Raw genomic sequence first — 57,671 nt, forward strand, 5'->3', positions numbered from 1 at the left:
TCGCTCCTCACCCGTTCTCGTCTTCACTCAAGAAGATGGCACCGACAAAAAATGCCGGACCCGCTCATCACGGACCCGGCTGATTGATAGACCGCAAACCGGTCTTTGACCAGTCCTTTCGCAGCTGCGAGATGACGCTTAGAGCGCCTTCTCGAGCTCCGGCAGGGCCTCGAAAATGTCGGCGACGAGGCCGTAATCGGCGACCTGGAAGATCGGGGCTTCCTCGTCCTTGTTGATCGCGACGATGACCTTCGAATCCTTCATGCCGGCGAGGTGCTGGATCGCACCCGAGATGCCGCAGGCGATGTAGAGCTGCGGGGCAACCACCTTGCCGGTCTGGCCGACCTGCCAGTCGTTCGGGGCGTAGCCGGCGTCAACAGCTGCACGGGAGGCGCCAACGGCAGCACCCAGCTTGTCGGCGACGGGCAGGATGACTTCCTGGAACTTCTCCGAGGAGCCGAGCGCACGGCCGCCGGAGATGATGATCTTGGCAGAGGCCAGTTCCGGACGGTCGGACGAGGACAGCGCATCGGAGACGTGGCTTGAAACGCCGGGGTTGGCAGCCGCCGAAACGCTCTCGACGGCGGCCGAACCACCTTCACCAGCCGCGGCAAAGGATGCCGTCCGGACCGTGATGACCTTCTTGGCGTCGGTCGACTGGACGGTCTGGATGGCGTTGCCGGCATAGATCGGACGCTTGAAGGTATCCGCCGAGACGACTTCGATGATTTCCGAGACCTGCATGACGTCAAGCAGAGCGGCCACGCGCGGCATGACGTTCTTGCCGACCGAGGTCGCGGGCGCGATGATCGTGTCGTAGGAGCCGGCGAGCGATACGATGAGGGCCGCCAGCGGCTCGGCCAGGTTGTTGCCGAGCGAGGCGTCGTCGGCGAGCAGCACCTTGGAGACGCCCGAGAGCTTGGCAGCGGCATCGGCTGCGGCCTTGGCGCCGGAGCCGGCGACCAGCACATGCACGTCACCACCGATCTGGGTTGCTGCCGTCAGGGTCTTCGCGGTCTGTTCGGAAACGGTCGCGTTGTCGTGTTCTGCGAGAAGAAGAATAGCCATTTTATGTTTCTCCTGTCCGTTCCGCTTACAATACGCCGGCTTCATTCTTGAGCTTGTCAACCAGCTCGGCCACCGTCTTCACCTTTATGCCCGCCTTGCGGCCACCCGGCTCCTCGGTCTTCAGCACCTTCAGGCGCGGGGAAACGTCGACGCCGAAGTCGGAAGGCGACTTCTTGTCGAGCGGCTTCTTCTTGGCCTTCATGATGTTCGGCAGCGAGGCATAACGCGGCTCGTTCAGGCGCAGGTCCGTGGTCATGACGGCCGGAAGCTTCACCTCGATGGTCTGCAGACCACCGTCGACTTCGCGGGTCACGGTCGCCTTGTCGGCGGAAAGTTCGAGCTTGGAGGCGAAGGTCGCCTGGCCCCAGCCCATCAGGGCAGCCAGCATCTGGCCGGTCTGGTTCGAATCGTCGTCGATCGCCTGCTTGCCGACGATGACGAGGCCCGGAGCCTCCGCTTCGACCACGCCCTTCAGGAGCTTGGCGACGGCGAGCGGCTCGACGGTTTCGTCTGTTTCGATCAGGATGCCGCGGTCGGCGCCCATGGCGAGTGCGGTGCGAATGGTTTCCTCGGCCTTGGCCGGACCGATCGAGACGACAACCACTTCCTCAGCCTTGCCGGCTTCCTTCAGCCGCAGGGCCTCCTCGACGGAGATCTCGTCGAAGGGGTTCATGGACATCTTGACGTTGGCGAGCTCGACGCCGGAGCCATCCGGCTTGACGCGGATCTTGACGTTGTAATCCACAACCCGCTTCACTGGGACGAGTATCTTCATGGGGTCCTTCCTTCAAATCTTCCGCCGGAAAATGCGCGCAAATGCGCTCCGTCGTTTGTCGATTGGCGACATCGATACGCATTTTTCGTCCAAACACAACGCTTGAACCGGAATGCTTCTCCCTGGCAACAGGAATAATTGACGTTGACGTGCACGTCAACCGACGGCCTGTCGTCATCGGCCCCAGTGGGTGACCTTGCGTGGCGGGGTTGCCGGGCCAGCACCAGATCCCGTTCCCACAGTGGTCTCAGCGCCCGTCCCGGCGCGATCGCCGTCATCGGCCCGACCACTCCGGCCTACTTCCGAACCGGACGTTGCCCGAGATCCGCTCCCTGCCGGAAAGGCCGGCCTCGCGCCCCAGGGGCCCGCCGCCAGTCCGTCGACCGGCCGCGCCACATGTTCGACAGCCCTCGGCGTCACAATGCTGCGGTCGAAGAGCGGCACGCCCGGACGTCGCAAAACGATCACCAGCAAAGCGCCCGCCAGGATGCCGCCGACATGCGCGCCCCACGAAACCCCGCCGTCTGCATCGATCACCAGCATCACGAATTGCTGACCGATCCAGAAGAGGAGCGGGATGAAGGCCGGCAGCGGCAGTGGAAAGCGCATGAAAACCAGAACCCACACCCGGACCTTCGGATGCAGCATGACATAGGCCGCAACGACACCGGACACGGCGCCGGAGGCGCCGATCAGCGGCGCCTGGCTCACCGGCATCACCAGTCCGTGCACCAGCGCACCGGCGGCCGCGCAGGCGAGATAGAACAAAAGAAACCTGAGATGCCCCATCGCATCCTCGACATTGTCGCCGAAGACCCAGAGGAAGAGCATGTTGGAGCCGAGATGCAGCCAGCTGCCATGCAGGAAGGCATAGGTCACATAGGTCGCCCAATCCGGCACCAGCACGAGCGACGGATCGAGTGTGGCGCCCCCGAGCAGGATGGCCGGGATAAAGCCGAGACCATAGACGCCGAGTTCATAGGCCGCATCCGGCACCACACTTGCCAGCGCATAGGAAATCACATTCGCCGCAATCAGCCCGAGCGTCACATATTGCCGCCGGATGTGCTTCAGCGCGTTGCGGTCATGCAGGGGAATGAACATCGCGCCTCGTCGGGTTCGCCGGAATTGGGTCGGCGGATGCTAGCGCAGGTTGGAGGATGGGGACAGGGGGGAAAGGCGGCGCAGGTGCCGCAGGTTTCAATAGATGTACGGTTGGCACTCACGGCGGAGTTGTTTCAAGTATGGGGTCTCTTACCCGCAGCCTCTCACATCAACTCATAATACAAATCCCGCCAATCGTGATTGAAGCCCTTAATCAGCGCGATCTTCCACTGCCGATACCAGCGCTTCAGCGACTTCTCCCGCTGTATTGCCGTGCCGATGCTGTCATGCTCCTCGTACCAAACCAATGCCGGCAACCATACTTCGACGCGAATCCCAGTGTCAGCGTCTCGCGATGCTCATAGATCCGTCGCTCCAGATCGGACGTCACGCCGATATAGAGGGTGCCACGCTTGTGGTTGGTGACGATGTATACATATCCCGCCATGCGTGCAGTTTGCTTGTGTCTGAATCCTCGGGTCAAGCCCGAGGATGACTGAGTTTAGGGAGGGGCGGTATCCTCCGCAGACGACACACATGCTGAAGCAAAGGAGGAGAATACCAAGCCCTTACCATAGTCGTCATCCTCGGGCTTGACCCGAGGATCCAAACACAAGCCTGCCAACAGGTGACGTCGCGTTTGCCGGCTTCGCCCCTCATTCTCATCACTTCAGCCCTTATCCGCCTGCCGGCACCTTCTCCCCGCCAGCGGGGAGAGGGCAGGGTGAGAGGCAAAGGCCAAAAACGCGGCGACAGCGGCAAAAAAGGGGGATGAATTCGAGACATTTCCCAACAAAATCAAACCCCGACATGTTTTTTCATCCCCGCCCATTTTTCCTCTCGTAGACTCAACCCCGTCCCGCCCTCGGATACACCTGACGATGCGATGTCAGGCGAGGCGGGGCCGGCGCCGGGGAGGAGCACTGTCGCAGGTGCAAGATCCCGGGCCGCTGCAACGGTCTCCCTCCGGACGTGGGGCTGGATACGAAGGTGAAGGGGTCGGATGCCCCGGAGCCGGATACCCCGATCGGAAGGACGTGCCTCAGAGGCACACAGACAAGGCGCCCGTGCCGTCGCGAAGATCCCAGGCGGCGGGGCGAAACAAACGGCGGGGATGAGGACCGAGGTCGCGAATGACCAAGGCCAACATCCCCCGGGCGAGGGTCCGGTCGGAATGGTGCACCATCCGGCGGGAACCTCCCGGGCCACCGGCCAGGCTTTGGCAGACATTCCGCAAGGAGGACTTTGCCGCAGCCGGACCCTACGCCCGGTCGAACGTCGGACGGATCGAAGGATCGTCACGACGCCCGTCGCCGCCTTGCCAGAGGGACGAATGCAGCGGGAATAGACGCCGAACGAGGCGCCGGAAGGAGCCACATACATACTTAGACAGGTTGCTTCTGGCGCCTCGTCCGAGACAAGCATGACCCGACCCGGAGGGAGCGATCCCGACCGGCGGCGACGCTTGGGGTTTTTGACAGTCTCAATATGTCGGGTTGCCAGGCCCCGCGAGTTTGCCGACACGTCGGCAGATCCTCGGGACGAAGCCCGAGGATGACGATTGCGGAGAGGAAGGGTATCCTCCGTAAGCGTCGCAACACTCTGAAACGCCGGCGGGGGACACTGTGCCCACCCCACATGCCGTCATCCTCGGGCTTTGTCCCGAGGATCTGCCGAGGGTTCGTTCCGCACTTGGGTGATGGTGGACACCTCAGCATGAGCCCGAGCAGAAGCCGCCGCACCCGCCTCTCCCCTTGTGGGAGAGGTTACAAAATCGAGGGCTTAGCCCGATCAGGGCTAAACCTCAGATTTTGTTGGTGAGGGGATCGGTGATGGGGGCACGACGAACGGACCCCCTCACTTGCGATTTCAGATGTTTAGGCGGCTTGCGCTCGCCTAATTCATCGAAATCGCTTTCTCCCCCACCGAGGGGGAGATGGGCTCCGCGCAAGACGCTGAGCCCTACCGATTCTTCCCCGGCACCCAGAGAATATCCGCCTTGCCGCCATCATTCGCATGCCGTGCCGCCACAAACAAAAAGTCCGACAGCCGGTTTACGTATTTCAGCGCCGGTTCGCCGACTTCCTCGCCGTCGAAGCGGGAAAGTTCGACCATGATGCGCTCGGCGCGCCGCGCCGTGGTGCGGGCGAGGTGGAGGTAGGCGGCCGCTGGCGTGCCGCCGGGCAGGATGAAGGACTTGAGCGGGTCGAGATCGGCATTGAGCTGGTCGATCTCCTTCTCGATCCGGTCGACCTGTGCTTCGATGACGCGCAGCGGCTCATAGGAGAGCACTTCACCGGTTTCCGGCGCTGCGAGATCGGCGCCGAGGTCGAAGAGGTCGTTCTGGATGCGCATCAGCATGGCATCGAGCTCGGGCATGTCCGCCGTGTGCAGCCGGGCGATGCCGATTGCCGAATTGGTCTCGTCGATCGTGCCATAGGCGTCGACGCGCAGATCATGCTTCAGCCGGCGCGGGCCGGTGACCAGCGCCGTGGTGCCGTCGTCGCCTGTGCGGGTGTAGATCTTGTTGAGCTTGACCATGGATCAGCGTCCCCCGCCGGTCAGCCAAAGTGTGAGCATGATCAGCGCAATCGCGATCGCCTGCAGCACGATACGCGCCTGCATCAGCTTGTTGGAGGTGTTGCCGTCGCCGCCCTTCATCATGTTGAAGAGGCCCCGGATGAGGACGAGGGCGACGAGCCCCATGACGATGATGGCGAGGACATAGGTGAATGTGGACATGAGTTCGGAATTGCCTTTGTTCGTCGCCGGTCAGTCCAGCGAGCGCATCAATCGATAGAAGAGGTCGGCCGGCAGCCAGCGCTTGATGAGGGCCCCCTGCTTGGCCGGCTTGGTCACGAGATAATGTGGGCGGGCGCGCTTGGCGGTCAAGGCGTGGACAAGGACTTTGTAGACCGCCTCCGGCCCCAGTTTGTGGCGGTTTACCGGCCCTGTGCCATCAAGTCGCGCCAGTTGCCGGCGGTAGTCCTCGGCATGGACGGAATTTTCGAGGTCGATCGCCTCGCGGATATGGGTGAGCGCATTGGCGGTGAAGCGGCTTTCGATCGGGCCGGGCTCGATCAGGCTCACCTGCACGCCGGAGCCTTCAAGCTCCATGCGAAGGGTCAGAGACAGGCCCTCCAGCGCAAATTTCGAGGCCGTATAGGCGCCGCGCCATCGATAGGGCACGATGCCGAGGATCGACGAGCATTGCACGATGCGCCCCTCGCCTTGCGCCCGCATCGTGGGGATCACGCGGCGGGTCAGGTCATGCCAGCCGAAGAGATTGGTTTCGAACTGGGCGCGAAGTGCCTCCGTCGGCAGGTCCTCGACAGCACCCGGTTGGCCATAGGCGCCGTTGTTGAACAGAGCGTCGAGGCGTCCGCCGGTGCGATCGAAAACTGTTGCGACAAGGGCCTCGATGCTCTCAGGGTCGGTGTAATCCATGTGGATCGCCTCAATGCCCTTGGCCTCGAGCGCCGACAGATCCTGCGGCTTGCGAACCGTTGCGAAGACCCGCCAGCCATCGCGCTTCAAGGCCTCGGCGCAATAGGCGCCGATACCGGAGGAACAGCCGGTGACGATGATACTCTTCACGGGAAAACCTCGTTCTTCCTTTGCAAACCGGGATCGGTTTCCCATATTCCCCGACAACTGACAATCAGGTCGCAGTGCAGAGGAGACCGGATGCCGTCGTTCTTTCGCAGGCTCTACAAGGTCACCTTCGATGCCCTGTGGCATTTCACGTTGGATGACGGCTGGGCCATGGCGAGCCATGTGGCGCTCTCGGCGATCCTGGCGCTTTTCCCGTTCCTCATCTTCGGCACGGCGCTCGCCAGCTTTCTCGGCGCCGACCAGTTTGCCGAAACCGCCGTGCATCTGATCTTCGACACCTGGCCGGAAACCATCGCCAAGCCTTTGTCGGATCAGGTGGTGCAGGTGCTGACCATTCCGCGCGGCGGGCTTCTGACGGTCTCGGTGCTCGCGGCGGCCTATTTTGCCTCGAACGGCGTCGAGGCGCTCAGGATCTCGCTCAACCGGGCCTATCGCGTGGTCGAGACCCGGCCGTGGTACATCACCCGGCTGGTCAGCTTCGGCTTCGTGCTGGGCGCCGTCATCGTGCTCGCCATCATCAGCGCGCTTTTGGTCGCTGTGCCCGTCGCGCTCGCCTTTGCTGAGCGTTACTTCCCGCTGCTCAAGGATTTCCTGGCGACGGTCGCCAACTGGCGGGTCTACGGCACCGTCGTTTTCCTGGTCATCGGCCTAATGGTGTTTCACCTCGGCCTGCCGGATGGACGGCGGCGGATCATCGATGTGCTTCCGGGTGTGCTTCTGACCCTCGTGCTCTGGCTGATCGGCGCTCTGGTCTTCGCCTATTACATCGGCACCTTCGCCAATTACGCCGCGACCTATGCCGGCCTCGCCTCGATCATGATCGTGCTGGTGTTTCTCTACATGGTCGGCGCGATCTTCATCATCGGGGCCGAATTCAACGCGGCGCTGATGAAGTTCCAGGTGGTGCCGGTGAAGGGGCAGCCGAATGTCGGGATCTCAAATCCCGACCAGGGCGCGGATATCTGAGGGCGTCTTGCCATCGGCGCGGAGCACGGCGAGCGCCGTGTCGCCCGCACTCTTCGACAGCTTGCGACCATCGGGTCCAAGGATCAGGCGGTGGTGATGGTAGACGGGCTGCGGCAGGCCGAGCAGGGTCTGCAGCAGGCGGTGGACCGAGGTGGCGTGGAAGAGGTCGAGCCCGCGCACGACATGCGTGACGCCCTGCGCCGCATCATCGACAGTGACGGCGAGGTGGTAGCTTGCCGGAGCGTCGGAGCGCCAGAGCACGACATCGCCCCAGGCCTTGGGGTCGGCCGTGATCTCGCCTCGCGGGCCATCGCCGGTTTCCGCCCAGCTTAGGGGATGGCCAATCGCGGCGACAGCCTTCGCCATGTCGAGGCGCAGCGCGTGGCGTTCGGTGGTCGCGAGTTTTTCGGCACGCTCCTCTGTTGACAGATCGCGCTCTTCGGTCGGGTAGAGCGGCGCGCCATCCGGGTCGCGGGGCCAGACGCCGCCGTTCTCCTCGAAGGCTGCGACCCTCGCCTTCACCTCGCCACGCGTAAGGAAAGCGGGGTAGACGAGGCCACGGGCGATCAGGGTGTCGAGCGCTTGGCGGTAGAGGGGAAAATGCTCCGACTGGCGACGGACCGGACACTCGTAAGGGATGCCCAGCCAGTCGAGATCGTCGAGCACCGCCTGTTCGAGTTCGGGGGTGCAACGGGTGAGATCGATGTCCTCGATCCGCAGCAGCAGCCGGCCACCCGTTTCGGCTGCCATCTTCGCATTGGTCAGGGCCGACAGCGCATGGCCGAGATGCAGCCGGCCGTTGGGGCTCGGGGCGAAGCGCAAGACGGGGGTTTGACGGGATGCTGCGGCCATGATTTTCCTTCGCATGACGTGCAGCCTGGGAAAAGGGGAGGGGCGATGATCATTCGCAACGAGGCCGATCTGGCGGATGGGTTGACCGTCCTTTTGGAGCGGGACCCGCGGCTCGCCCCGATCGCGGAGGCCTGTGGGCCGCTGCCGCTCCGGCTGTCGCCGCCGGGTTTCGCCGGGCTTGCCTCGATCATCGTGTCGCAGATGGTGTCGCGGGCCAGTGCAGACGCCATCTGGCGTCGGATGACGGGGGTCCTCGGGCTCCGGCCGACGGCGGAGGACTTTCTCGGCCTGCCGGCGGAAGTGGTCGCTACCTTCGGCCTGTCGCGCGGCAAGCTCGTTGCGCTGGAGGCCGCAGCGAAGGCCGATCTCTGCGGGCCGCTCAGGCTCGACGAGCTGACAATGCTGCCGGCCGAGCAGGCGATGGCAACGCTCACGGCGCTGAAAGGGGTCGGGCCGTGGACGGCGGAGGTTTACCTGATGTTCTGCGGCGGCCATCCGGACATCTTTCCGGTGGGAGACGTGGCACTGAGGATCTCCGTCGGAGCGGTCTTTTTCGAGGGCAACCGGCCGACACCGGAGGTCGTGGCGGGCGTGGCGGAGGCCTGGGCGCCGGTGCGCTCGGTCGCGGCCCGGCTGTTCTGGGCGCATTATTCGGGCCTGACGGGCCGGGTTGCCCTGCCGCGTTGAGGGGCGGTCTGGCACGGGCTGCAATGCCTACAAAGCCTGGCAGACAAGGGCGAGTGGCTGGGGAAGCGACCGCGATAAAGCGACGCGGTCGCTTCCAAAAATTCAGGCTTCACAATGCTGTAACAACGGACCTAATATAGAAGGGCAGATGCCGAATCGATCAGGAGTACGCCTTGACGATTGCAGTTTCTCCCCAGGCCCTGCCGGCGCTCGTCCTGAATGCCGACTACCGGCCACTGAGTTATTATCCCTTGTCGCTCTGGTCCTGGCAGGACGCGATCAAGGCGGTCTTCCTCGACCGTGTGAACATCATCGCCGAGTATGATCACTCCGTCTGCTCGCCGAGCTTCTCGATGCGGCTGCCGAGCGTGGTCAGCCTCAAGACCTATGTGCAGCCGACCCGTAACCCGGCGTTCACTCGCTTCAACGTGTTCCTGCGCGACAAGTTCGAGTGCCAGTATTGCGGCTCTCCTGATGACCTGACCTTCGACCACGTCATCCCGCGTGCCCATGGGGGCGAGACGACCTGGGAGAATGTCGTGGCGGCCTGCTCACCGTGCAATCTGCGCAAGGGCTCAAAGTTGCCGAAGCAGGCGCAGATGTTCCCACATCAGAAGCCCTATCGGCCGACGGTGCAGGACCTGCACAACAACGGCCGGCTGTTTCCGCCGAACTATCTGCACGAAAGCTGGGTCGACTATCTCTACTGGGATACCGAATTGCAGCCTTAAGATCTCGGTGGCAGGCTCTTAACCCGGCATCCTTGGACGCGACCGGCGGCTGAACCGCCGGTCTTTTTGGGGATCAGGCTACCCGCTTACGGAAAACGCCCCAGATGGCGATAGCGGCGAGAGCCGCACTCGTCAGCACGTTCCAGCCGGCGAAGGAAAGGCCGAGCACGCGCAGCGTCGCTTCGGTGCAGGACGGTGCCTTCGTGGCGTTCAGCGCGTCGAGCACGTTGACCGGCGTATCGCCGCCCGTGGCGCCGATGGTGCAGCTTGCGGGGCCTTCCCAGAACTTCCACTCGACGCCCGAATGGTAGATGCCCAGGCCCATGCCAACCAGCATCAGCACGGCAATGGTCACGAACAGCAGTTTCGTGACGATCGGCGGCAGGCGCAGGATCGAGGAGAGGACCGCGACAACGCCGACGCCGATGCCGATGTAATAGGGATTGCGCTGCATGAGGCAGAGCGCGCAGGGGATATAACCCCCGATATGTTCGAAGCCGAGGGCCGAACCGACAACCAATGCCATGCCTGCCGTCAGCAGAATGGCAAGAGATGTGTCGGAGTTCAGGAAGGAGCTGTTGGTGTTCATCGCGATGACTTTCAGAGGATGACCTTGACCAGGTAGAAGCCGCCCAGGAGCAGCGCCATGAAGAGGGTAAAAAGAAGGCCGAGATATTTCTCGATGAAGATCCGGATCGGCTCTCCGTAAAGCTTCAGCAGGAAGGCCACCAGGAAAAAGCGGGCGGCGCGGCCGATGATGCTGACGACGGTGAAGGTAGCGAAATTCAGGCCCGTCGCACCGGAGAAGATCGTCAGCACCTTGTAAGGGAAGGGCGTGACGGCGGCAAAGAGCACGCCCCAGCCACCCCAGGTGTTGTACCACTGTGCCACCTGATCGAAGGCGTCTTCCTTGCCGTAGAAGGCGAGGATCGGACGGCCGATCGTCTCGAACAGGAACATACCAATGGCATAACCGAGGAAGGCGCCTAGAACGGATGCGAGGGTGCACACCACTGCCAGCCGCAGCCAGCGGTCACGCCTGGCGATCACCATCGGGATCAGCAGCACATCCGGCGGGATGGGAAAGAACGAGCTTTCGATGAAGGAGACGCCGGCAAGGGCCCTTTCGGCATGGCGGGTGCCGGCCAGTGACATGGTCCAGTCGTAAATGCGGCGCAGCATGAAGAAATCCGTCGGCGAAATGTTCCCGCTTCTTATGGGACTGCACTGCACCTGTAAATGCCGCGTTGGTTTCAGGGCAATTGGGACGGGAACTTTCGCGTGATGCCGGTTTGGCCAAAAAGGCGGTTGACCGCAGCCCAAGCCTTCGTATAGTCCGGCGCTGTCACCCGACGCTCATGTGCCCCGTTGGCGGAATTGGTAGACGCGCCTGACTCAAAATCAGGTTCCGAGAGGAGTGCTGGTTCGATTCCGGCACGGGGCACCATCATTTTTCCCGCACACATTTTCTGCACGAGATTCAAGGCAATCCTTGCTCAGTCGACCTGTCCCGGTTTCCGCATATCGTTGCTCGGTCGGCATGCCTCTCGCCGCTGGTGCTCAACCCATGACGGAACCACCGGCCGGCCGCTTAACGACCGTCCGGTGGCTCTTTGCTGATCGATACCGGTTCGCTCCGGCCCGGCGCTTACACCAGCGTTGTGTCCTCGACGACGAAGTCGAGATAGGTCATGGACAGGCTCTTCGAGATCGTGGCGAACTGGATGGCGGCTGCGCCGCCCGCGCCATCAGCATCGTAGAGCAAGGTGCCGGCGGTCTTGTTGTAGATGATGTGGTCGTTCGCATCGAGCGCCTGGGTGCCGGTGACGAACTCCGCGGCCGAGAGCTGGCCTGTGGCGAGAGCGGAGAAGATCGCCTTGTCGAGCACGATCGTATCGTCCACCACCTTGAAATCCTTGATGGAATCGACATTCGAGGAGGAGAGCGCCGTTGAGAACACGAAACTGTCCTTGCCGTTGCCGCCGGTCAGCGAATCCTTACCGAGGCCGCCGTCGAGACGGTCGTCGCCATTGTTGCCGGTGATTGTGTTGGATGCCGCGTTGCCGACCAGAACATTGTTGAACTCGTTGCCCTTGAGCGAGACCGAGGATGAACCGGTCGCCTTGAGATATTCCACCTCAGAGCCCGTCTGCAGCGAGAAGGACGAGGCGGTGAAGACGCGGTCGTATCCCTCGCCGACGACCTCGATCACCTTGTCGCCGGATGTGTCGACGTAATAGGTGTCGTTGCCGCCGTGGCCATACATGGTGTCGGAGCTCTTCAGGCCGTCAATCGTGTCGTTGCCGGAGCCGCCATGCAGGATGTTGCTGCTGTTGTTGCCGATGATGGTTTGGCCGCCCGTCGGCGCGGTGACGGAAATGGTGAAGGTCTGCGGGGCACTGGCCGCGCCCGAGGGATCAACCGCCTTGTACTGGAAGGCGAAATCGCCCGTGGCTCCCGAGGCCGGCGTATAGGAGAAGCTGCCGTTGGGATTGAGCGTCAGGCCGCTCAGCCCGCTCACCAGGGCGTAGCTGATGGCATCACCGTCGATATCCGCGCCTGTCGGAAGGCTGCCTGTAATTACGGTGTTGGTCTGGCCGCTGGTTGTATTGCCGGTGCCGGAGGCCGTCGGCGCATCGTTGACCGGCACCACCGTGATGGTGAAGGCCTTCGTGGCGCTCTGGGCACCCGAGGGGTCTTTGACCGCGTAGTTGAACGTGACCGTGCCATTGGCATTGGCGGCTGGCGTATAGGAGAAGCTGCCATTGGCGTTCAGCGTCAATCCGGCGAGGGTGCCGACCTGAACGTAAGTCAGCGCATCACCATCGACATCGCTGCCGGCGGGAATGTTCCCGATGATGGTCGTGTCTTCATTGCCGGAGGTGGCGTTGCCCGTTGCAGCGGCGGTCGGGGCGTCGTTGACGGCGTTGACCGTGATGGTGAAGGCCTGGGTTGCGCTCTGGGCACCCGAGGGGTCCTTGACGGCATAGTTGAAGGTGACCGGAACGTTGGCATTGGCCGCAGGCACATAAGAGAAGCTGCCATTGGCGTTCAGCGTGAGGCCGGGAACACTGCCGACCTGGACATAGGTGAGCGCGTCGCCATCGACATCGCTGCCGGCGGGAATGGTCCCCGTGATGGTCGTATCTTCATCGCCCGATGCCGTGTTGCCGGCTGCGGCGGCGGTCGGCGCATCGTTGATCGGATTGACGGTGATGGTGAAGGTCTGGGCCGCACTTTGGGCACCCTTGGCATCCACCACCACGTAAGAGAAGTTGACGGGGCCGTTGGCGTTGGCAGCCGGCTGGTAGGAGAAGCTGCCATTGGCGTTCAGCGTCAGACCGGAGACCGTGCCGACCTGCAGATAGGTGAGGGCATCGTTTTCGGCGTCGCTGCCGGCCGGCACGGAGCCGGTGATCAGGCTATCCTCGTTGCCGCTCATGCTGTTGCCGGTGGCCGATGCCACGGGTGCCGTGTTCTGCGGGATCACGACGTCCGTGCCGAAGCCGTAGTCCTCAGCGGAGAAGGCGACTTCGCCGATCGGGGTCTTGATGCGGAAGGTCTCGGTGTAGCTGCCGTCCTGGACCATCCAGTTGCCGCCGCCGAGATCGACCAGAACGGCTGCGGAGGAGAAGCCGGTGAAGACGATCGAATCGCCAAGGGCGGCGCCGTTACCCGTGAAGTCTTCGATGACATCGCCGGCGAATTCGCCCTTGCGCAGAATGAAGGTGTCGTTGCCAGCGTCGCCATACAGCTGGTCGGCGCCGAGGCCGCCTTCGATGAAGTCGTCGCCATCCATGCCGTGGAGCTTGTTGACGCCGTCATTGCCCTTGATGACGTTGGCCAGTTCGTTGCCCGTGCCATCTCGGCTGAGCGTGCCGGTCAGTGTCAGATTTTCCAGATTGGCACCGAGCACATAGGTGAGAGAGCTGACGACGGTGTCGATACCCTCGCCGGCAAGTTCGTTGACCACGTCGCCGGTGTGATCGACGTAGTAGGTGTCGTTGCCCTTGCCACCGGTCATATTGTCGGCGCCGGACTTGCCGTCGAGCACGTTGTTGCCGTCATTGCCGATCAGCACGTTGGCCAGAGCGTTGCCGGTGCCATCGAGATTGCCGGTGCCGAGCAGGACGAGTTTTTCGACCTCCGTGGCGAGCGTGTAGCTGACCGTGCTGTAGACCGTGTCATAGCCGCCCGCGCCGAGATTGTCCTTTTCGACGATGGTGTCGCCGACATTGTCGACGAAATAGGTGTCGTTGCCATCGCCGCCCTGCATCTTGTCGGCGCCGAGACCACCATCCAGGATGTCCTCGCCACCCAGGCCTTCCAGTTCATTGTCGAGTGCATTGCCGACGATGTCGTTTGCCAGCGCATTGCCGGTGCCACGGATTGCGGTGCCCGTGAGGAAAAGGTCTTCGACATTGGCCGAGAGGGTGTGGTTCAGCGAGGCGATGACGGTGTCATGGCCGGCATTGAGCTGTTCCGTCACCACGTCGAGCGAATGATTGACGATATAGATGTCGTCGCCGCCCAGGCCGGCGAAATTGTCACCACTCGCCGTCCCATAGAAGATGTCCGCACCTTCGGTGGCGGAATGGGGCGGGATGAAGATGTCGCCGCTGACCTGCCCGGTGACGGTGTTGCCATAGACGATGGTGCCGGAGGGATTGTCGGCGGTCGAATTGGTCGATTCCTCGCGGATACCGTAGCGTGCCCGAACGGCGCCATCTGAATAGATGAAGTTGTCGTAGATCTGGGTGCCTTCGGAATAGTAGATGCGCGAAGGTGTCACTGCGGTATCCACGCGCAGGCGGATGTTGATCTCGTCATAGACGCCGTTGGCTTCCTGCGAGTTGTTGTAGACCGTGTTGTCGTGGATAACCGTGTTGGTGGCGCCTTCGATGCGAATGCCCTGGCGCATGTTGCCGTAAACCTCGGCACCCGTGACCGTGACGTGATCCGAGAGTTTGATCAGGATACCTTCGCGGGCATTGGCGTAATAGTCGCCGCCGATGATCATGATGTTCTCTGGCCAGGGGATGGTGTCCTCCCCTTCCGGGAAGATGTCGCTTCGCTGGGTGACGAGCCCGGCGCCGCCGTTGTCATGGGCGGTGTTGTTTTCCAGCACGAGATTGTTGCTGCTCGTGGTGATGTTGAAGCCGTGGCGGTCGTTGTCGTAGGAGACGTTGTTCCGGTATATGCCGCCCTCGACATAGTCGGCGACGAAGCCGTCCTTGCCGTTGCCGTGCGAGACGCAGTTTTCGACCAGGAGGTCGTAGGTGATCTCATGCGGATTGATGCCATAGGCGGTGCAGTTCGTCACTTCCACGCCACGGATGGTGATATCCTCATGGACCAGCCCGTTGCCTTCCTTCACCCCGGTGATGATGCCGGCCTGATGGTCGATGTTGTTGGCGCGATTGCCGTCGATCGTCAGGTTCTCGATCACCACGTTGCTGGCGTTTTCGTTCACCGGCGTACGGACCATGCCGTTGATGCGGGTGTCGAAGTGGTCGACTAGCTTCAGCACGGTCTCACCCATGCCCGCGCCACTGAGGGTCACGTTGGAACGGACTTCGATACAGCCATCGGAGGAATTGGCCGGGTTGCCGGTCATCAGGAAGGTGCCGGCGGGGATGTAGACGGTGCCGCCCCCTGCCGCATAGGCCGCGTCGATGGCAGCCTGGATGGCTGCGCTGTCGACGGTGTCGTCGTTCGGGGTTGCGCCGTAATCCAAGACATTGAAAATTGCCATGTTTTCCCCATCGCCCCCAGGGCCGTTCACCTCAGTCCCCCGGAGTTTATGAGGGGTGGAAGCGAAAGGATATAAACACAGATCAACGATGGCAGGTTTTATTTGAGTGCAGCGAAATAATATTTGAATTAGTCTGAAATCAGAAGTTTTTTACGTCGCCGGTGGTTCCCATGTCCTCGCGGCGGGGCAGGACGAGGGCCGCCGCTTCAAGTTGGCGGCGGGACGGCATGCGCTGATCCACCCCCGTGCGACGGGCAAAGTCGTGGGCGCTGGCCTCGCCGCGCGAGACGAGACGGTGGAGCCGGGCGAGCCGGTCTTCGCAGGGAAGGGCGCTCGATCCTGCGGCCGACAGGCGGATGGCGAGGCGGGCCAGAGCGCCATAGGCATAGAGGTGATACTCATAGGCGCGCTCGGCACGGGCGAGTTCGAGGGGCAGGTAGCCTTGTGGATCGACCTGGCAGGCGCCGATGGCGAATGCATCCTTCGACCACGAGCGCATGGTCTTCTCGCCGAGGATCTCCGCCAATTCCGCGACGGCGAGGCCGGCGAAATAACGGTGGTTGTTGCGGCGTGCGGTGGGGCCGGCCTGACCGTCATAATAGGCCATGGTCTGGCGGGCGAGCGTGGCGAGCCACGTGCGGATCTCGCTCTGGTCGCGCAGATCCCGGCCACGGGCCTGGAGCGTCATGACAATGCCGGCAATTTCGGATGTGAAGCGGTCACGGCTCAGATTGGCGTCCGAGGTCGCCATGTCGGTCAGCGCGCCGGTCGCGGCCCAGTGGCGCAGGGTGGCGATGGTGCAGGTGGCGGTCTGGGCAATCTGTTCCGGGGTGCCATTGCGGCGGGCGGCGATCGCCACGCTGCGGATGGCATTTGCAACCGGCGCCAGCTCGTTTTCCCGGCGTTGACGGGCCACCGGATCGATCACCGATTTCGAGGCGACCGTCTGGTCGTATTTCGAGATGGTTTCCAGTCGGCGGGGGAGGTGTGGTTGTGCCGCGCAGCCTTGACCGGACGGGGTTGCCGCTACCGTCAACGCGTTGGCGGAAGGGGACCCGGATAGGGCGAGACCCTCCACCGATTGGCTGGCGGCCGGGGCCGCCATTGACAGCACGGCGACGACAGACAGAAAAACACGGCGCGCGGTCTGCAGGGCCAACACGAAACTCCCGAACGGATTTCGTGTCGGTATAAAGACGAAGGTTTACCCTGCACTTAATTCACAGCTGAAAATACAGTCCAAATGGGCTTTTTCTGTCCCGAAACAGTTTAATTCCTGGCGGTTTCGACAATTTCTCGAGCATCCGCGACGGTTAGAGGGCCGAATTGCTTTGCGGCCTGGGCGGCGCGTTTGTTGCCGCCGGCCGCAGACAGGACGAGATAGGCCCGGGCGAGGTCGTGCCGTGTGGTGTCGCTGGCATCGCCCAACAGGACAAGGGCCAGCCGATACTGGGTTTCCGGATCCCCGGCGCGGGCGGCTACTTCCATATAAGCCAGGCCCTTTTCGCGCATCTCGCCTGATGTGGTTGCGCCAAAGAGATAGTGGGTGCCAAGGGCAAGGTTGGCGGATGGCACGCCGGCTTGCGCCTTTTCCTCAAGGAAGGCCAGGATGCGGTCCGACAGCGGCGGCTGGGTGACGGCGAGCATCCGGCCGAGGCCCTCATAGGCATCCGTATCCTTGGTTTCTGCGGCCTGAAGGTAGAGGTCGACGGCCTTTGCCCGGGCGAGGTCCGTCCCGTTTTCCTCGTAGTGGCGGGCGAGGAAGATCGTGGCGCGCGCATTGCCCTTGTCGGCAAGCGGTTGCAGCCATTCGAGCAGTTTTTCGTCACCGTTCTCCATCGATCCGGCCAGGCTTCGATAGGCCCCTGCGGCGTTCAACTGGCCGCTCTTGTCGAGCGATACGGCGCGTTCCAGCCAGTAAAGGGCCAGTTCAGGTTCTTCGCGACCGGGATGCATCAGGGCCTTGCTGATCTCGAGCATCTTGCGGCTGCGCTGATCGGACGGCACCTTGGCCAGCAACTGATTGGCGCGCTTGGTGTTGCGCTGGACGCCCCAACCCAGGGCATAAGCCAGTGCGGCATTCTTCGAGGCGCTGAGATTGCCGTTGGCGCCGCCCTTCGCATACCAACTCGCCGCTTCCTTGGGATTTTTGGCCCCGCCGATGCCGTATTGCAGCAGGATTCCATAGGCGTTGGCGGCAGCGCTCGATCCGCGCATGGCCTCGCTGCGCAAGAGCGGGCGCATTTGGGCGGCAGCCTTGAACGAGCGTGGTCCGATCCGGACGATGGCACGGGCGACCTCGCGGACGGCGGTGCGATCGCCGCGCAGGGCGGCCGGCAGGTTTTGGCGCAGCATGGTTTCAGGGCCCGCTGCGATCGCGGGGCTCGCCACCGGGGCAGAGAGGACGAGGGTGAAACCGAGGCCGAGGGCGAACACCGTGCTGAGCAACCGGGAAGCCACGCGGCGCAGCTGCCCTGCCGGCATCGCGGATGCAGCCTGAAACTTACTGAACGAAACCATTTTCAAGTGCCTTCTGATGCCAGGTTTTTGCGGATTTCGGATCGGACTCGACACCGAAGCCGAGGTCGAGGGCGATGGCATATTGGAACATGGCTTCCGGATCGCCCTGTTCGGCAGCCATGCGGGTCCAACTGGTGCTCTTGGCGGCCGACACCTTTCCATCGATGCCGGAGGCATGGAAGCGGGCGAGGATCTTCATCGCCGCGACGTCCTTGCGCAGGGCGGCCTCTTCGAGCAGGTGGATGCCTTCATCGCGGTCGGCGCCGCTCTGGGTGGCGAGCAACATGCCGAGACTGCGCAAGGCCGTGACATTGCCGGCCTCGGCCACTGATCGGAGGGCCGTCACGGCCTCCGCATCGGTTCCGCCGTTTGTCAGACGCGCGAGTTCCGGTACGGCCGTCTGCTCATCCGCGAGCGCCGCGCGGCGATACCAGTCGATCGCTTCGGCGCGCCGGCTTCCGAGCTTGCCACCGTCATAGAGCCGGGCGAGGGCCAGTGTCGCCTTGCCGTAACCGGCTTCAGCGCTTTTCAACAGCAGGCGCGCGGCGCGTTCGGCATCGTCGGCGGCCGGCGGGGCGATGCCGAGCACGGTCTGGGCAAGGACGAAGATGTGGCGGGGCGAACGGGCGGTCGCCACCCGTTCTGCCGTGATCAGAGCGGCAGATGCTGCCTTGTCATCGCCGAGCAGGCGATGAAGTCTCGCCTTTTGCGCCAGCGCGTCGATATCGCAGAGAACGACGGTTTCGAGGCCGGTCGCGACGCGTCTCAGCACAGCCTGATCCGTGGGCAGCGCCGCGAGAGCCTCCGGATTGCCGCGCTCCGCGGCCCGGATGAGCCACTCGCTGCCCTTTGCGGCGGTGGCCTCGTCCGTTGGGGCAAGATGTGCGAGCATCAGCATGGCGTCTGCATTGCCGGCATTCGCGGCGCGCTCCAGGCGCAGGCGGATGTCCGGATCGGCAGCGCTTGCCCCATTGACCTTTAGGCGGTCGCGGACAATCTCGACATCGGCGGAGGGGTCGAGGCTTTGCGCAAGCGTCTGCAGCAGGTCGTTGCTGCGGCCGGCATCGTCTCCGAGGCGGCCATTGCGCAGCGCCTGAACGAGCGCGAGACGTCCAGCGATCATGCCGTCACCGGGGGCGCCGGCTGCCTCGATCAAATCTGCGGCCGCTTTGGCCCCCTTCTTGCCAGCATCCTTGCCTTCGCCCAGGATCGCGGCGGCACGTTCGACCATGGCGATCCGATCGCCGAGGCCGGCGGCCTGTTCGAACAGGGCCGATGCCTGCGCCTTGTCGCCGGCGTCACTTGCCAGACGGGCAAGCTTGCGCAAGGCCAAGGGATTGCCGGCGGCGGCGGCCTTGCGCAGCAGCGCCGGCTGGTCGAGGCCGGTGTCCGGCCGGCAGGCGGCGATGTCGGCAAGCGCCGTGGTTCCCAAGGTCGATCCCGCAGCCTCGGCGTCGCGCAGGTGGGCGATGGCCGGCTCAATGCCCCCGCCAGACTTCAACAGGTAACGGCCATAAATGGCGTCTGCGTCGGGTGTTCCGGCGGCCAGGATGCGCTCGTAGACGTCCTTCGCCTTTTGCGGGTCCGGTGCGGTGCCCTGGCCCGAGAGCACGGCATTGCCGAGGATGTCGAGCGTGAAGATCGAGACGTCGGGGCGGGCGGCTGCCTTCTGCAGGACGCCCTGAAGGGCGGCAAAATCGGCCGTGCCATTGTAATCGCCGCGATGCAGGCGGGCCGCGATGAGGAAGGCATTCGGATCACCGTTTGCCATGCCGATCTCAAGCCGGCGGCGGAGATCCTCGGTATCAAGGCCTGCCGTCAGATCCTGTTCGGCCAGGGCTGCGAGACCGGTTACCGAGCCGGCCTCGACCGCCTGCGCCCAGTATCGGCGCGCGGCTGCGGGATCGGCTTCCACTCCACGTCCGGCCGCATAGGCGCGGGCCAGTTTTTCCAAGGCATTGCGATGTCCGGCCTTGGCCGCGACCTCGAACCAGGCGATGGCCCGTTGCGGTCCATCGGTCAGGTTCTGGTCGAGAAGGAACTGCCCGACTTCAGCGGCCACGGCACAATCGCCCGAAGCCAGCGCGGTCTGCAGATTGATCGTGGCGAGATTGGCGAAATGGGCCGCCGCCCCCTCGAACGGGGCAGGCAGGGCGCCACCGGCATACAGCGCAGAGAGTTCGAAGGCGGCCATCGGCTCGCCAAAACCGGCGGCGATCCCGAGATAACGCGGCGCATCGCTCAAGGGAAGATCGGGAAGTTCTCCACGTGCAATCAGGCGCCCGAGCGAAAGGGCGGCATCCGTTTCCTGGGAGGCCGTGGCTTCGACGAGAAGGGTCGCGGCGCGTTTGCGATCTTGCGATCCGGCCCGGTCGTCGAGCAGCAACAGTGCCAGGCGGCGCCTGGCCTCCAGCGAACCGCCCGTGCCTTCAGAGACGAGCATCTCCAGCATGCGCCGCGCCAGTGGGAGATCACGTGCAACTTCGCTGCCGCCGTCGACGAAGCGGATCGCATCGGCGAAGATCTGCTGTTGGGAGACGGGAACCGGGCCACCGGTCCAGCCCTGCCAATCGAAGGCGAGTGGGGCGGGGACCTCCGGCTTGCGGCAAATGCGGCTGTAATCCAGTGCCGGCGGTGTGGCAGGATAGGGCAGGGCCTCTATCGCTGGCGCGGCAGCGTGGACACGCTCACCCAGGCCGGCGGTAGCCATGACCACGGTCGCGAGCATCATTCCGAAGCGGCGGATACGAAACCCTTGCATGTGCTATCCTCCAGTCGCGTTGCGTGTGTGTTTTCGTCTTGATCGTGCGGTCGTCTGCTCAGATTTCAGTCTGCCGTGTCGGATACGATCGCGGCCTCCTTGGGCGCGGCGCCTTCGCGGACGGCCTTCAGCGTTCGGGCGGCCAGCAGATTTCCGGATTGTGCCGAACGATCGAACCAGAAGGATGCCTGAGCCACATCCTTGTCGACCCATTCGCCTGTCAGGTAAGCGAGGCCGAGCTGGTAGGCAGCGTTGGGATGATTGCGTTCCGCCGCTTTCTGCAGCCAGGCGATGGCCTGGCGGGTGTCGCTCTGTGCCTCCGGATGCAGCGCAAAGACGCGGGACAATTCGTACATCGCCGCGGTGTTGCCGGCATTGGCTGCGCGCTCCAACCAACCGAGGCCGGCCTCGCGCGACTGATTGAGGCCGTAGCCGTTCAGCAGCATATGGCCAAGCGCGGCCATGGCTTCCTTGTCTCCGGAATGGGCCGCGGAATACATGCGGGTGGCGGCGGCATCGGGACGGATGGCAGGGCCGAAGCCGTTGAGATAATACTCGCCGAGGGCGCGTTCGGCGGCCGAGGAGCCGCGGGCCGCCTGGGCATCGAGAAGCGCCACCGCTTTGCCGGGATCACGACCAGCCGAGGAGAAGGCGAGCCAATCGGCTTCCAGAAGGGTGGCCTTCGGCATGCGCATGCCGCTTTCACTGCGGACATCGGCCACCAGGGATGCGGCCTTGCGGGCGTCACGCTCGACGCCGATGCCGAGCATATAGGCACGGGCGAGCAAGAGGCGGGCCTCGGGGTCCTTGGGGTTGTCGTCAAGCACCTTCTGCAGCATGGCGATGACGGCAGGAACCTTGTCCCGCTGCTTGACCGACGACAGGTAGCTCGCGGCAAGCGCGGTGCGGGCGACCTGGGAACCGGTTGCAGCGGCCTTTTCGAGGATGGAAGACGCCGCAGCCGTCTGCTCCGGCGTGACGGCCATGGATGACTTCAGACGGCCAAGAGCCACGAGGTCGCCAGGCTCCAATTCATCCTGCCGGAGGCTGGTGAGAAGGGCTGCCGCTTCCTGCACGTGTCCGGGAATGCCGGTGGAGAAGAGCAGGGACGCGAGAGCGATCGTATCCGTTGGCGTCTGGACGACCGATTTTGCACGCTCCAGCGTGATGCCATCCAAGGTGTCCTGGCGCAGACGAGCCTGAACCAAGGCCAGACCTCCGCGTGGATCTCCGGCGTCGATCTGTGCGAGATAGAAGCGCTCCGCATCTTCCCACTCTGCGGGATCCCGCGAACCTGCCTGCATGTCGGCGAGTTCCCAGCCGGCGCGTTCGACGGCGCGTTCGCTCGCCCGGATGAACCAGCGCTTGGCAAAGCTGTCGCTGCGCGCAAGCTGATCGCCCTGGCGATAGAGCTGGCCGAGCCGCAGCATGGCCTGACCGACATTGTCGTCAGCCGCCTTGAACAGCAGGCGGATCGCTTGATTGCGGCCGAGCACGGCTTGCGACATGCGGCCATCAAGGGCCAGGGTGGCAATCGTGAAGTTGGAGAAGCCGACACTGACAAAGGGGGTCTTGCGCAGGCTTTCGATCAGGGCACGGGCAACCGCATCGGGCAACGGCCGGCCATTGGCTTCGAGCCATGCATTGTAGGCGAGCGCCGCCACGGTTTTCCCCGCCAGCGCCTGTTTCTCCAGAAGCGGCAGCAAAACCTTGCCGATGACTTCCGCCTGGGCAGAGCGCCAATGCTGGTTGGCGAGATTGGCAAGCGCATCCGAATCGTCCGCGATCGGTTCAAGCGCCGCCATGATCAGCTTTTCGCGTTCCGCGGGCGCACCTTCAAAGGCGAGCGCGATCTTGAGATCGAGGTTCGACAACTCGACTGCTGCCGTGCGCACATCCGCTTCGCTCGCCCGCTGCAGCCACCAGCGGGCCTCCGCGTTCGAGACGGGCATGCCGGTCTCGGCAATGGCCGCGCGACCGAGGGCCAGGGCGGCATTGCGTCCGCCAGCGCGGGCGGCCTGGCGGAAGAGGTCGGCGGCGCGGACGGGATCGGCCTCCACGTTCAGACCTGTGAGATATTGCTCGGCCAACTGCTCCACGGCGGTGACCGGATCGTCTTCAGCCGCCCGCTCCAGCCATTTCATGGCCGTTTGCGGATCGCGCCCGGTCAACAGGCCGTCGGCATAAATGCGGAACAGGGACAGCGCAGCCGCAGCCTGGCCCGCTTCTGCGCGCTGCGTCAGACGGGTGAGCACGGCCCGCTCCAATGTCTCGCCGACCGGGACACCGGCTGCAACGAGGTCGGACACGGCACCGGCACTTCCGAGCATAGCGGCGGCTTCCAGCCGGGGTATCGCCTGTTCGAGCGGTACATGCCGGTTTTCCATCGCATCGACGGCAAGCAGATAGGCGGCGTCGCCGTTGCCCTCGAGCGCGAGCGCCTGCAGGGTCGGTTCAATCTCGGCGAAACCGTCGCCGCCCGACTTGCGCATCAGCAGGCGGCCGAGTGAAACGGTGACGGCGGGCGAACGGTCACCGAGTTCCATCGCGCGGCGATAGGCGGCGATCGCCGCGTCACGATCGGCTTTGCGGATCGGGTTTTCGGCGCTGAAGATGAGGCCGTCACGATAGAGATCGCCGAGATGGCGCTGATCTTCAGCGGCCGTGCTGCGGGAAAGCGTTTCGACCAGAGCCTGCTCCTCTGCGAAGCGAGCGGCTGTGTCCGTTTCCTCGGCCGTGGCTGTGGACGAAAGCAGCCCAAGGACCATGAGGCCAACAGCTAGAATTTGTGCAAGGCTGGTCATGGCTGCCCCCAGAAACATGTCGAATTTCCACCAATGAATTCATCGATCAGCGGCCGCCGTGCCACGATCTGCCGGGAAAAGAGAGCCTTCAGCCGATCGAAGGCGAGGCCCTGGCCGGAGAGGATGGCCGCTTCCGCCCATCCCATGTAGTGTCGCCCGTGGCCGCGCGTATCGAGGAAGCCGAGTTCCAGATTGTGGAAGTCCTTTTCCGGACCCGGAATGTGGTTCTCCGCGGAATAGACGGCGACCAGGATCGGCGATGCAATGCCGTTCATGAGGGCGCCGAGCATGGTGGCGTAGGAGCGGCCATCACGCGAGGTTCGACCGTAAAAATCCCAACCATGGCCGCGGGCCGTCTCGGCGATGACGGTCAGGCTGGACAGGGTCTGGCGCTGGTACCAGAGGGCGCGCGCGCCACGTCTGGCCTCAAGCGCAAGGGTTCCATCCGGCCGGACTTCATCGAGCACGGTGTCATAGCGGGCGAGGCCCTTTTCCATCATGGCCTTGTCGCCGGTCTCGGCGCCCCAGACGGCAAGAACGCTGTCGGCCAGCACCCGATGGTTGTTGTGATCGACATCCCCATCGAAGTTGTGGTCGATCTTGCGGACAAGCCCATCGATCCAGGCGCGCAGGCGGGCGGACCGCTCGGCCTCCAGACCCGGCTCGAGAACGGCATAGGCAACCACCAACGGCAGAAGCTGACGCTTGAGCGCATAATAGGCGTCATTGATCTCTTCCGTTTCAGTGAACGCGCCTGCCTCGGCCCAGCGGTCGATCAGGCCGGCGAGGCGGTTGCGGGCGTCCGCGTCTCCGGCGAGAGCCCGGCCGGAGAGCACCATGACGGCCCAGGAGAAATCCTCGGCGGATGTGTCGGAGCCGTAGCCTTCGGTGGTCGTCAGTTTACGGATCGGCTTCAGCCTGTCCCAGGCTGGATCGATCGCGACAGCCAGGCAAAGCGCCCGGATCTCGTTATAGGCAGGCGTCTGGAGCTTGGCCGCCCGATCCTCGACGTCGAAGAGGCCTGCCCAGCTCGAGGCCGTCGCCGGGAGGGCGAGGCCCAGAGACAGGCAGAATGCGATCACGAGGGAGGTGTGACTAGCCATCCCGTGCCGCCTCGCCGGTTCCGGCCGGTGCCGGGGACAGCATCATGCCGGTGCAGATGTTGTGCTTGCGCGGCGGATGCGGCCAGCCACCGAAATTGCAGCTCTTGACCGCCTCTTCTGGCTCGCAGCTGTCGTCTGTGAGGAGAGCGGATGTCTCGCGCAGGCGCAGAAGGAATGGGGAAAGCTGGCGCAGGTCTCCGGCAAAAATGTTATCGCGCTGGCGGCGATACATGTTCCCGTCCAGCTGAAGCTGGGATGCGCCCGCGACATTGATGGCGTCTGCGTTTTCGGAGAAAACATTGCCGCTGATGACGGCCGTGACGAGCGCCTGATAGGGGTCGAGTTCGAAATTGCGGGCATGGCCTTCCGGCGACTGGCGCAGGTCGGCGATGTAGATGTCGGCACCGCTCTGGGTGTTGGCATCGATGCGGTTGTCATACATGCCGACATCGGCACTGTTGCGGATCTTCACACCGGCGCGGCGGTTGCGGCTCAGGTCATTGGCAGCGGCGATGTTGCATCCGCTCTCGTAGAAGGTCAGGCCATCGCCGTCGTTGGCAACCGCAGTGTTGGCGTAGACGATGTTTCGAACGCTGGTGCGGTCGAGCATGATGCCCGAGCCCTTGTTGTGCAGGGAGACGTTTCCGACGATGAAGCTGTCATCGACCTCGCGGGAGACGATGATCCCGTGCTTCTTCTGCGAGCCGTAGGCGGTGTTGAGCGCGATCAGCAGGTGGCGGGAGCGGTCGTGCGGGTCGATACCGTAGATGATGTTGTCGCGATATTCGTTGCCGATCACCCGGACATGGTCGACCTCGTAGCTGTAATAGCCGTACCGCAGGTTCTCGAAGCTGTTGTCGACGATGTTGCCGGTGGGACGGTTGTCGTCGAAGGCATAGAGCGACTGAACGGCGGCACCGCTGGACTGGGTGAGGCCGAAAGCCTTGCTGCTGTCGTAACCGAGCATGGCCAGCCGGCTGCCGGCGATCTGGATGTCGCTGCCGCCCCAGGCGGTGATGAAAGGACGGAAATTGGCGCGCGTCTTGTCCGTCGCGACGGCGGGGCGGCCGGCAATTTCGTCGTAACCGAGGATTTCGGCATCCTGGACGACGAGGCGCCCGGCAACTGCGATGAACGCGCCGGACTGAACGCCGAGCTTGTAGCGGCTGAACTCCACGCCGGACATCAGGAGCGTTGCGCCGGGAAGAACGATGATCGGAACCCGGACCAGAAGATCATCGCCCTCGACCACGAGCAGGCGGCGGGCCGTTGTTTCCGGAAGGTCGCGCAAGAGGGTTCCCAGGGTGACGACGCCCTTTTCGACGGCAATATAGCGCGGCCAGGTCATCTGCTGGGAAAGCTGAACCTGGTGGATCGCCGCCTCGCCGCCGGTGCTGAGCTTGAAGGCCTCGAGACTGAAGGGGCTGAAACCGAGAATGGCGAGGTGGCCGACGCCGTCGGCAGGGGCGGGAACACGGCCGCGCAACAAGGCGGCGTCATGTTCGAAGATGTCGGGCATCCGTATGCCCGGCAGGGCCCTTGTCGATGGGGCGGGCGCAAAGATCTGATGCCGCCCGATGGTGAAATCGGCCTGCTGGCCCTTTGATGGCGGCGTGGTCGACGCCAAGGGATCGATCTGCGGATCGTTCAGCCATCCCTTGACGTCGAGCGCCTTTGCCCGGACTTCCGCCATGCGGCGAAGGGCCGGGACGCGCGCCTGCCAGGGGAGGTCTGCCACGCTTTTTACAAAGCTCTCGACCTCCCCGTCTTTCTCGAAGGATGCAAAAGCGAGGTCAGCGCTCAGCGTCGCTGCACTGTCGGCCGGAAGACGCTGCAGCCGGTTCCGGGCGGGTTCGAGGGCGCCCTGTTTTACGAGGAGTTCGGCGATCTCGCTTTCGGCTTCACGGCGGGCACTCTGGTCGGTGATCGTGTCGAGCAGACTGTCTGCGCGGGCGAGTTCACCGATCCGGGCAAAGGCCACGGCGATCTCGGCACGGCTGTCGTCGACATCCTTTCCATTGGCGATCAGGGCCACGGCTTCATCGAGGATCTCGCGGGCGGACGCCTTGCCTGATGTGGCGAGCGCGATCTCGATCAGGATACGGCAGCGCGTTTCGTCGCCGGCGGTCTGGGCCAGGTAGTCACGGGCCAGTCCCAGGTCTCCCTTTTTGACGGCGTGCTCGGCCAGTGCTTCCAGCACGCGATCCCGATCCGGCCCAGCATCGATCTGGGCCAGGCTCGCGCTCGCCCCTTTCGCGTCGCCACGCTTGACCAAGGCCCGGGCAATGGCGGAGCGGGCGTAGCTCTGGTCCTGCGGACCCGAGACTTCGGACAGCAGTTCGTTTGCCTGATCCAGCAGGTCATCATCTGCCAGACCTTTGACCAGGCGGGCCATGGCGGAGGATCGCTGATCGCCGGCCGGCAAGGCACCGGCAAGGGTCCGGGCGGGCCCGAATTCCGCAAACGTCGCAAGCGCCGAGACGAGGTTGGCCGTCGCATCGGGATCGTCGAGCTTCATGTCGGCGTTTTGCAGCAGAATTTCGCGCCCGGCCTCGATGTAACCCTGACGACGGAGATCCTTGGCGATGGCGATATCGGCATCAATCCGGGCCTTGGCAGTCAGCAGCAGGGGCACAATCTCACGAGCGCGCAGTGCCTTGCCGCGATCGATGCGGGCGTCGATCAGCTGACGGAGCGCCTTGTTCTGGTCGCGGTCGCGGGACATGGACTTCGCCGTACGCAGAGCCAACCGGTCGTCACCGCTGCCCAGGGCCAACTGCAGCACGCGGTCGAGGTATTCGGCGCGGATGTCCTCGTCGCGGTCGAGAGCCTGCGCGAACATGAGCGCCTGCGCCGTATCCTTGGCAGCCAAGGCAGCTTCGGCGCGGTTTTTGAGGGTTTCGGCCGCAGGATCGGTCATGCCTTCGGCGCTGAGCGCGTCGCGTGCGACCGTCTGGTACATTGCGGCGCGGGTGCGGGCGAGGACGACGGAATTGGTGGCGATTTCAAGAATGCCCTCGGGCAATTTGCCGTTCGGAAACACGAGGACAGCCGCCTGCAGCGCGCCGTCACGGGTTGCATCGCGATCGATGCCGCGCGCTTCCTCGATCGCCAGGGTCGCCAGGCGTTCGGCTTCCTCGCCTTGACCCGTCCTCACATGGGCCGCAGCCAGTGCCGTCCAGCCGGCAGACCGATAGGCGGGGTCGCGAATGGCTTCCAACGCCGCCTTGGCGTCGAGGTCTGCCCGAAGGCCTGCGTCGCCCGGGCCGATCAGGGCGGTCAGAGCCTCGACGAGGCTGAGGCGCAGGATGTCGGGCGTTATCGCCTGGGCGGCGAGATCCTGCAGGACCTTTCTGGCGCCCGTTCCCGGCCGGTCGTCGCGTCCGAGGCCTTCGAGCACGCCGATCGCATCCACCGCGTCGTCCAGCAGACGCACGCGCGCATGGGGGTCACGCTCCGAGTCCAGCTTCACGGTGCTTTCGGTTACGATGGTCCGGGCCATGTCCACTTCGCTCTCGATCGATGCCGAGGCCGGCACCGCCCAGGCCAAGGAGATCGAGAGCAAGACCATTCGCAGTCGGGATCCGGCCGCCGGGGAGGGGAGCGTGGCCATCAGCCCACCTTTCGTTGCTGGCTGAGGCTGTCGACCTCTTCCACGGGCCGCGTGAGGGTCAGAAGCAAGATTGCGGCCTCTTCCCCCGGATTGCTGAGGACCAGTTGCTGGCGCGAGCGGAGATCGAGCCCGAAACCCTGGGTCAGCACCGTTTCGGCGCCGGGTTCTCCGAGCACCGCCTCGCCGGACAAGACCACAAAGCTGGCCGAGGCAGGTGCTTCTTCCTGGTCGAGTTCCAGCGTGGCGTTCGGCAGAATGTCGATGCGCTCGACACGGAAGCCTGGCCCTTCTTCGAGCACGCGGCGGCTTCCGCCCGTCTGCTGCCGCAGCAAATGACGATCGGCTGCGGGGTGGCCGGCTTTCGCCAGATGCTGCGCGATGAACTTCACGTCCTGGGACTGGGCACGCGAGGCCACCAGCACCACGTCGTCGGTATCGACGACGACGATGTTGGAGAGACCGATGACTGAGATCAGACGGCGGGAACCGCTGATATAGCTGCGGCGGACGTCACGCAGCAGGACATCCCCCTTGAGGACGTTTTCCTCGCCATTGTGCTGCCCGGTTTCCCAAAGGGCTTCGAACGAGCCAAGATCGTTCCATTCCGGCGAGACCGGAAGCACACCCAGCCGGGCCGAATGCTCCATCACCGCATGGTCGATGGAGATTTCCGGCGCGGTTGCGAAACTTTGCGACATGCGCAGGCTGTTCTCCGACCGGCTGGCCTCCGCAATGCCCGCGTCGACGGCGGCCAGAACGTCCGGCGCGTGGCTGGCGAGTTCTGCAAGGATGGTGTCGGCACGGAACATGAAGATGCCGCTGTTCCAGGTGTGGCGGCCATCGGCGACGAGGCGGGACGCGTGCTCGAAGTTCGGCTTCTCGACGAAGCTCAGGACTTTGGTGACCTGGCCTTCACCAGCGGGTTCGGCCTCAATGTAGCCGAACCCCGTTTCCGGAGCGGTCGGGCGGATACCGAACAGGGCGATGCCACCCTCCTTGACGAAAGGAAGGGCGGCCAGGTAGGCCTCCTGCAGCCGGTCCGGCCGGCCGATGCGATGATCGCTCGGCACCACCAGCATGACGGCTTCGGGATCTTCGGCCATCAGCACACGGGCGGCAGCGGCAATGGCCGGTGCGGTGGATCGCATGGCAGGTTCGACGAGCACCAGCGGCAGGCCAGCGGGATGGTCGATCTGCTGCAACTCATATCGGACGCGGGGCTCCTGCAGGGTGTTGACGAGCACGGTGGCGCGGCCGAAGTCAGCGTCGCGGAAACGGGCGAGCGTGCCCTGGAACAGCGAATGCTCGCCACCCAAGGTCTGGAACTGCTTGGGTTCCAGGCGGCGGGAGAGCGGCCAGAGGCGAGTGCCCGAGCCGCCGCAGAGTATGACGGGACGGATCCGGGTCATGGCTTGATCTCCTGGGCAACGGCCTGGGCGGCGGATTCAGCGCCGAATGCGCCAGCAACGGCCTGGACCATCCGTCCGATCGTGCTCTCGGGGAAAAGGTCGAAGCGGACTTCGACCGGCTGGCCGAGCATATCCGTCGACAGCGCCTTCTCCGGTGCGATCAGCACGGTGAGCGGATCCCGCGGCAGGTCGGATTGCGACCCGCCCTTGCCCGGCAGCCAGAGGATTTCGGCGTCACTGACATGGGTGCCGTCCGGATAGACCAGCGAGGCTGTCTTGACGCCGTAGAGGCTCATCAGCTTGTTGTCGCTGACAGCGGCCGAGACCACGATCGGCGCGTCCGCCCGCATCAGCCGCACGACGGGATCACCGGTGCGGACGAAATCGCCGCTGGCGAAGCGCTGTTCCGTCTGGACACAGTCACAGGGCGATTCCACCGTGATCGGGTCGCCGACGGCCGGGTTCACGGTGATCAGCGGTTCGCCGAAGGCAAGCTGCGGCTTGTCGTTGATGAAGGTGATGCGGCCCACAGCCGGAGCCGCCACGTTGACGGTCTTGGCGGCAATGCTCGCGCTTTCCGGGCGCACGACATAGAGTTCGTCATAAACATTCGCCGACAGAAAGGCGATCAGTGCCGCGCCGATCGCCGCAACGCCGGCGGTCGACGCCACCCGGCGTCCCATCTGGGAAATGCGGGCGCCGGTGGACAGGCGCGGCGGCGCGGGCACCTGTTTGGAGCGTACCATGTCGGTACGGCGGGCGACATCGAGCACGTCTCCGGCTCTGACCACTTCGCCTGCGATAATCGCGTCGGTCATGTAACTCAACAGGCTGATCTGGCTGTCCTCAAGGGCGCTGAAGACCAGGCTCGTGCGGCCGTCGCTATCGGTGGCGTACAGCACTTCGGCGGGCACGTGAGTGAGGCTGAAATGGTAGCCACTGAAGGGAATGGTGAGATGCGTCATCACTTTCTTGCCGGCTGAGAAGCCCTTGGCATTGATGGCAAAACCATTCATCGACCAGTCGTGCACGTCATATTCGCGTCCGTCGATCGTGGCCTTCAATGGGAGCCCGTAGCGGGGGTGCTGACGCTGCAGTTCAGCTTCGTAGGATATGCCTCTCATGATCGAGACTCCGGTTCGTGTTCAAAGACGGGGAATGGATGTGATGCCGATCATCAAGCTGCAGGCAGTGATCAGAGCGAGGATGCTGACCGACTGGTAGAGCTTGGATTCATATTTCCGATAGGTCGCGAGCCAGTTCCGATCTGCCTTGGCGAGCGTGGTGTTCTGGCGGGTCCACTTCTGGCGATCCAGATGGAAGAAGACGAAGACCTTCATCGCCGATCCGAAGATCTGGTTGAAATAGAGCAGCAGCGGCGCGACGATCGAGATCTGCCGTCTCGCCGTCAGGAGCGACAGCGTGATCGCGTAGCGGGAGGCCAGAATCCAGACGGCATAGACGAGGATGGTGAAGGGCGAGACCAGGAGCGTGGCCAGGATGGCGCTCGTGACGCCCACCAGACAGGTCCACATCGACATGCGCTGATCGAGGATTGCCCACCAGACGAAATATCCGATCCGGCGCGGGCCGAGCGCCAGCGCCCGCCGGTTTGTGCGCAGCATGTTGCCGTACCAGCGGACCATGAGCATGGCGGCGGAGCTGAAGAAGCTTTTGGCCGGCGGATCCTCGATGGTCTTCACCATCACGTCGGGGAGATAGAGCATCTGATAGCCGTTGCGCAGCAACCAGAACCAGCTCGACTTGTCGTCTCCGGTCAGAAACTTGAATCGACCCAGCCTCGGATGATCGATGTAGTCGACCTCGACCTGGGCGACGAAATCGGGGTTGCAGATGATCGAGGCCCGGAACATCGACATGCGGCCGGTCAGCGTCAGAACACGGCGCGAGAGGCCCATCGATGACATCAGGATGTGACGCTGGGCGAAGCGCAGTGCCCACCATTGCTGGAAGATCCATTTGCCGTTCACTTCGGCAATTTCGTCCGTGGTCAGCGCACCGACATTCGGATCGTGGAAGAAGGGCGCGCATTGTTCGACGAGATCTTCCGGAACGATGCTGTCGCCGTCGATTACGGCCACCATGGCATCCGGGGCAGGGAAGAGGCGGGCAATGGCGCGAAAGCCCGAGGCAAGCGCATCACGCTTGCCGCTGCCATCGATCCGCACGATGACGAGATCGACCGGATCTGAGTCCGCCACCATCATGGCATAGAGCTTCTTGATGATGCGCTGGTCAGAGAGATCGACGATCGACGCCACCACGGTTGCCGGACCGGGCGCTTTCAGTGCCGCGGCGAAGGCCGCGCGGTAGACTTCGATCGTCGTTTCCGTGGGAATGCGGAAGCTGGTGACGAGGAAGTAGGAGGCGAAGCCCTCCCGCTTCCTGGCCATGGCCTCGCGCTTCATGCGCGGATAGACGTAAGCGCGGTAGAGGGTGCCCCGCAGGAAGTGCAGGATGCCCCAGCCATAGCGCCAGGCGCCAATCAGGCCGATGGCCAGACCGGTCTTGCTGTCGATGATGGCATAGGCCTGGCTGGGCAGCGATGTCGCTGCCACAGCTATCCCCAGGACCATCAGGACATGCGCGGCCGGGCTGTAGGTGAAGTCACCAGCAGATGCCATGATAATTGCCTTCGCTGCGCAGCGTTTTGTCGACGCGAACCAGGTCAATGATGTGGGTCTCGGGTTTGACCCGCTTCAGCGACCCGTTCATTTCGGCCCGGTTGCCGACGACGATGACGTCCGAGTCCGAGAGGACGGATTCGATGTCTTCGTTGAGCAGTTCAGCCAGATGCGGCAGGCGGGCACTGACGAAGCTCGCATTGGCACCGGTGAGCCGGTTCATGCGGATGTTCGGATCGAAGATCTTGATCTGGTAACCGCGGCCATAGAGGCGTTCGGCGAGCTCGACGAGCGGGCTTTCGCGCAGGTCGTCGGTATCCGGCTTGAAGCTCAAACCGACGATGCCGACCTTGCGGCTGCCCTGGTTGGCGATCAGGCTATAGGCGCGGTTGATCTGCACTTCGTTGGCCGAGAGCGTCGCCTCGAGCAGCGGGGCCGGCGTTCCCTGGCGGCGTGACATGCTGATCAGCGCGCGCAGGTCCTTGGGCAGGCAGGAGCCGCCGAAGGCGAAGCCGGGGGTCAGATAGGCCTTGGAGATGTTCAGCCGATCGTCCGCGCAGAGAATGTCGAGGGCGACGTGGCTGTCGATGCCGGCCTTGCTGAGGATGTTGCCGATCTCGTTGGAGAAGCTGATCTTGAGCGCGTGCCAGGCATTGTTGGTGTATTTGATGCCTTCCGCCGTCTTGATGTCGACGACAAATTTCGGGCGGGTGATCGGCGCGTGGATCGATTCCAGGCGGTCGAGGGTGAATTTGTCGGAGGCGCCGAAGACGATGACGCCCGGATCGTAATAGTCCTTGATCGCCGTGCTTTCGCGCAGGAATTCCGGCAGATAGGCGATGCCGAAATCCTCGGAGGCCTTCATCCCGGAGGCCGCCTCCAGCGCCGGGACCACGACGCTCTCCGTGGTGCCCGGCAAACAGGTCGAACGGACGACGACGGAGTGGAAGGTGTTCTTCAGCTTCAGCGCTGCACCGATGTCCTCGGCGACGCGCTTGAGATATTCCGTGTTGAGGCTGCCGTCCGGCAGGGAGGGCGTACCCACACAGATGAGAGACAGGTCCGTCGCGGCGATCGCGGCCGCGGCATCGTGGGTGGCGGTGAGCCGGCCCGAGGCGACGCCGTCGCGAATTATGTCCTCAAGTCCGGGCTCGATGATCGGGGACTTGCCGGCCATCAGAGGGCCGATCTTGTTGGGATCGGGGTCGACCGCCGTGACGTGGTGGCCTTCCTTTACGAGGCATGCGGCTGATACTGCGCCGACATAGCCGGCACCGAATACACTGATCTTCATGTTCAGCTCCTTTGTATAGAGCCTCACTGAAACAAATAAAATCGGCCACTACATCAACATTGGTTAACTAAAACGGAATTAAAATGTGAATTTTTCAAATAAAAAATGCGGCAGACGGAACCTTGAATTCTGTCTGCCGCCGGGGCGGATTCTTCAGATTTTTGATGCTCATACAAACGGTCGGAGGATCTGCGCAGCACGTTGCCGAAGCAAGTTTTGATGCCGGTTGCGCTGTCAGGCAGCGACGATCAGATCTTCCCCGAGTTTTTCCAGCATGGAGATGCTGTTCACCAGAATGCCGCCGCGACTGGTGGCGACGATGCCCCGCTTGCCCATGTCGCCGATGATGCGGTTGAAGTGAATATGGGTGACGCCGATCGCGTCGGCGAGCAGTGACTGGGTCACGGGAATGAAGACGGGCCCCGCCTGGCCAGCCGACACCGACAGACGCAGCGACAATTCCTTGAGCAGCATGATGACGCGGGTTCTGGCGTCGCCGCGTCCCAGACTGGTGATGTGGTTGCGCATGATGGCGTTCTGCTCTTCCGCCAGGGTCCAAAGCGCCTGGTTGAGGCCGACCACGCTGTTGCTGAGCCCGATCAGGCTTTCACAGTCGAAGCGGTCGATGCGAACGGGGGTGACGGCGGCGATGCCGTGATCAATCACCGTCGGATAGATATGCGGATTGCAGATGTCTCCGGCGGTCAGGAACATGATGACCTGACGGCTGCCGTCGGGCAGCAGGCGGTAGCGCATCGCCAGGCCGTGCCCGATCGTGAGAACGTGGCGGACGGTTGTGCCCGCACCGAGAATTTCGCTGCCTTTTTCCAGGCAGGTCGACCGGAAGCCGACGGAATCGAGCACAGGACTTGCCCGCCCCGACGACGGCAGGAGCTGGCCCACGCGCCGCATGAAAGGTGATACATGATGCATTTTCCGACGTCCCCAACGCCAACATGTCAGACTGAAAATGACTGCACTTCTCACTATGGCCGCGCGCCGCTGATCTCGACACACGGAAAAGCCCAGGCACAAGACGCACTCAATCAAGAGACGCCTCTGTCCTGTCCTCTCGAATGTTTCCCCTGAGTTTGTTTTAGCGTTCTCCGATCGCTGGACCAGAGTCGCGCTTTATATTGCGATAAGTAAGTACGTTTCAGGCATCTGCACTGCTAATGACTGGATGATACAAAATCTGAGCATATGAACAAGTGTGTAAATAGATTTTTTAGGAATTGTTTTTTGGGTTTGATTAACCCATGTAAACGACGACCCGATTAATTCATTGGTAACGATAAGCTCCTTCCGAATGGGTGGAGTGAGAGCATGCGCACAAATGCAGTCTCGAATAGATTCAATCTTGGTTCTGATAGCAATTTTACACTGACACTCGAAGACGCCGGCCTGCAGTTTCGGCGTATGCTCTTCGAAGACATACTCCCCCTGTGGTCCACTGTCGGCATCGATCGCATTCGAGGCGGGTTCTGCGAAAGCATTTCCCGCGAGGGGCGCATACCGAGTTCCGCGCGGCGGGTCCGGGTGACGGCGCGTCAGGTCTACAGCTTCTGCGAGGCGGCACGGCTCGGCTGGAACAAGACGGCAGCGGCCGCCTGTCTTCGGCACGGCTACCGCTTCCTCTTGAATTACAGCGCCCCGGATGGGTTGTTGTTTCATGGACTGAGCGACGACGACACTCTGGTCGACCAGGATCATCACCTCTACGATCAGGCTTTCCTGCTGTTCGCCTATGCGCATTCCTTCGCGCATCTGCAGGATGAAGACTACCGGCGGCGGGCGATGCTGACCTTGGCGAGCCTGCGCGAGCGGCTCGGTCACGAAGCGGGCGGTTTCAAGGACCATACGTCTGCGCCTTATCCTTTGCGGTCGAACCCGCACATGCATCTGCTCGAGGCGGCGCTCGCCTGGATGGCCGTCGATGCCAATCCGGTGTGGCGGATGCTGGCAGACGAAATCGTGGCGCTGTTCAAGAGCCGTTTCTACGATCCGGAACATGGGGTCGTGCGCGAGTACTTCACCGCAGACTGGGACGCGATCGACGAGGATGGCCGTTCGCGGATCGAGCCGGGGCATAATTTCGAATGGGCCTGGCTCCTGATCCGATGGTCGCAGGCGACCGGCGGCAAGATCGGCGACCGGGCAGAGCGGATGATCGCCTTTGCCGAGCAGCACGGGGTCGATCCGGGACGCAGGGTGGCCGTGAACGAGGTCTGGTCGGACGGTCTGATCGCCGATGGCTCGGCGCGGCTTTGGCCGCAGACCGAACGGTTGAAGGCCTGGCTTGCGCTTGCCGAAATCCGCGAGGGCGAGGACCGGTGGCTCGCCGAGCAGAATGCGCTGGAGGCCTGCCATGGGTTGCTCGCCTATCTGGATGTCGATCAGCGCGGCACCTGGCACGACGTGATGCTTGAGGACGGGAGTTTCAAGGCGGGGCCCGCTCCGGCCAGTTCGCTCTATCACATCATCTGTGCCCTTGGTGAACTCGCGCGCTACCTGCAGCGGCAATCGGGCATGGGCGTACTGGATCGTCATCTGGGAGAAGGCCTGGACCGCGGTCTCGACCGGGGTGACGTGCAGCCGCAGATGCCTGCGGGCGTCGTGATGGGGATGTCGTGATGGACGCCGTTTCCTCCCTTTCTCATTCCTCTGTGCCGCCTTCTTCCCCGGTCAGCGAAACGCGTGCGACGGTTCTTCCCGAGGGGCTGAAATTCGGTACGTCCGGCCTTCGGGGGCTGGTGACGGAACTGGTCGGGCTGCCGTCGCGCGCCTATGCGCTCGGGTTTGTTCGTCATGCGCTGTCGCTTGCGCCGCGGACCCGGGAGGTGCTGGTCGGGCGTGATCTCCGGTCCAGCAGTCCGGCCATCGCGCAGGACTGCCGTGTCGCGATCCGGCAGGCGGGGCTGACGGCGGTGGACTGCGGTGCGGTGCCAACACCGGCGCTTGCGCTGGAAGCGATCCGACGCGGATGCCCGGCGATCATGGTCACCGGCAGCCACATTCCCGACGACCGGAACGGATTGAAATTCTATCTGCCGCAAGGCGAGATATCGAAGGTCGACGAGGCGGCGATCGCGGCGCAGGTGGCATCCCTTGACGATACGGTGCTGGAAAGTCTGGCCCGGGCTGCCGTCGCTGAGGACGTGCAGTGCTCTTCCGTCAATTCAGCCTATATCGGACGTTATGTCGACGTCTTCGGGTCCCAGAGCCTGAAGGGACGGCGCGTTGCCGTCTACCAGCACAGTTCGGTGGCGCGGGATCTGCTGGTCGAGCTGTTGCGGGCACTCGGCGCCGAAGTGGAGCCCGTGGGGCGGGCTGCACGTTTCATCCCCGTGGACACGGAGGCGCATGAGCCGGAGCTGGTGGCCTATATCGCCGAAGTGGCGATGGCCGGCCGGTTCGATGCCGTGGTCTCGACCGATGGTGATGCGGACAGGCCCCTCGTTGCGGACGAGACGGGGACAATCCTGCGGGGCGACGTTGCCGGACTGCTGGCGTCCAAGCTCCTGGGTTTCCAGACGATCATCACACCGGTGACCTCCGGCAGCGTCATCGAGCGTTGCGGGATCGCCGCTGAGGTGGTTCGCACCCGGGTCGGCTCGCCCTTTGTCATCGCGGCGATGGAGGCCGCGGCGCTGGCCGGCAAGACCGGCATCATCGGCTTCGAGGCCAATGGCGGCACCCTGCTTGGCTCAGACGGCATCTGGCAGGGGCGCACGCTGACGCGGCTGCCGACGCGCGATGCGGTTCTGCCGATTGTCGCCAGCCTGCTGCTTGTCGCGCAATCCGGACGGCCGCTGTCGGCGATCGTCGGCGATCTGCCGGTGGGGCACGCCCTGGCAGACCGGCTCAAGGATGTCGCCTCCGTACAGTCGCAGGATTTCCTCGGCCGTCTTTCGCAGGACGAGGGCTTCTCGCGCAGCTATTTCGATCCCGTCGGCGGCATGCGCTCGATCGACCGTCTGGACGGCTTGCGGTTCGAACTCAATGACGGCTCTGTCGTGCATTACCGAGCCTCCGGCAATGCTCCGGAATTGCGATGTTATGTGGAGGCCCAGACCAGGGAGCGCGCGTTTGAACTGCTCGCCTGGGGCCTCGAGGCCGCGCGTATCCAGCTCGACAGCAAGCGACACTTGCCCATTCAACGCTAATTCCGGGGCGGCAGAAATGCTGTGCGACAATGCAAAGAGATCCTATGCCGGAGGCGTTTCCTGAGGGAGGCTCCGACGATATTTCCCCGGAAAGTGCCGTAGCGCTGACCGTCAATCTGGTACGGGCCTATGTGTCCAATCATATCGTGCCCCCCACCCAACTGGCCAGCCTTCTGGAGCAGACGCACAGGACGGTGTTGAGCCTGGCAAATCTCAGGCCGGAGCCTCCCGAGGGCAGTGTGCCGTCCATTGCGCCGGGCGCGGAACGGCTGGTCTGCCTGGAATGCGGCAAGGCTTTTCGAGCGCTCAAACGGCATCTGTCCGCGCAACACCAACTGACACCGGAGGAGTATCGCATGCGGTGGAACCTGCCGCCGGATCATCCGGTCACGTCACCAGCCTATGCCGCCCAGCGCTCGACCATGGCCAAGGCGACGGGGCTCGGAAAACGGCAGCGGGGCCGCCCGCGAAAGAGTCGTGCGCAGGACGGGGAGGGACAGGCATGACCCGGTCCGTATCCTCAGATCTTTCGGCCTCCGCAGCCAACGGGCTGCAGCGACCCTGGCTGCGGGAAGCACTTTCCCGTTGCCGCAGCGCATTTGTCGGTGTGGCTCTGGTCAGTGCTCTGATCAATGTGCTCTTCCTCAGCGGCCCCCTCTTCATGCTGGAGGTCTATGACCGCGTGCTGCCGAGCCGCAGCGTGCCGACGCTGGTGTCACTGCTGGTGATCCTGATTGGCCTCTATGCCTGTCAGGGGCTGCTGGATCTGCTGCGGAACCGGATACTCTCGCGCGTCGGCGCCTATGTCGACAGCATGGCAAGCGAAGCCTGTTTCGCCATGACAGCCGCGCCGCCGTTCAAGGCGCGGACGAGTGCCGAAGGGTTGCAGCCGCTGCGCGACATGGACCAGATCCGTGCCTTCCTGGGCGGACCGGGACCGAGTGCGCTGTTCGACCTGCCCTGGATCCCGCTTTACATGCTGATTTGCTTTGCCTTTCATTTCTGGATTGGGATGGCGGCGCTCACGGGTGCGCTGGTTCTGCTCTGCCTGACGCTGGCGACGGACCTGTCATCGCGGCGGACCACGCTTGCGGCGACCGTGCTGTCGATGCAGAAATCCACCATGGCGGAGGCGACTTCGCGCAATGCCGAAGCCGTGCGGGTCCTGGGGATGCTGCCGCATCTGTCGTCCCGCTGGACGAGCCTCAACGGCGCTTTCGTCGATACGCAACTGTCGCTGAGCGATGTGGCGTCCGGGTTCGGCGCGATGTCGAAGGCGTTCCGGATGTTCCTGCAATCGGCGATCCTGGCGCTCAGCGCATTCCTGTTCATCAAGGGGGAAGTGAGCTCGGGCATGATCGTGGCCAGCGGCATTCTGGTGTCGCGGGCGCTCGCGCCGGTCGAACTGTCGATCGCCCATTGGCGGACCTTCATTGCGGCGAGCCAGAGCTGGCGGCGGTTGATCCGGACTTTCGGCGGGCAGGCGCCTGCCGAACGCCTCGCATTGCCGGCACCGGTTGCGCGGCTCGACGTCGAAAACCTGGCGGTGGCCGCGCCCGGCGGGAGCAGCCTGATCGTGCACAAAGCCGGCTTTAGCCTGCAGGCGGGGTCCGCGCTGGCGGTGGTCGGTCCGAGTGCTGCGGGCAAATCGACACTGGCCCGCGTCCTCGTCGGCGCCTGGCCAGCCACGCGTGGATCGATCCGGCTGGACGGGACGCTGCTTGAGCATTTCGATCCGCTGATGCTCTCCCGGCACATCGGGTACCTGCCCCAGGATCTCGAACTCTTGTCCGGCAGCGTCGCGGAGAATATCGCCCGTTTCGATCGCGCTGCCACCAGCGAGGGGATCCTTTCGGCGGCGCGGATGGCGGGTGTGCACGAGATGATCCTGCGGCTGCCCGACGGCTACGATACGCAGATCGGCGAGGGCGGCAACGTGCTGTCGACCGGTCAGCGACAGCGGATCGGGCTTGCGCGAGCGCTTTACGGCGATCCCTTCCTCGTCGTTCTGGATGAGCCGAACTCCAATCTCGACCAGGCGGGCGAGGCGGCGCTGACATCGGCCATTCGCAGCGTGCGTGCGCGGGGCGGGATCGCCATCGTCATCGCCCATCGGGCCAGTGCGCTCGATGCCTGCGACCAGGTCATGCTGGTGAGCGAGGGCCAGACGCAGATGCTGGAGCGCAAACGCGACCTGATCCGTCCGGTGCCGGCTTCGCCGCTTGCGCCGGCCGTTGGGACGGGCATCGCGGAGCCTCAGCGTGCCGGCCCCGAGCAGGATGAGGGGGCGTCCGGCGGGCTTGATCCCACCAGTCTTGGAGGCGGGGTGGGCGAACGGCTTCGCACGATGGGAGAACGGGCATGAATTCGGAACGCTCTCTCCTGCTCGCTCGCTCCATCCGGAGCAACCTGCTGGTCGCGACCGCCGCGCTCGCTTTGCTGACGACCGGGGGCGGGGTTGCGGCCACGGTTGAAATTTCCGGAGCGGTCATCGCCGGTGGGACGGTGGTGGTCAATTCGGAAGTGAAGAAGGTCCAGCATCCGGCCGGCGGCACGGTTGCGGAAATCCTGGTGTCGAACGGACAACGGGTGCGGGCCGGTGACGTCGTGGCCCGGCTCGATGCGACGGTGGCGAAGGCCAATCTGGCGATCGTCAGCAATTCGCTGGACGAACTGGTGGCCAAGCGGGCGCGGCTTCTTGCGGAACGGGACGGGCAGGCGACGATCGCCTTCGATAGCGAATTGCTGGCGCGGTCCAATGACGACGGCGTGGATCATATCCTCAACAATGAAACGCGGGCCTTCACCCTGCGCCGCGAGGCGCGAGAAGGCCAAAAGGCGCAGTTGCAGGAACGGATCGTCCAGCTTAGCGAGCAGGTGACCGGTCTCGAGGAGCAGGCCACGGCGATGGACGTGCAGGTCGATCTGGCACGCAAGGACCTCGCGCTCGCCCAGAAGATGTGGACGCAGAAGCTGGTGCAGTATTCCCGGCTTAACACAGCACAGCGGGAAAAGGCCGACCTTGATGGCGAACTGGCCGGAATTCGTGCAAGCATCGCCCAGGCCAAAGCCCGGATTTCGGAGACCAATCTCGAGATCTTCCAGATCGATCAGCAGCTTCGCGGCGATGTGGCCAAGGAGCTGAACGATGTCAATTCGTCGCTTTCAGAACTCAGGGAGCGCAAGGTTGCGGCAGAGGATCAATTGCGACGGCTGGATATCCGCGCGCCGCAGGACGGCACGATCCATCAGCTCAGCATCCACACGATCGGCGGGGTCATTCTCGCCCAGGAAACCCTGATGCTGATCGTGCCGCAATCCGATCTGCTGGTGGCCGATGTCCGGATCTCACCGCAGGATATCGACCAGGTGCATATGGGCCAAGGGGCCTTCCTGCGTTTCTCTGCCTTCAACCAGCGCCTGACGCCGGAGTTGCGGGGAACGGTCGAGCGGATCTCGCCAGACCTCGTCGTCGACCCGCAAAGCCGGACCGCCTATTACGAGGCGCGGCTGACGCTGGAACATGACGGCAAGGATCTGGCATTGAAGCCCGGCATGCCGGTCGAGGCCTTTCTGCGCACCACGGACCGGACGGTCGGGTCTTATCTGATCAAGCCGTTTACCGACTTTTTCTCGAAGGCTTTCCGGTCCGAATAGCAGGAACGGGGAGCGGCGAGAACGATGGTTTTCGTCGGGGCTCTAAAGACGCGTGACCGTCTGTCAGCTCGGGTCGGTGCCGGCCGCATCTGCGCGTATTCCGGTCTCGCCGTTCTCGCCTGCCATGCCTGGGCTTTCGCTTTGTGGTGCCAAAGGTCAGGGCCGCTGTTGCCACCGGGAACTGCACATCTCCTCAGGAATGGCTGCTGCGGCTCCTTACGGACCCTGCCGTGGGTGTCCGGAGCACCGTTGCACCGTTGGATCGACCTTGCTTCTCTGGATGTGGGGTGGTTCGACCCTCACCAGCGGCTGGCGATAGATCGATGTTGGCTCTATCGCATGGCGTCGCGACGTTTGCGCTTCGCGGGGTCCAAGGCGGGCGTGCAAGCCGCCGACGCTTTGCCGGCGTTGTGCTGCTGGTTGAAGGGCGGGGGGCAAGCTGCTAGAGACGACGTCGGACCTGCTCTGCAGTCTGGCTGTTCTGGCGGTTTGGGCTGATGACCCGAAGGTCCGCAATACAAGATTTCAACGGAAGGCATTGGCATGACGACGTCCGGCAAGAAGATCCATATCCGGCAGCCCGTTCTGCAGGTGAGCGTCGATGCGGGCCTGCTGCCGAAGTCGCCAGTGAAGACAGCAGCGACCTCGACGGCTGCAGCCGCGGATGGCAAGGCCCGCATCAACATCGTTGCGCCGATCGCGCCCAAGGCCGTGGCCTTGCGACAGACCCTGCGGCAACAGTCGGTCAAAGCCGCCATCGCCCGGGTCGATGCGGCCATTGAGGCGAATGCCGTCTCGCCGGCGGAGGCCAAGGCTCTGGTGCTGGCTTTGGCTGCGAAGAGCGTCGGACCCGGCGCGGCTGCCGAGAAGTGGTATCGCAGCCACCATCTGCCCGAGTTTAACGGTCGCACGCCGGCCCAGATGGTGCGTGCCGGAGCGCTCTCTGCACTCGTCGCGCATATGAAGGGTGAGGCTTCCAAGCCGAAGGGCTGAAGCATCGCGCCGGTGGAACAACGGGCCCCGAAGAGCGGTCCCTTCTGCGTGCGGCAGGGTGGGCTGCACGCTCATCCGGCAACCGAGATCCGGCACGGTGCCCGCATTTGGCGTTTACGCTGATGCGGGCTTTTTATTGTGCAAGTGCGAGATGAATGTTAGCACAGGGCATGAGGACACGGACCCCCTGGCCATGCTGCTGACACCTCGCGACACCTATGATGATCTCCGTCGCGACTTCCGCTGGGATATCCCCCCCGATTTCAATATCGGTCGGGTGGTGGCCGACGATTGGGCGGCGCGGGCGCCGGATCGGGTCTGCCTTGAACATTTCTCGCCGGACGGTCGCCATCTGGCCATGAGCTATGGCGCGCTTGCTGCGCAATCGTCGCGGTTCGCCCATGCGCTTTCCGGCCTTGGTGTCCGACGCGGTGATCGCGTGGCGCTGCTGCTGCCGCAATGCTTCGAAACGGTCATTGCCCATGTGGCGATCTACAAGATGGGAGCGATTGCCCTGCCGCTGGCCTTGCTGTTCGGGGAAGAGGCGCTCGAATACCGACTGAAGGATGCGGGTGCGTGCGTTGTCGTGACCAATGCTTTCGGTCTGTCGCGGCTTGCGCCGATCCGGAGCCGGCTTACGGCGCTCAGGGACATCGTGTCGATCGACGGGGCGGTCGATGGCGCGTCCGGTTTCGCCGAGATGATCGAAGGCCGGCCTTCGGTCTTCTCCGTCGCGGAAAGCGGGCCCGATGATCCGGCCTTGATGATCTATACTTCCGGTACCACCGGGCCGCCCAAAGGCGCGTTGCACGGACATCGGGTGCTGGCGGGCCATATTCCCGGTTTTCAGCTGGCACATGCATTCCTGCCGCAGCCCGGCGACAAGATCTGGACGCCGTCCGACTGGGCCTGGGCGGGAGGGCTTTTGAACGCGCTCCTGCCCGCCTTGATGCTGGGCGTGCCCGTTGTCTCGTCGCCAGCGCAAAAATTCGATCCGCATATGGCCTTTCGCATCATGGCGGAGATGAAGGTCAAGAACGCCTTCATTCCGCCGACGGCGCTGCGGCTCCTGAAGGCGGTCGACAATCCCAGGGCGCAATATGATCTCGTTCTGCGCAGCATCGGGTCGGCGGGGGAATCGCTGGGGCGTGAAACGTATGAATGGGTCAAATCGGCGCTCGGCCTCGTGCCTAACGAATTCTACGGACAGACCGAGTGCAATTTCGTGCTCTCCTCGGCAGCGCATCTCGGCGTGACGAAGGGTGGCTTCATCGGGAAGGCGGTGCCGGGCCATACGGTCGCGATCATCGACGACCAGGGCCGCGAGCTGCCTGCCGGTGAGACTGGGCAGGTCGCGATCCGGCGGCCCGATCCGGTGATGTTTCTCGGTTACTGGAACAATCCCGAGGCCACCGAAGGCAAATTCGTCGGCGACTGGATGAAGACCGGCGATCTGGGGAGGCAGGATGCCGAGGGCTATGTGCAGTTCTTCGGCCGCGATGACGATGTCATCACCTCATCGGGATACCGCATCGGGCCGGCGGAGATCGAGGACTGCCTGAACGGCCATCCCGCCGTGCGGCTTGCGGCTGTCATCGGCAAGCCGGATCCGCTGCGGACTGAGATCGTCAAGGCCTTCGTTGTTCTGCAGCCGGGTTTCCAGCCGAGCGACGAACTCGCTGCTGAGATCCGCGATTGGGTGAAACATCGCCTGTCGATGCACGAGTATCCACGGGAGATCGATTTTGTCGACGAGCTTCCGCTGACGACCAGCGGCAAAGTGATCCGGCGCTTCCTGCGGGATGGCGAGCTCATCCGGGCCTCTGCTGCGCCGGAGGGTGGTGCTGTCGATCCGGTCATTGCCGCAGCCGGCGCGCGCCGAGGCTGAAACGGCGCCATCCTCAGGCGGACGGCCGATTTATGAGCGCGTCATCCGCCGAAACGGCGGTTGAGGACCTTGTCGCGCAGGATGCGGGCGATGTTGCGGGTGTTGCGATACATGTGCAGCTGCGCGCCTACCTGACGGACGTCGCGGTCGGCATTGGAGCGCAGGCCGACAACCAGCGTCCCCATCGCTTCCCGCTCCTTCCAGAAACGGGCCATGATCGGGTGATCGGGCATGGCGCAGCTGTCCGTGCGCTGGATGTTGGCGTCGTCGAGATGCCATTCCGTCAAATCGGCCACGAGCAGCTTGCCTGGCGAGTAGCGGGCATAGGTTTCGTCGAAGGCGGTCTTCCAGGTATAGGCTTCGCCGGCCATGATGAAGACGACCATCGAGGCGATGGCGCGACCATCCAGATCGAGCGTGTGAATGCGAACCTGGTCGGCCTCGGCGAGATTGGTGATCGCCTCGCGTGCAAAGGCGGCGCGCAGGCGGTCGTTGACCATGGCCGAACGCTTGCGGCCCTTCCAGCCGCTCGCCTCCAGGGCCAGAAATTCCTCCATGCGCACGCGGATTTCGTCCGGCTGGCGGGCGACATTGTAGGTCACGGAGCCGAGCTCCGAGAGCAGGCGGAACTGTCTGCGCATTTCGCGCAGATGGTTCTTGTTGAGCGCGCCGCGCAGATAGGATTCGCCATCTTCCAGGCTTTCCAGCATGGGCCGCTCATAGGTGTTGGTGACGGTCAGCGGCAGATCGCGGCCGATGGCGACGGCGCGGGCGAGCTGGGAGAAGCGCCCTTCGAGCCTCAGATCCGGAAAGACGATGATGCCGGGCAGCTTGGCCTCGGGGCGGCCGATCGCGTCCAGAAGGTTGTCCAGCGTTTCGGCGGCGCCTTCTGCATCCACAAGCGGCGTGCCGAGCGGGCCGAAGGGGTTCGACCAGACCCGCATGATCGAGGGGCCGACGGAGAAGCCGGGTTTCTCGATCGAGTAAGGAAAGAGCATGCGCAGGCGCGAGCGACGTTCGTCCTCATCCCGGATGACGGCCAGCCGGATCTGGCGCTCTTCCAGACGCGGCATAGCTGGGGCGAGGAAGCGCGGCGCGAAGAAGACATTGGCCTCCATGACGCGGTAGGTGAGGTGCTCCAGTTCGTCCTGAAGGTCATAGCCCATCTGGCCAGGATAGATGCTGAGACGGCGGCCGGGGCGGCCGATCGCATATTCTGCCTCGGCGCCCTGGCGCATATCGCCACCGGTCAGACTGCCGATCAGGCGGTTTGCACCGCTGTTCATGCTCTCCGTATAGAGGCGGTCGGTCATGCTGTTTTCGCCTCCATTCTGCGCATCAGGGCGAGCGGATCGGCCAAGGCAAAGACGACGACGCCGAGCGCGCGGCGGACCGTCCAGTGGAGCAGCACGGCCTCGACAGCCATGGCACTGGCGGTCGCGATGGCGGCGCCGGCGAGGCCCAAATGCGGGATCAGCGATACGTTGAGGCCGATATTGGTGGCGAGCGCCAGGAAATAGACGCCGACGCAGAGCTTCTGCCGGCCGGCCATGGTCAGCAGCATTTCGGCAGGGCCCACCATGGCTTTCGCCATGTTGCCGGCAAAGAGGATGACCATCAACATGTAGCCTGCGGTGAAAGCCGGGCCGAACATGCCGAGCAGAAATTCTCCGAGCAGCAGAACAAGGGCACCGACGGCGAGCGAGGGCCAGAAGGTCCAGCGGGCGGCAGTCCCGGCAAAGGTGGCAAGACCTGTGCGATCCCCTTCGGCCATCAGGGCAGAAAAGCGCGGCGTGGCACCGGCCTTGACGGCGAAGAACACGAACTGCACCAGCGCCATAGTTTTGGCTGCGGCGAAATAGACGGCGACCTGATCGGGAGGAAGATAGAAGCCGACAACGATGACGTCGGAATTGGTGAGCAGGAAGCCGAAGCCCTCGATCAGGAAGATCGGGAAGGCAACCCGGAACCAGGCGAGGAAATCGATCTTGCGCGCACCCTTTTCGTAGCGCCGAACCAGGCGGCGATCGATGGTCAGGAACTGGCCGAGTGTGGTGACATAGGTGGCGGCCAAGGCGGCCTGCAGCGCTGTCGCGGCGGTTGCCGGTGCGCCGAGGCTGACGGCTGCCAGCATGAAGACGAGGATCAAAGTCGGGCGGATGATGTAGGTCGGGCTCATCGCGACGACCGGCCAGCGATTGGCGCGTGCGGTGCCGTCAAGAACGTCACCGAGCGCAATCATCGGCAAAGCAAAGAGAGCGAGGAAGAGAGGAACGAGGTAATAGGTCTCGATCTTGTCTTCGAAGAAATGGAGGGCGGCGACGCCGATCAGCACGAAGGCGCTGGCGCTCAGCATGGCGAAGACGCGGGCGGTCATGGTAAGGCCGCGGATTTCGTCCTCGGCCTTGTCGAGATCATATTGCGGCAGGAAGCGGATGAGGGCGGTGGGGAAGCCGAGGCAGGAAAAATTGCCGGCGAGCACCACGAGGACCCAGACGAAGACGAAGATGCCGTATTCGAATTCGCCCATCAGCCGCGCCTGGATGATCTGGGACACGAATGCGATCGCAGCGCTCAAAATCCGGATGGCGAAGGCGACCATGGCCATCAGCCTGGCGCGGGACTGGTCGTCTTCAGCACGGAGCACGCGGGCCAGAACCTGACCTGCGGGCAACCATTTCTCCGCTGCTTCCAGAACAGTCATCGTGACGAACGCAATACTTCTCACAGGGACGGGCGTGGTCCCAAGTGTTGACACATCAGGGTTAACGAAGTGTGCCCTCGGCGGTGATGGGCGGGGTCGTGGAAGGGGGTGTCGGGCGCAATGGAAGACCGTTGAAGAGAAAAAGGGCCAGCCGGCTTCTCCTGAGGATCCGGTGCGCCGCGTAGGAGAGTGCCAGCGTTGACAGGCACACGATGACGAATTCGACGACCGGGGGCCAGGCGACCAGAAGGAAGAGGGTAACCAGCGCGTAGATCAGCGGATGATGCAGGAGGTAGATGGTGAAGGAGGCATCGACGATGCGGTCGACCCTCTGGTCCTGGCGGTTCCAGAAGCGGTTGGCGCAGCCGATCAGCACGGCGCTCATCAGGATCGCTGCAATGGCATCGGCAGCGTTGTAGAGGATCTCAAGTTCGAGGCCCGTTCGGCCGCGCAGGAGGGACGCGGCGCTCGCGGCCGTTATGGCACACACGGGCAAGACCCAGCCGCCCTGCCAGATCAGGGACGGGCGGAGATCCGGGACGGCGCGCATGACGACGCCGAGCAGGAAAAAGGGCAGATAACGGAGATAGGGATCCACGCCATGGGCCACGAGAAAGGCAAAGCCGGAGGGCCGGGCCATGAAATAGGTGTGGGTCAGAGCGATCGCGATTTCCCAGGACATGGCGAAGACAAGCACGACCGGCAGCACGAGGCTCCGATGCCGGGTAACGGCGTCTGCAGCCCGGCGAAGTTGGGGCATCAGGCCGGCTGCTTCGGCCCAGAAGGCAGAAAGTGCGATCAGCGTGCTGTAGGCGAGGAGTGCCGGCAGGAACCAGAGATGCATAATCCAGCCGAAGCCGGGATGGGTGATGTCATGGGCCGCCCGGTTCATGGCCTGCGGCATGGTCAGAACGCCATTCAGCGCATCCTTCAGGTCGATGAAGAAGAGCTGTGGCGGGGCCAGCAGGACCAGGCCTGTCAGGAAGGGTAGGCCGAGGCGGATGAAGCGGCTCCGCAACCACGCCAGAGGTGGGCGGCGCGCGAGCAGCATCGCGGCGAAATAACCGGCGACGATGAAGAAAGCCGGCATGCGGAAGGTCACGAGGAAACCGCTGAGAAAGGTCAGGGCTTCGCTTTTCTCCAGCGACTGGACGTCCCAGAGGACACGGGTGTTGTAGGCCATGGCGGCGTGATAGGGGATGCCGAGCAGCATCAGCAGAGCTCGCAGGGAATCCCAGTGATGCTCGCGCCCCGGCACACCTGACATGCATCGCCCCCATTGGAAGAAGACCTGGCGGGATTGAAGACCACACCGATCTCGGGGCACTTTTGCAGTCAAAGGTTTAGAAAGCTTCAAGCTTGAATGCGCGACGGCGGCCTTCACCGACCGTCCGGTATGCCGGAGCCCGATCGGTGATAGGGGTGGTCAGAGCGAAATGTCGGCTGCGGGCAGACCATCGCGGTAACGTCGATGGGCCTCTTCAAGGCCGGCCTCGAAATCGCGTGTGTAACGCTTCGTATTGAAAAGGGGATGGCTTTGCCGGTTGGCGGCGAGCCTCGTCTTGATGTCCTTCAGACGTGCCGGATCCTGCGCGAGGTTCAAAACCAGGGTCTCGTAGGCCTCTTCAGTTTCCGTGACCAGGTCGTCCAAGCCGATGGCACACAGGAGGCTTGCTGCCACCCGAGCGGAGAACTGGCGGCCGCGTTTGGTCACCAGCGGCAGGCCGGCCCACAGCGCATCGCTCGCCGTGGTATGGGCATTGTAGTTGAAGGTGTCGAGGAAGAGATCGGCATGGCGGTGCCGTGCGAGATGGGCCGCGTGCTCCCTTTTCTCGGCAAAGACGAGGCGGTCTGCGACAATCCCGCGCGCTTGCGCTTCGCGGCGCAGATTGACCTCGGCTGCGGGATTTGACCGCAACAGCCAGAGCACGCCGGTCGGTACCGCGTGCAAGAGCCGCATCCAGACATCGAATTCCGCGGGGCCGATCTTGTAGTTGTTGTTGAAGCTGCAGAAAACGAAGGCGTCTTCGGGCAGGCCGAAATCCGCACGGGTGGTGGATGTTTCCGGGATGTGTCGCTGATCGTCCGTCGGCTGGTAAGTGTGCGGCAGATAGATGACGTGTTCGGTGTAGGCGGAGCGCTCCTTTGGCGGAATCACGACGGGATCAGCAATCATGTAGTCGATGAAATCCGCGCCCATGGTGCCGGGGTAGCCGAGATAGGCGATCTGGACGGGGGCGAGGCGCGAGGCAAAGACTTCGCTGCGGGTGTCGCCGGTGTATCCCTTCAGATCGATTGCAATGTCCAGTCGATCCTGCCGTGCCAGCCGGACGATGTCATCGTCGTCCAGGGCATGAACATCGGCGAAATGATCCACGTGGCCGAGCATTCGATCCCGCCAGATGCCCTTCTTGTGCCGACCATAGCTGTAGGCGCGGACCTCGAAGCGGGATCTGTCGTGCTCGCGCAGGAGGCCGGCCATCAGGAACAAGGTCGCGTGGTCGTGGAAATCGGCACTGAAATAGCCGACGCGGAGCTTCTCGGGTCGTCCTGTCGCCGCAGGCGGAAGGGGTTGAGGCTGCTGACGATAGGTCTGCTTGCGCCAGTTGATGGAGCGCACTTTCTGGCGCTCCGGATTGTCTTCCATCGCGAGCGTCGTGAAAGGGGGCACACTTGCGCCGAGGAGGCCGAGGGTGGGTAGCGCCACCGCCATCTCGCTCATGCGGGTCCAGTCACAGGCGTGCTGACGCAGATGCAGGAGCTGACCCCTTGCCACCTGGTGGTCCGGCTTGAGCTCGACAGCGCGTGCAAGACTGTCGATGGCGGCGGTGATTTGGCCCTGGTCTTTCAATGCGGATGCCAGATGGACATAGGCATCGACAAAATCCGGCCTTTCCGCCACCGCACGGCGCAGGTGGGCGACGGCCGGATCGAGATTGCCGCGTTCGCGGTGGGCGCTGCCGAGATTGCTGTGGGCTTCCGCAAAATCGGGGCGCAACTGGAGAGCCTTTTCGTAACAGCGCATGGCCGCACTGAGCTTACCCTGCGCTTTCAAGGCATTGCCGAGATTGTTGTGGCCCTCGGGATAGTCGGGGCGCAGGGCAACGGCGCTCGCCAGTGCCTCCTCCGCCGCCTGGGGTTTGCCGAGATCGATGAGGGTGATGCCGAGATTGTTATAGCCGTCGGCATAACCCGGTTCCAGCCGCGTGACCTCGGTAAAGGCGCTTGCCGCCCGCTCATACTGTGCCACGGCACGCAGTCTCAGACCCTCGATGTTCCAGAGCAGAAACGAGGCGGGATACTGGCGCAGAGCGGCGGCGATCTGCGGTTCGACGGACGTGATGCGGCCGGCATTGTAGGCTGCAGCCAGTGCAGTGATGAGGTCTGCCGGTGGTTGTGGCGTTTCCGGTGCCATGGCGTCGAGGCGGGCCAGCCCCTGCTTGGCCGGCTTGTTGTTCGGTTGTGCCTGGAGAACGACGCGATAGAGCTGGCGAGCCTCGCTGAACTCGCCCTTCTTTGCGTGGGCGTTTGCCTTGAAGAGGATCTGTTCCGCCGTCAGCTTCGCCATCTTGTCCCCGTGACCCTTCCGCTTCCCCTATGGCTGCCAGCTGGCAAGACCAGGGAATCACTCGAGATCTGTTTTAGGTCCGATCGCCGGGCTTTGCCAGAATGCTGCCAAAACGCAAAACGCCCGCGACATTGCGCGGGCGTTTCAGGCGTTTCAGGATGAGCTCAGAGGTCAGGCGCTTTCGAAGGCGCCGTGGCAATGCTTGTACTTCTTGCCCGAGCCGCAGGGGCAGGCCTCGTTGCGGCCGACCGTGCCCCAGGTCTTGGGGTCCTGCGGGTCGCGGTTCTGCGGGGCCACCTGGGAACCTTCGGCAAAGTCGTCCTCGCCGGTGGTGGCGTCGAGATGATGACCTTCCATGACCGGCGGCGGGGTCGGCGCCGGCGGTGCTTCACGCACGAGCTCGACGCGGGACATCTGCGTGGTCACCGCGTCGCGCAAGTTGGCGAGCAGGGCCTGGAAGAGCTCGAAGGCTTCGGCCTTGTATTCCTGCAGCGGGTCGCGCTGGGCGTAACCGCGGAAGCCAACGACCGAGCGCAGATGATCGAGGTTGACGATGTGCTCGCGCCACAGGTTGTCGATGGTCTGCAGCACGACGGAGCGCTCGACATAGGCCATCAGTTCGGCGCCGAAGCGCTCGGCCTTGTCGGCATAGGCCTTGTCGGCGGCTTCCATGATGCGGTTGTAGATGTCGTCTTCCGCGATGCCTTCTTCGGCTGCCCAGGTCTCGACCGGCAGGTCGAGATTGAGGGTCATCGCGACCTTCTGCTTGAGTCCGGCGACATCCCACTGTTCGACATAGGCGGTTTCGGGAATGTGGATGCCGACCATGGTCTCGATGACTTCGTGGCGCATGTCGGTGACGGTCGCGGACACGTCAGTCGCGTCCATCAGCTCGATGCGCTGCTCGAAGATGACCTTGCGCTGGTCGTTGATGACGTCGTCATACTTCAGAAGGTTCTTGCGGATGTCGAAGTTGCGGGCTTCGACCTTCTTCTGGGCGCGCTCGAGCGCCTTGTTGATCCAAGGATGGACGATGGCTTCGCCGTCCTTCAGACCCAGCTTCTGCAGCATGCCGTCCATGCGGTCGGAGCCGAAGATGCGCATCAGGTCGTCCTGGAGCGACAGGTAGAATTTCGAACGGCCCGGGTCGCCCTGACGGCCGGAACGGCCGCGCAACTGGTTGTCGATACGGCGGCTTTCGTGGCGTTCGGTGGCGATGACGTAAAGACCGCCGGCTTCGAGCGACTTCTGCTTGAGGGCAGCGATTTCGGCCTTGATGGCTTCGGCCTTGGCGTCGCGCTCCGGACCCGGCTCGATTTCGGCCAGTTCGTGTTCGAGACGCATTTCCAGGTTGCCGCCGAGCTGGATGTCAGTACCGCGGCCGGCCATGTTGGTCGCGATCGTGACGGCGCCGGGGACGCCGGCCTGAGAGACGATATAGGCTTCCTGCTCGTGATAGCGGGCGTTCAGAACCTTGAAGTCCTTGAAGCCGGACTGGCTCAGCATGTTGGCGAGCAGTTCGGACTTTTCGATCGAGGTGGTGCCGACGAGCACGGGCTGGCCGCGGCCGTTGGCGGTCTTGATCTCCTCAATGATCGCCTTGAACTTTTCCTCGACCGTCCGGTAGACCTCGTCGTCCTCGTCGATACGCTTGATCGGCAGGTTGGTCGGGACTTCGACGACTTCGAGACCGTAGATGTTGGCAAATTCTTCCGCTTCGGTTGCCGCCGTACCGGTCATGCCGGCGAGCTTCTTGTACATGCGGAAATAGTTCTGGAAGGTGATCGAGGCGAGCGTCTGGTTCTCGGGCTGGATCTGAACCTTTTCCTTGGCTTCCAGCGCCTGGTGCTGGCCTTCCGAATAACGGCGGCCCGGCATCATGCGGCCGGTGAATTCGTCGATGATGACGATCTCGCCGTTGCGGACGATGTAGTCCTTGTCGCGCTGGAAGAGCTTGTGGGCCTTCAGCGCGTTGTTGATGTGGTGGACGATCGCGACATTCTCGACGTCGTAAAGGCTCTCGCCCTTGAGGAGGCCGGCCTGGCGCAGCAGGTTTTCGAGCTTTTCCGTGCCGACTTCGGAGAAGTTGGCCGAACGCTGCTTTTCATCGATCTCGTAGTCTTCTTCCGAGAGGACCGGAATGAAGGCATCGATCGTGTTGTAGAGATCCGAGCGGTCGTCCAGTGGGCCGGAAATGATCAACGGCGTGCGGGCTTCGTCGACCAGGATCGAGTCCACTTCGTCGACGATCGCGAAGTTGTGGCCGCGCTGCACCATCTGGGCGCGCTCATACTTCATGTTGTCGCGGAGATAGTCGAAGCCGAGTTCGTTGTTCGTCGCGTAGGTGATGTCGCAGGCATAGGCCGCGCGGCGCTCGTCATCGGACAGACCATGGACGATGACGCCAGTGGTGAGGCCGAGGAAGCCGTACATCTTCGACATTGTGGCCGCGTCGCGCCGGGCGAGGTAGTCGTTGACGGTCACGACATGGACGCCCTTGCCGGCCAGCGCGTTCAGATAAACGGCCAAGGTCGCCACGAGGGTCTTGCCTTCGCCGGTCTTCATCTCGGCGATGGAGTTGTCGTTGAGGATCATACCGCCGATCAGCTGTACGTCAAAAGGACGCATGCCGAGCGCGCGACGGGCACCTTCGCGGGCCACCGCAAAGGCCGGGACGAGGATGTCCTGAAGCGTCTTGCCGGCAGCAAGCTGGGCGCGGAATTCGACCGTCTTGGCCGCCAGTTCTGCGTCCGACAGCGCCTTCATCTTCTCCTCAAGGGCGCCGATGGCGGCTACCTGAGGCTGGTAGGAGCGAACGCGACGTTCGTTCGACGAGCCGAAAATCTTTCGCGCAAGTCCACCAAGACTGACCATATTGATGGTCCTTTCTGACCTTCGTCATAACGTTGACCCAGTCTTCCGGCCCTTATGAGCACAGTCGAATAGGCGCAATGCGTCCCGAAACTGCTCTGGACGCGAGGTTGCGTGACAGATAAGAGGGGGGTCGAATGATGTCAACGGCGCAGGGCGATCGGAAAGACCTGCATTTGTCGGGCGTCTGACAATTTTTTGCCTGATTCGAACGGTCTTCAAACGGTTCACCATCCGAAAGGTCTTTCATGCTTCGCCTCAATAAAATCGTTCTCGCCGCCTGCGTATCGCTCATCGCCTTCCAGGGCGTCGCCTCTGCCGAGGATGCCGTCGTGGCCAAGGTCGGCTCGCTGGAAATTAAGCAGTCCGAACTCGATCTCGCCATTGCCAATCTCGATCCGCAGCTCTCCCAGCTGCCTGACGAGCAGAAGAAGGTTGCTGCCCTCTCCGGCGCCATCGACGTGAAGCTGCTCGCAGCCAATGCCGAGGCTGCCGGCCTGAAGGACGATCCGGAATATCAGCGTCGCCTGGCCTTCATCGCCGAGCGCGAACTGCACAATGCCTATTTCAAGAAGAACGTCGTTGATGCCGTCACCCCCGAAGAGGTGAAGGCGCGTTACGACAAGGAAGTGGCAGCCCTTCCGAAGCAGGAAGAAATCCGCGCTCGCCACATCCTGGTGAAGACGGAAGACGAAGCCAAGGCGATCATCGCCGAACTCGACGCCGGCAAGAGCTTCGTTGATCTGGCGAAGGAGAAGTCGACGGATCCGAACAAGTCGGAAGGCGGCGATCTGGGCTACTTCACGAAGGGCCGCATGGTTCCGGAATTCGAAGAAGCTGCGTTTGCGCTGGAGAAGGGCACCTATACCAAGACCCCGGTGAAGACGCAGTTCGGCTTCCACGTCATCCTGCTCGAAGACAAGCGCGAAGCCGCTCCGCCGGCTTTCGAAGCGGTCGAGCAGCAGGTTCGTCAACTCGTCATGCGCGACAAGTATCTTGCGCTGATCGAGAAGGCGAAGGCCGAGCAGAAGGTCGAGATTGTCGACGAAACCCTGCGCAAGGGCTATGAAGAGGCCAACAAGCAGCAGGCGCAGCAGTAAGCTGCCGATCCCGTCGCATCCATAGCATCATCAAAAGGCCCGCAGTTTGCGGGCCTTCCAGTACAGGCCAGGCACCATGTCTTCCAGCATTTCTCCGCTCGCCCCGAAATCCTATGTCGATATGCCCGTCATCCGCGGTGTGCGGATGGCAACGGCGGCGGCCGGTATCAAGTACAAGAACCGCACCGATGTGCTGTTGATGGCCTTCGATAGCCCGGCTGCTGTTGCAGGGGTCTTCACCAAGTCGAAATGCCCGTCGGCTCCTGTCGATTTCTGCCGACAGAATCTCGGCCATGGCGTTGCGCGCGGCGTGGTGGTGAATTCGGGCAATGCGAATGCCTTTACCGGCGTGAAGGGCAAGGCGGCGACGGATCTGACGGCCAAGTCTGCAGCATCCGCGCTGGGCTGCGGCGAGAAAGAGATCTACCTCGCATCGACCGGCGTGATCGGCGAGCCGCTCGATGCGACGAAGTTTGCCGGCGTGCTTGACCAGATGGCCGCCGACGCCAAGGGTGATTTCTGGCTCGAAGCCGCCAAGGCGATCATGACCACGGATACCTATCCGAAGGTCGCGACGCGTTCGGCCACGATCGACGGCGTCGCCGTCACGATCAACGGTATTGCCAAGGGCGCCGGCATGATCGCGCCCGATATGGCGACGATGCTCTCTTTCGTCGTGACGGATGCCGCCATTTCCTCGACCGCGCTGCAGGCGCTTCTTTCCGAGGGTGTCGAGCCGAGCTTCAATTCGATCACCGTCGACAGCGACACGTCGACCTCCGACACGCTGCTGCTGTTTGCGACCGGTGCGGCTGCTGCCGACGGCCAGGCGAGCGTGGATCGCGCAGACGATGCACGTCTTGCCGAATTCCGCCAAGCGCTCAACGATCTGCTGAAGGATCTCGCGCTGCAGGTGGTGCGTGACGGCGAAGGTGCCCGTAAAATGGTTGCCGTGACCGTCAAGGGTGCCGAGACCGATCTCGCGGCCAAGAAGATCGCTCTGTCGATCGCGAATTCGCCGCTGGTCAAGACGGCCGTTGCCGGCGAAGATGCCAATTGGGGCCGTATTGTCATGGCCGTCGGCAAGTCCGGCGAAATGGCGGACCGCGACCGTCTGGCCATCTGGTTTGGCGACGTCCGCGTGGCCGTCAATGGTGAGCGCGATCCGGATTACTCGGAAGCCGCGACCACGGCGGTCATGGAGAAAGAAGATATTCCGGTCACCGTCGATATCGGGCTGGGATCCGGAACGGCGACGGTGTGGACCTGCGATCTGACCAAGGAATATGTCGCGATTAACGGCGACTACCGGAGCTGAACCCGGAATGCAGATGACATATTCCGAGCCCAATCTGCCGCTCGTCAGGCGTCTGGAGGCCGTTGGCTTTCGCGCCTGGCCGGCCAGCAGCGTGGTCTATGACGGCAGCTGGCAGGTGCGGCTGACCGGCAGCCATCCATCGAAGCGGCTGAACTGCGTCGTCGCGCTGGATCCGTCCGATCATCGCGACATTGCCCTGCGCCTCGAGAAGGCTTCCCGTCGCTTCGAAGCGCATGGCCGGCCGCTGCTGATCCGGCAGACGCCGCTTTCGCCCAAGCAGTTGATCGATCACCTGGAGGCGAGTGGTTGGGAGTGTTTCGAGGATGTGGTCACCATGACCTGCGATCTCGCGACGCTCGAACTTCCCGATACCATGGATCATCTGCCGACCCATGACGTTGGGCGGTTCGTCGATGCCGATATCACCGTTCACGGAACAGATCCGGCGCTGAAGCCGGCTTTGGCGGAAATCATCACTGGCATCAAGCCACCGACCGGCCTCTTCGTTATCGAGGATCCGCAGAGCGGGCCATTGGCCGCGACGCTCTGCGTCCAGGACAACGATCTCGCCGGCATCATGTCGCTTGCCGTGCGTGCCGACAGACGAGGTCAGGGATTGGGCGTCGAGATCCTGAGCACGGCGCTGCGCTGGGCGCGGATGCGCGGCGCGCGCACCGCCTGGCTTCAGGTGGTCGCCACGAACGAGGCGGCGCTCGCGCTTTATGCGAGAACGGGTTTCAAAGAGGCCTATCGCTATCATTACTGGCGAAAGAAGGATGCAGCATGAGCGATGAGAAGAAGCCGATTCTGCTCGTTGCTGCCTGCGCACTCGTCGATGCCGACAACCGCATTCTTCTGGCGCAGCGGCCGCAGGGCAAGTCGCTCGCTGGTCTGTGGGAGTTTCCCGGCGGCAAGGTTGAAGCCGGAGAAACGCCGGAAGAGACGCTGGTGCGGGAACTCAACGAGGAATTGGGCATCGTCACCAAAGTGGCATGCCTGGCTCCTCTGACCTTTGCCAGCCACACCTACGAGAAATTCCACCTGCTGATGCCGCTCTATATCTGCCGGCGTTACGAGGGGATTCCCCAGGGGCGGGAAGGGCAGGCGATCAAATGGGTGAAATCGAAGGCGCTGCGGGATTATCCCATGCCGCCGGCCGACGAACCGCTGATCCCGTTTCTCCAGGATCTTCTCTAAGCAGGCTCGAATTCTTGGCGCGTCGTTAACGCAAAGTTTATACACCGCACCGCAATATACCCTCTGTTCATGCGTCGTAAACGTGTGTGGAGCGTATCATGGTAAACGAGGATTTCTGGAAGGCCGCACGGTCGAGAGAGCGGTCTTCGATCAAGTCCGGTCGGACTGGTGTACTCAATATCGCCTTGCTTTTCGGCACGGCTGCGATTGCCCTTTCGCTTGTCCTGACGCCGATGCTCGCCTCAAAGACCGACCGCAAGACGCTGGCTTTCGAGCCTGCCGACTACGACATGATGACCACGGGTTCGATCCCGAAGGGTGATCCGGGCAAACGCTATACGATCCGTCGCAGCGTACTTCAGGAAACACCCGGTTCCGTCTGCATCATCGATGGCTACGGCTCCGGCCAGGCCTGTTAATCACCACCGTGCCGGGAACCCTGCACGGCAGGGTCCTGCTCGATCGCCAGGAGACCGCATGCGTCCATTGCGTGACATGATCGCCGAC

The 57,671-nt window shown here is 63.3% G+C and carries 43 protein-coding genes, 1 tRNA gene and 1 pseudogene (1 of these 45 only partly in view); 18 read left to right on the top strand and 27 right to left on the bottom strand.

Annotated features, from left to right (window positions below; translation table 11 throughout):
• Nucleotides 1-138: 138 nt before the first annotated feature.
• The 7 genes and pseudogenes from ACT53S_RS19800 to ACT53S_RS19830 all read right to left on the bottom strand — a co-directional run bounded on the left by ACT53S_RS19800 (nucleotide 139) and on the right by ACT53S_RS19830 (nucleotide 6,544).
• The gene (locus ACT53S_RS19800) at nucleotides 139-1,068 is read right to left on the bottom strand and encodes an electron transfer flavoprotein subunit alpha/FixB family protein (protein ID WP_113379282.1); all 930 of its coding nucleotides are present in this window, start codon (nucleotides 1,066-1,068) and stop codon (nucleotides 139-141) included.
• Between the two features lie 25 nt (nucleotides 1,069-1,093).
• Nucleotides 1,094-1,843 (bottom strand): electron transfer flavoprotein subunit beta/FixA family protein, encoded by a 750-nt coding sequence (locus ACT53S_RS19805; protein ID WP_476068224.1) that lies wholly within the window; start codon nucleotides 1,841-1,843, stop codon nucleotides 1,094-1,096.
• A 174-nt stretch (nucleotides 1,844-2,017) separates the two neighbouring features.
• The gene (locus ACT53S_RS19810; RefSeq protein ID WP_476068225.1) at nucleotides 2,018-2,947 is read right to left on the bottom strand and encodes a rhomboid family intramembrane serine protease; all 930 of its coding nucleotides are present in this window, start codon (nucleotides 2,945-2,947) and stop codon (nucleotides 2,018-2,020) included.
• 164 nt (nucleotides 2,948-3,111) lie between these two features.
• A pseudogene (locus tag ACT53S_RS19815) lies at nucleotides 3,112-3,395 on the bottom strand (GIY-YIG nuclease family protein).
• Nucleotides 3,396-4,909: 1,514 nt separating this feature from the next.
• The gene (locus tag ACT53S_RS19820; RefSeq protein WP_476068226.1) at nucleotides 4,910-5,488 is read right to left on the bottom strand and encodes a cob(I)yrinic acid a,c-diamide adenosyltransferase; all 579 of its coding nucleotides are present in this window, start codon (nucleotides 5,486-5,488) and stop codon (nucleotides 4,910-4,912) included.
• A gap of 3 nt (nucleotides 5,489-5,491) precedes the next feature.
• Entirely contained in the window at nucleotides 5,492-5,689 is a 198-nt protein-coding gene (locus ACT53S_RS19825; RefSeq protein WP_062282550.1) for a twin transmembrane helix small protein, read from the bottom strand.
• 30 nt (nucleotides 5,690-5,719) lie between these two features.
• Nucleotides 5,720-6,544 (bottom strand): SDR family oxidoreductase, encoded by an 825-nt coding sequence (locus ACT53S_RS19830; protein ID WP_476068227.1) that lies wholly within the window; start codon nucleotides 6,542-6,544, stop codon nucleotides 5,720-5,722.
• Between the two features lie 90 nt (nucleotides 6,545-6,634).
• Between ACT53S_RS19830 and ACT53S_RS19835 the strand changes: the two genes are divergently transcribed.
• Nucleotides 6,635-7,528: a YihY/virulence factor BrkB family protein gene (locus tag ACT53S_RS19835; RefSeq protein ID WP_476068228.1), complete on the top strand. Its 894-nt coding sequence runs from the start codon at nucleotides 6,635-6,637 to the stop codon at nucleotides 7,526-7,528.
• Here ACT53S_RS19835 and gluQRS read toward each other — a convergent pair.
• Nucleotides 7,499-8,380, bottom strand: coding sequence for a tRNA glutamyl-Q(34) synthetase GluQRS (gluQRS, locus tag ACT53S_RS19840; RefSeq protein WP_476068229.1), 882 nt, complete (start codon nucleotides 8,378-8,380; stop codon nucleotides 7,499-7,501). The genes ACT53S_RS19835 and gluQRS overlap by 30 nt on opposite strands.
• 45 nt (nucleotides 8,381-8,425) lie before the next feature.
• Between gluQRS and ACT53S_RS19845 the strand changes: the two genes are divergently transcribed.
• Nucleotides 8,426-9,067 carry a DNA-3-methyladenine glycosylase family protein gene (locus ACT53S_RS19845; RefSeq protein ID WP_476068230.1) on the top strand — a complete coding sequence of 214 codons (642 nt, stop codon included), beginning with the start codon at nucleotides 8,426-8,428 and terminating at the stop codon, nucleotides 9,065-9,067.
• A 173-nt stretch (nucleotides 9,068-9,240) separates the two neighbouring features.
• Nucleotides 9,241-9,798: an HNH endonuclease gene (locus tag ACT53S_RS19850; protein ID WP_113378264.1), complete on the top strand. Its 558-nt coding sequence runs from the start codon at nucleotides 9,241-9,243 to the stop codon at nucleotides 9,796-9,798.
• A 73-nt stretch (nucleotides 9,799-9,871) separates the two neighbouring features.
• Here the strand turns inward: ACT53S_RS19850 and ACT53S_RS19855 are convergent, their stop codons facing one another.
• Together ACT53S_RS19855 and ACT53S_RS19860 are read right to left on the bottom strand one after the other, a co-directional pair.
• Entirely contained in the window at nucleotides 9,872-10,387 is a 516-nt protein-coding gene (locus ACT53S_RS19855) for a disulfide bond formation protein B (protein WP_476068231.1), read from the bottom strand.
• A gap of 11 nt (nucleotides 10,388-10,398) precedes the next feature.
• A complete protein-coding gene (locus ACT53S_RS19860; protein WP_476068232.1) occupies nucleotides 10,399-10,980 on the bottom strand; it encodes a YqaA family protein in 582 nt (193 codons plus the stop codon).
• A gap of 180 nt (nucleotides 10,981-11,160) precedes the next feature.
• Between ACT53S_RS19860 and ACT53S_RS19865 the strand changes: the two genes are divergently transcribed.
• Nucleotides 11,161-11,245 (top strand) — tRNA-Leu (locus ACT53S_RS19865).
• Between the two features lie 201 nt (nucleotides 11,246-11,446).
• On the opposite strand, the gene ACT53S_RS19870 is transcribed toward ACT53S_RS19865, so the two are convergent.
• From ACT53S_RS19870 to ACT53S_RS19900, 7 genes are all read right to left on the bottom strand, one after another.
• Nucleotides 11,447-15,553, bottom strand: coding sequence for a tandem-95 repeat protein (locus ACT53S_RS19870; RefSeq protein WP_476068233.1), 4,107 nt, complete (start codon nucleotides 15,551-15,553; stop codon nucleotides 11,447-11,449).
• A 139-nt stretch (nucleotides 15,554-15,692) separates the two neighbouring features.
• Nucleotides 15,693-16,712 carry an alginate lyase family protein gene (locus ACT53S_RS19875; RefSeq protein WP_476068234.1) on the bottom strand — a complete coding sequence of 340 codons (1,020 nt, stop codon included), beginning with the start codon at nucleotides 16,710-16,712 and terminating at the stop codon, nucleotides 15,693-15,695.
• Nucleotides 16,713-16,822: 110 nt separating this feature from the next.
• Nucleotides 16,823-18,073: a tetratricopeptide repeat protein gene (locus ACT53S_RS19880; RefSeq protein ID WP_476068235.1), complete on the bottom strand. Its 1,251-nt coding sequence runs from the start codon at nucleotides 18,071-18,073 to the stop codon at nucleotides 16,823-16,825.
• Nucleotides 18,057-20,834 carry a hypothetical protein gene (locus ACT53S_RS19885; protein ID WP_476068236.1) on the bottom strand — a complete coding sequence of 926 codons (2,778 nt, stop codon included), beginning with the start codon at nucleotides 20,832-20,834 and terminating at the stop codon, nucleotides 18,057-18,059. The genes ACT53S_RS19880 and ACT53S_RS19885 overlap by 17 nt, the downstream gene beginning before the upstream one ends.
• 65 nt (nucleotides 20,835-20,899) lie before the next feature.
• Complete coding sequence (locus ACT53S_RS19890; RefSeq protein WP_476068237.1) at nucleotides 20,900-23,638, bottom strand: tetratricopeptide repeat protein; 2,739 nt, start codon at nucleotides 23,636-23,638, stop codon at nucleotides 20,900-20,902.
• Nucleotides 23,635-24,741: an alginate lyase family protein gene (locus ACT53S_RS19895; RefSeq protein WP_476068238.1), complete on the bottom strand. Its 1,107-nt coding sequence runs from the start codon at nucleotides 24,739-24,741 to the stop codon at nucleotides 23,635-23,637. Before ACT53S_RS19895 ends, ACT53S_RS19890 begins: the two co-directional genes overlap by 4 nt.
• Nucleotides 24,734-28,243, bottom strand: coding sequence for a NosD domain-containing protein (locus tag ACT53S_RS19900; protein ID WP_476068239.1), 3,510 nt, complete (start codon nucleotides 28,241-28,243; stop codon nucleotides 24,734-24,736). The genes ACT53S_RS19895 and ACT53S_RS19900 overlap by 8 nt, the downstream gene beginning before the upstream one ends.
• On the opposite strand from ACT53S_RS19900, the gene ACT53S_RS19905 reads away from it, so the two are divergent.
• Entirely contained in the window at nucleotides 28,242-28,379 is a 138-nt protein-coding gene (locus ACT53S_RS19905; protein ID WP_162750562.1) for a hypothetical protein, read from the top strand. The genes ACT53S_RS19900 and ACT53S_RS19905 overlap by 2 nt on opposite strands.
• Here the strand turns inward: ACT53S_RS19905 and ACT53S_RS19910 are convergent.
• The 5 genes from ACT53S_RS19910 to ACT53S_RS19930 form a co-directional block, all read right to left on the bottom strand.
• Entirely contained in the window at nucleotides 28,354-29,763 is a 1,410-nt protein-coding gene (locus ACT53S_RS19910; protein ID WP_476068240.1) for a mannose-1-phosphate guanylyltransferase, read from the bottom strand. The two genes, ACT53S_RS19905 and ACT53S_RS19910, sit on opposite strands and share 26 nt — an antisense overlap.
• Nucleotides 29,760-30,887 (bottom strand): PilZ domain-containing protein, encoded by a 1,128-nt coding sequence (locus ACT53S_RS19915; RefSeq protein WP_476068241.1) that lies wholly within the window; start codon nucleotides 30,885-30,887, stop codon nucleotides 29,760-29,762. Before ACT53S_RS19915 ends, ACT53S_RS19910 begins: the two co-directional genes overlap by 4 nt.
• A gap of 21 nt (nucleotides 30,888-30,908) precedes the next feature.
• Complete coding sequence (locus tag ACT53S_RS19920; protein WP_113378276.1) at nucleotides 30,909-32,408, bottom strand: glycosyltransferase; 1,500 nt, start codon at nucleotides 32,406-32,408, stop codon at nucleotides 30,909-30,911.
• Nucleotides 32,392-33,702: a nucleotide sugar dehydrogenase gene (locus tag ACT53S_RS19925; protein WP_476068242.1), complete on the bottom strand. Its 1,311-nt coding sequence runs from the start codon at nucleotides 33,700-33,702 to the stop codon at nucleotides 32,392-32,394. Before ACT53S_RS19925 ends, ACT53S_RS19920 begins: the two co-directional genes overlap by 17 nt.
• A 234-nt stretch (nucleotides 33,703-33,936) precedes the next feature.
• Nucleotides 33,937-34,635, bottom strand: a complete 699-nt coding sequence (locus tag ACT53S_RS19930) for a Crp/Fnr family transcriptional regulator (RefSeq protein ID WP_113378278.1) — start codon at nucleotides 34,633-34,635, stop codon at nucleotides 33,937-33,939.
• Nucleotides 34,636-35,028: 393 nt separating this feature from the next.
• Here ACT53S_RS19930 and ACT53S_RS19935 point away from each other — a divergent pair, with 393 nt between their 5' ends.
• The 7 genes from ACT53S_RS19935 (at nucleotide 35,029) to ACT53S_RS19965 (ending at nucleotide 44,406) form a co-directional block, all read left to right on the top strand.
• Nucleotides 35,029-36,336, top strand: coding sequence for an AGE family epimerase/isomerase (locus ACT53S_RS19935; RefSeq protein ID WP_142071463.1), 1,308 nt, complete (start codon nucleotides 35,029-35,031; stop codon nucleotides 36,334-36,336).
• Nucleotides 36,336-37,868: a phosphomannomutase gene (locus tag ACT53S_RS19940; protein WP_476068243.1), complete on the top strand. Its 1,533-nt coding sequence runs from the start codon at nucleotides 36,336-36,338 to the stop codon at nucleotides 37,866-37,868. The genes ACT53S_RS19935 and ACT53S_RS19940 overlap by 1 nt, the downstream gene beginning before the upstream one ends.
• Before the next feature lie 44 nt (nucleotides 37,869-37,912).
• Nucleotides 37,913-38,374: a Ros/MucR family transcriptional regulator gene (locus ACT53S_RS19945; RefSeq protein ID WP_113378281.1), complete on the top strand. Its 462-nt coding sequence runs from the start codon at nucleotides 37,913-37,915 to the stop codon at nucleotides 38,372-38,374.
• Nucleotides 38,371-40,233 (top strand): type I secretion system permease/ATPase, encoded by a 1,863-nt coding sequence (locus ACT53S_RS19950; RefSeq protein WP_476068244.1) that lies wholly within the window; start codon nucleotides 38,371-38,373, stop codon nucleotides 40,231-40,233. Before ACT53S_RS19945 ends, ACT53S_RS19950 begins: the two co-directional genes overlap by 4 nt.
• Complete coding sequence (locus tag ACT53S_RS19955; protein WP_476068245.1) at nucleotides 40,230-41,525, top strand: HlyD family type I secretion periplasmic adaptor subunit; 1,296 nt, start codon at nucleotides 40,230-40,232, stop codon at nucleotides 41,523-41,525. The genes ACT53S_RS19950 and ACT53S_RS19955 overlap by 4 nt, the downstream gene beginning before the upstream one ends.
• 543 nt (nucleotides 41,526-42,068) lie before the next feature.
• Nucleotides 42,069-42,518 (top strand): hypothetical protein, encoded by a 450-nt coding sequence (locus ACT53S_RS19960; RefSeq protein WP_113378284.1) that lies wholly within the window; start codon nucleotides 42,069-42,071, stop codon nucleotides 42,516-42,518.
• A 193-nt stretch (nucleotides 42,519-42,711) separates the two neighbouring features.
• Nucleotides 42,712-44,406, top strand: coding sequence for an AMP-binding protein (locus tag ACT53S_RS19965; protein WP_476068246.1), 1,695 nt, complete (start codon nucleotides 42,712-42,714; stop codon nucleotides 44,404-44,406).
• A 41-nt stretch (nucleotides 44,407-44,447) separates the two neighbouring features.
• Here ACT53S_RS19965 and ACT53S_RS19970 read toward each other — a convergent pair whose 3' ends face one another.
• The 5 genes from ACT53S_RS19970 to secA form a co-directional block, all read right to left on the bottom strand.
• A complete protein-coding gene (locus tag ACT53S_RS19970; protein WP_142071449.1) occupies nucleotides 44,448-45,719 on the bottom strand; it encodes a GNAT family N-acetyltransferase in 1,272 nt (423 codons plus the stop codon).
• The gene (locus tag ACT53S_RS19975) at nucleotides 45,716-47,110 is read right to left on the bottom strand and encodes a lipopolysaccharide biosynthesis protein (RefSeq protein WP_476068247.1); all 1,395 of its coding nucleotides are present in this window, start codon (nucleotides 47,108-47,110) and stop codon (nucleotides 45,716-45,718) included. Before ACT53S_RS19975 ends, ACT53S_RS19970 begins: the two co-directional genes overlap by 4 nt.
• Before the next feature lie 61 nt (nucleotides 47,111-47,171).
• Nucleotides 47,172-48,377, bottom strand: a complete 1,206-nt coding sequence (locus ACT53S_RS19980; protein ID WP_476068248.1) for an acyltransferase family protein — start codon at nucleotides 48,375-48,377, stop codon at nucleotides 47,172-47,174.
• Between the two features lie 159 nt (nucleotides 48,378-48,536).
• Entirely contained in the window at nucleotides 48,537-50,678 is a 2,142-nt protein-coding gene (locus ACT53S_RS19985) for an O-linked N-acetylglucosamine transferase, SPINDLY family protein (RefSeq protein ID WP_476068249.1), read from the bottom strand.
• Nucleotides 50,679-50,849: 171 nt separating this feature from the next.
• Nucleotides 50,850-53,552, bottom strand: coding sequence for a preprotein translocase subunit SecA (secA, locus tag ACT53S_RS19990; RefSeq protein ID WP_476068250.1), 2,703 nt, complete (start codon nucleotides 53,550-53,552; stop codon nucleotides 50,850-50,852).
• A gap of 245 nt (nucleotides 53,553-53,797) precedes the next feature.
• Here secA and ACT53S_RS19995 point away from each other — a divergent pair, with 245 nt between their 5' ends.
• The 6 genes from ACT53S_RS19995 to ACT53S_RS20020 form a co-directional block, all read left to right on the top strand.
• A complete protein-coding gene (locus tag ACT53S_RS19995) occupies nucleotides 53,798-54,649 on the top strand; it encodes a peptidylprolyl isomerase (RefSeq protein ID WP_142071439.1) in 852 nt (283 codons plus the stop codon).
• Nucleotides 54,650-54,725: 76 nt separating this feature from the next.
• Nucleotides 54,726-55,967 (top strand): bifunctional glutamate N-acetyltransferase/amino-acid acetyltransferase ArgJ, encoded by a 1,242-nt coding sequence (gene argJ / locus ACT53S_RS20000; protein ID WP_476068251.1) that lies wholly within the window; start codon nucleotides 54,726-54,728, stop codon nucleotides 55,965-55,967.
• Between the two features lie 13 nt (nucleotides 55,968-55,980).
• Nucleotides 55,981-56,754, top strand: a complete 774-nt coding sequence (locus ACT53S_RS20005; RefSeq protein ID WP_142071437.1) for a GNAT family N-acetyltransferase — start codon at nucleotides 55,981-55,983, stop codon at nucleotides 56,752-56,754.
• On the top strand, nucleotides 56,751-57,164 hold the full coding sequence (gene mutT / locus ACT53S_RS20010; protein ID WP_113378293.1) for an 8-oxo-dGTP diphosphatase MutT: 414 nt from the start codon (nucleotides 56,751-56,753) through the stop codon (nucleotides 57,162-57,164). Before ACT53S_RS20005 ends, mutT begins: the two co-directional genes overlap by 4 nt.
• 98 nt (nucleotides 57,165-57,262) lie before the next feature.
• Nucleotides 57,263-57,583, top strand: a complete 321-nt coding sequence (locus ACT53S_RS20015) for a hypothetical protein (RefSeq protein ID WP_113378294.1) — start codon at nucleotides 57,263-57,265, stop codon at nucleotides 57,581-57,583.
• A gap of 58 nt (nucleotides 57,584-57,641) precedes the next feature.
• A protein-coding gene (locus ACT53S_RS20020) for a Flp family type IVb pilin (protein WP_113378295.1) crosses the window boundary here: on the top strand, nucleotides 57,642-57,671 show its 5' portion. Its footprint extends 144 nt past the window's final position; 30 of the gene's 174 nt are visible here — the first part of the coding sequence; it begins with the start codon at nucleotides 57,642-57,644; the stop codon falls past the right edge of the window.

This window comes from Allorhizobium sp. DMC15 (genome assembly GCF_056314065.1).

Coding starts and splice junctions, on each gene's coding strand:
- ACT53S_RS19800 (WP_113379282.1), bottom strand. CDS start 1,068: ATGGCTATTCTTCTTCTCGCAGAACACGACAACGCGACCGTTTCCGAA.
- ACT53S_RS19805 (WP_476068224.1), bottom strand. CDS start 1,843: ATGAAGATACTCGTCCCAGTGAAGCGGGTTGTGGATTACAACGTCAAG.
- ACT53S_RS19810 (WP_476068225.1), bottom strand. CDS start 2,947: ATGTTCATTCCCCTGCATGACCGCAACGCGCTGAAGCACATCCGGCGG.
- ACT53S_RS19820 (WP_476068226.1), bottom strand. CDS start 5,488: ATGGTCAAGCTCAACAAGATCTACACCCGCACAGGCGACGACGGCACC.
- ACT53S_RS19825 (WP_062282550.1), bottom strand. CDS start 5,689: ATGTCCACATTCACCTATGTCCTCGCCATCATCGTCATGGGGCTCGTC.
- ACT53S_RS19835 (WP_476068228.1), top strand. CDS start 6,635: ATGCCGTCGTTCTTTCGCAGGCTCTACAAGGTCACCTTCGATGCCCTG.
- gluQRS (WP_476068229.1), bottom strand. CDS start 8,380: ATGGCCGCAGCATCCCGTCAAACCCCCGTCTTGCGCTTCGCCCCGAGC.
- ACT53S_RS19845 (WP_476068230.1), top strand. CDS start 8,426: ATGATCATTCGCAACGAGGCCGATCTGGCGGATGGGTTGACCGTCCTT.
- ACT53S_RS19855 (WP_476068231.1), bottom strand. CDS start 10,387: ATGAACACCAACAGCTCCTTCCTGAACTCCGACACATCTCTTGCCATT.
- ACT53S_RS19860 (WP_476068232.1), bottom strand. CDS start 10,980: ATGCTGCGCCGCATTTACGACTGGACCATGTCACTGGCCGGCACCCGC.
- ACT53S_RS19870 (WP_476068233.1), bottom strand. CDS start 15,553: ATGGCAATTTTCAATGTCTTGGATTACGGCGCAACCCCGAACGACGAC.
- ACT53S_RS19880 (WP_476068235.1), bottom strand. CDS start 18,073: ATGGTTTCGTTCAGTAAGTTTCAGGCTGCATCCGCGATGCCGGCAGGG.
- ACT53S_RS19885 (WP_476068236.1), bottom strand. CDS start 20,834: ATGCAAGGGTTTCGTATCCGCCGCTTCGGAATGATGCTCGCGACCGTG.
- ACT53S_RS19890 (WP_476068237.1), bottom strand. CDS start 23,638: ATGACCAGCCTTGCACAAATTCTAGCTGTTGGCCTCATGGTCCTTGGG.
- ACT53S_RS19895 (WP_476068238.1), bottom strand. CDS start 24,741: ATGGCTAGTCACACCTCCCTCGTGATCGCATTCTGCCTGTCTCTGGGC.
- ACT53S_RS19905 (WP_162750562.1), top strand. CDS start 28,242: ATGTCCACTTCGCTCTCGATCGATGCCGAGGCCGGCACCGCCCAGGCC.
- ACT53S_RS19900 (WP_476068239.1), bottom strand. CDS start 28,243: ATGGCCCGGACCATCGTAACCGAAAGCACCGTGAAGCTGGACTCGGAG.
- ACT53S_RS19910 (WP_476068240.1), bottom strand. CDS start 29,763: ATGACCCGGATCCGTCCCGTCATACTCTGCGGCGGCTCGGGCACTCGC.
- ACT53S_RS19915 (WP_476068241.1), bottom strand. CDS start 30,887: ATGAGAGGCATATCCTACGAAGCTGAACTGCAGCGTCAGCACCCCCGC.
- ACT53S_RS19920 (WP_113378276.1), bottom strand. CDS start 32,408: ATGGCATCTGCTGGTGACTTCACCTACAGCCCGGCCGCGCATGTCCTG.
- ACT53S_RS19925 (WP_476068242.1), bottom strand. CDS start 33,702: ATGAAGATCAGTGTATTCGGTGCCGGCTATGTCGGCGCAGTATCAGCC.
- ACT53S_RS19930 (WP_113378278.1), bottom strand. CDS start 34,635: ATGCATCATGTATCACCTTTCATGCGGCGCGTGGGCCAGCTCCTGCCG.
- ACT53S_RS19935 (WP_142071463.1), top strand. CDS start 35,029: ATGCGCACAAATGCAGTCTCGAATAGATTCAATCTTGGTTCTGATAGC.
- ACT53S_RS19940 (WP_476068243.1), top strand. CDS start 36,336: ATGGACGCCGTTTCCTCCCTTTCTCATTCCTCTGTGCCGCCTTCTTCC.
- ACT53S_RS19945 (WP_113378281.1), top strand. CDS start 37,913: ATGCCGGAGGCGTTTCCTGAGGGAGGCTCCGACGATATTTCCCCGGAA.
- ACT53S_RS19950 (WP_476068244.1), top strand. CDS start 38,371: ATGACCCGGTCCGTATCCTCAGATCTTTCGGCCTCCGCAGCCAACGGG.
- ACT53S_RS19955 (WP_476068245.1), top strand. CDS start 40,230: ATGAATTCGGAACGCTCTCTCCTGCTCGCTCGCTCCATCCGGAGCAAC.
- ACT53S_RS19960 (WP_113378284.1), top strand. CDS start 42,069: ATGACGACGTCCGGCAAGAAGATCCATATCCGGCAGCCCGTTCTGCAG.
- ACT53S_RS19965 (WP_476068246.1), top strand. CDS start 42,712: ATGCTGCTGACACCTCGCGACACCTATGATGATCTCCGTCGCGACTTC.
- ACT53S_RS19970 (WP_142071449.1), bottom strand. CDS start 45,719: ATGACCGACCGCCTCTATACGGAGAGCATGAACAGCGGTGCAAACCGC.
- ACT53S_RS19975 (WP_476068247.1), bottom strand. CDS start 47,110: ATGACTGTTCTGGAAGCAGCGGAGAAATGGTTGCCCGCAGGTCAGGTT.
- ACT53S_RS19980 (WP_476068248.1), bottom strand. CDS start 48,377: ATGTCAGGTGTGCCGGGGCGCGAGCATCACTGGGATTCCCTGCGAGCT.
- ACT53S_RS19985 (WP_476068249.1), bottom strand. CDS start 50,678: ATGGCGAAGCTGACGGCGGAACAGATCCTCTTCAAGGCAAACGCCCAC.
- secA (WP_476068250.1), bottom strand. CDS start 53,552: ATGGTCAGTCTTGGTGGACTTGCGCGAAAGATTTTCGGCTCGTCGAAC.
- ACT53S_RS19995 (WP_142071439.1), top strand. CDS start 53,798: ATGCTTCGCCTCAATAAAATCGTTCTCGCCGCCTGCGTATCGCTCATC.
- argJ (WP_476068251.1), top strand. CDS start 54,726: ATGTCTTCCAGCATTTCTCCGCTCGCCCCGAAATCCTATGTCGATATG.
- ACT53S_RS20005 (WP_142071437.1), top strand. CDS start 55,981: ATGACATATTCCGAGCCCAATCTGCCGCTCGTCAGGCGTCTGGAGGCC.
- mutT (WP_113378293.1), top strand. CDS start 56,751: ATGAGCGATGAGAAGAAGCCGATTCTGCTCGTTGCTGCCTGCGCACTC.
- ACT53S_RS20015 (WP_113378294.1), top strand. CDS start 57,263: ATGGTAAACGAGGATTTCTGGAAGGCCGCACGGTCGAGAGAGCGGTCT.